This window comes from Pseudonocardia sp. CA-107938, assembly GCF_050936315.1.
Classification (GTDB): domain Bacteria; phylum Actinomycetota; class Actinomycetes; order Mycobacteriales; family Pseudonocardiaceae; genus Pseudonocardia.
In genome coordinates, this window is record NZ_JBNJNA010000001.1 from 2,886,771 (window position 1) to 2,944,441 (window position 57,671).

Annotated in this window: 20 protein-coding genes (2 of these 20 cut by a window edge); 13 read left to right on the forward strand and 7 right to left on the reverse strand. The window is 75.1% G+C overall.

Annotation, left to right across the window (positions count from 1 at the left end; translation table 11 throughout):
* From ACQEVB_RS14565 to ACQEVB_RS14575, 3 genes are all read right to left on the reverse strand, one after another.
* Positions 1 to 702, reverse strand: partial view of a serine hydrolase gene (locus ACQEVB_RS14565; protein ID WP_432970492.1) — the start only. The gene continues 867 nt to the left of window position 1, outside the view; only the first 702 of its 1,569 coding nucleotides appear in the window; its start codon is at positions 700 to 702; the stop codon falls past the left edge of the window.
* A gap of 73 nt (positions 703 to 775) precedes the next feature.
* Entirely contained in the window at positions 776 to 2,626 is a 1,851-nt protein-coding gene (locus tag ACQEVB_RS14570) for a multicopper oxidase family protein (RefSeq protein WP_432970495.1), read from the reverse strand.
* Complete coding sequence (locus ACQEVB_RS14575; protein WP_432970498.1) at positions 2,623 to 3,048, reverse strand: DUF6220 domain-containing protein; 426 nt, start codon at positions 3,046 to 3,048, stop codon at positions 2,623 to 2,625. The genes ACQEVB_RS14570 and ACQEVB_RS14575 overlap by 4 nt, the downstream gene beginning before the upstream one ends.
* Before the next feature lie 132 nt (positions 3,049 to 3,180).
* On the opposite strand from ACQEVB_RS14575, the gene ACQEVB_RS14580 reads away from it, so the two are divergent.
* Both ACQEVB_RS14580 and ACQEVB_RS14585 read left to right on the forward strand, forming a co-directional pair.
* Entirely contained in the window at positions 3,181 to 3,786 is a 606-nt protein-coding gene (locus ACQEVB_RS14580) for a response regulator transcription factor (protein ID WP_432970501.1), read from the forward strand.
* Positions 3,787 to 3,876: 90 nt separating this feature from the next.
* Positions 3,877 to 4,269, forward strand: coding sequence for a response regulator (locus ACQEVB_RS14585; RefSeq protein ID WP_432970504.1), 393 nt, complete (start codon positions 3,877 to 3,879; stop codon positions 4,267 to 4,269).
* Here the strand turns inward: ACQEVB_RS14585 and ACQEVB_RS14590 are convergent.
* Positions 4,174 to 6,186 (reverse strand): sensor histidine kinase, encoded by a 2,013-nt coding sequence (locus tag ACQEVB_RS14590; protein WP_432970507.1) that lies wholly within the window; start codon positions 6,184 to 6,186, stop codon positions 4,174 to 4,176. The two genes, ACQEVB_RS14585 and ACQEVB_RS14590, sit on opposite strands and share 96 nt — an antisense overlap.
* 152 nt (positions 6,187 to 6,338) lie before the next feature.
* Between ACQEVB_RS14590 and ACQEVB_RS14595 the strand changes: the two genes are divergently transcribed.
* The 6 genes from ACQEVB_RS14595 (at position 6,339) to ACQEVB_RS14620 (ending at position 52,342) form a co-directional block, all read left to right on the forward strand.
* Entirely contained in the window at positions 6,339 to 8,159 is a 1,821-nt protein-coding gene (locus ACQEVB_RS14595; protein ID WP_432970510.1) for a DJ-1/PfpI family protein, read from the forward strand.
* Between the two features lie 34 nt (positions 8,160 to 8,193).
* On the forward strand, positions 8,194 to 9,564 hold the full coding sequence (locus ACQEVB_RS14600) for an MFS transporter (protein WP_432970513.1): 1,371 nt from the start codon (positions 8,194 to 8,196) through the stop codon (positions 9,562 to 9,564).
* 92 nt (positions 9,565 to 9,656) lie between these two features.
* Positions 9,657 to 11,111: an LCP family protein gene (locus ACQEVB_RS14605; protein ID WP_432970516.1), complete on the forward strand. Its 1,455-nt coding sequence runs from the start codon at positions 9,657 to 9,659 to the stop codon at positions 11,109 to 11,111.
* Between the two features lie 11 nt (positions 11,112 to 11,122).
* The gene (locus ACQEVB_RS14610; RefSeq protein ID WP_432970519.1) at positions 11,123 to 11,890 is read left to right on the forward strand and encodes a polysaccharide deacetylase family protein; all 768 of its coding nucleotides are present in this window, start codon (positions 11,123 to 11,125) and stop codon (positions 11,888 to 11,890) included.
* A gap of 654 nt (positions 11,891 to 12,544) precedes the next feature.
* Positions 12,545 to 51,472 carry an MFS transporter gene (locus ACQEVB_RS14615; RefSeq protein ID WP_432970522.1) on the forward strand — a complete coding sequence of 12,976 codons (38,928 nt, stop codon included), beginning with the start codon at positions 12,545 to 12,547 and terminating at the stop codon, positions 51,470 to 51,472.
* A gap of 60 nt (positions 51,473 to 51,532) precedes the next feature.
* On the forward strand, positions 51,533 to 52,342 hold the full coding sequence (locus ACQEVB_RS14620; protein WP_432970525.1) for a 2-keto-4-pentenoate hydratase: 810 nt from the start codon (positions 51,533 to 51,535) through the stop codon (positions 52,340 to 52,342).
* Here the strand turns inward: ACQEVB_RS14620 and ACQEVB_RS14625 are convergent, their stop codons facing one another.
* Positions 52,343 to 52,672: a hypothetical protein gene (locus tag ACQEVB_RS14625; protein WP_432970528.1), complete on the reverse strand. Its 330-nt coding sequence runs from the start codon at positions 52,670 to 52,672 to the stop codon at positions 52,343 to 52,345.
* A gap of 121 nt (positions 52,673 to 52,793) precedes the next feature.
* Here ACQEVB_RS14625 and ACQEVB_RS14630 point away from each other — a divergent pair, with 121 nt between their 5' ends.
* From ACQEVB_RS14630 to ACQEVB_RS14640, 3 genes are read left to right on the forward strand one after another with little or no spacing between them, the layout of a single operon-like run.
* Positions 52,794 to 53,243 carry an SRPBCC domain-containing protein gene (locus ACQEVB_RS14630; protein WP_432970531.1) on the forward strand — a complete coding sequence of 150 codons (450 nt, stop codon included), beginning with the start codon at positions 52,794 to 52,796 and terminating at the stop codon, positions 53,241 to 53,243.
* A complete protein-coding gene (locus tag ACQEVB_RS14635) occupies positions 53,240 to 53,599 on the forward strand; it encodes an ArsR/SmtB family transcription factor (RefSeq protein WP_432970534.1) in 360 nt (119 codons plus the stop codon). Before ACQEVB_RS14630 ends, ACQEVB_RS14635 begins: the two co-directional genes overlap by 4 nt.
* An 11-nt stretch (positions 53,600 to 53,610) precedes the next feature.
* Positions 53,611 to 54,117 (forward strand): pyridoxamine 5'-phosphate oxidase family protein, encoded by a 507-nt coding sequence (locus ACQEVB_RS14640; protein WP_432970537.1) that lies wholly within the window; start codon positions 53,611 to 53,613, stop codon positions 54,115 to 54,117.
* 90 nt (positions 54,118 to 54,207) lie between these two features.
* Here the strand turns inward: ACQEVB_RS14640 and ACQEVB_RS14645 are convergent, their stop codons facing one another.
* Entirely contained in the window at positions 54,208 to 54,795 is a 588-nt protein-coding gene (locus ACQEVB_RS14645; protein ID WP_432970544.1) for a TetR/AcrR family transcriptional regulator, read from the reverse strand.
* 142 nt (positions 54,796 to 54,937) lie between these two features.
* On the opposite strand from ACQEVB_RS14645, the gene ACQEVB_RS14650 reads away from it, so the two are divergent.
* Positions 54,938 to 56,086 (forward strand): MFS transporter, encoded by a 1,149-nt coding sequence (locus ACQEVB_RS14650; protein ID WP_432970547.1) that lies wholly within the window; start codon positions 54,938 to 54,940, stop codon positions 56,084 to 56,086.
* A 163-nt stretch (positions 56,087 to 56,249) separates the two neighbouring features.
* On the opposite strand, the gene ACQEVB_RS14655 is transcribed toward ACQEVB_RS14650, so the two are convergent.
* The gene (locus tag ACQEVB_RS14655; protein WP_432970550.1) at positions 56,250 to 56,579 is read right to left on the reverse strand and encodes an ArsR/SmtB family transcription factor; all 330 of its coding nucleotides are present in this window, start codon (positions 56,577 to 56,579) and stop codon (positions 56,250 to 56,252) included.
* Positions 56,580 to 56,705: 126 nt separating this feature from the next.
* Here ACQEVB_RS14655 and ACQEVB_RS14660 point away from each other — a divergent pair, with 126 nt between their 5' ends.
* A protein-coding gene (locus ACQEVB_RS14660; RefSeq protein ID WP_432970553.1) for an MFS transporter crosses the window boundary here: on the forward strand, positions 56,706 to 57,671 show its 5' portion. The gene runs 480 nt beyond the window's last position; only the first 966 of its 1,446 coding nucleotides appear in the window; the start codon lies at positions 56,706 to 56,708; the stop codon falls past the right edge of the window.

A 57,671-nucleotide genomic window follows, 5' to 3' on the forward strand; every position in this document is an offset into this window, starting at 1 on the left:
CGACGACGTCATGCCGGCGGGGCCGAACAGCTCCTGCTGCATCACGTCCTCGAACGTGGTGCCGGCGGCTCGCCCCGCGGCCTCACCTGCGGCCGTCATCCCGTAGTTGCTGTAGGAGTACGTGGCGCGGAAGGGGTCGAGCGGCGCGTACCTGATCCGCTCGAGGATCGTGGCGCGGTCGAATCCGATCTCCTCCAGGCGGTTGCCGGTCAGCCCCGGCAGCCCGCTGCGGTGCGCGTACAGATCGGCGAACGTCACGTGCTCGGTGACGTACGGGTCGCTGAACGCGAGTTCGGGCAGGAACCGGTGCACCGGGTCGTCCCAGGCGAACTTCCCCTTCCCGACGAGCGCGGCCAGCGCGGTCGAGCCGACCGGCTTGGAGAGCGACGCGATCTGGAAGACCGTGCCGGGATCGACCGCGCCGGCCTTGCTGATCTCGCGGACGCCGTAGCCCTTCGTGAACGCCGTCCGGTCGGCGAACACGACCCCGACCGCGACACCGGGCACGCCGGTGGCCTTCATCTCCGCCTCGACGACGCCGTCGATCATCGTGAGGCCGGCGTCGACCTGCGCCTGGCTGATCCCGCCCGCCTCCTCGGCCGGCGGCCCGGCGGCGGACGGGCCCGGCGCCGCGGGCGAGCAGGCGACGGTCGCCCCGAGCAGAGTGGCGACCAACGCGGCGGCAGCGATCCGTGCGGGCATCTGGCGCTCCTGACCTCGTCCGACCTGCGGCGATCAAGTTCAGTCGCCGGCACGCGGGCGGGTGTTAACGGCGTCAGTGGTGATGGGGGGAGTCCTGGAACGGGCTCGTGACCCCGGCGTAGCGCAGATGCGTCATCATCCCCTGCTGGACGTGGGGCAGGTTGTGGCAGTGGTTCATCCAGATGCCGGGGTTCGTGGCCCGGAAGGCGACCTCCCACACGTCGCCGGGGCGGACCTCGACCGTGTCCATCCACAGCGGGCTGCCGGTCGGGGCGACGCCGTTGCGGGACACGATCAGCACCGCGTGCCCGTGCAGGTGCCAGGGATGGGTGTCGAGGCCGCGGTTGACGATGGTGAACCGGACGACGTCGCCCTCGGCCACGACCTGGTCGGGGATGTTGGGGTGGCCGCGGCCGTTCACGGTCTGGCCGTAGGTCGGCGAGCCGTCCACCAGGGCCAGGCCGCGGTCGAGGACCATCGTGAAGTGCCGGTCGGCGGGCGCGTCCCGCAGCGGAACCGCAGCCGGGGTCCCGTAGGTCAACAGGTCGAGCTCCGGCCAGCCGGCGACATCCGCTTCGCTGGTCGGGGCATCCGGGTGGGGCCTGATCCACGCGATCGCGTCGTTCTCGTCCAGCGTCACCGCCACCGGCGTCGACGGCATGGTGAAGCGCAGGTCGTACCGCCCGGACGCGGCGAGCCGCAGCGCCGTCCGGTCGATCTCGCCGGGCCCGTTCAGGTCACGACCGTCGACGGCGGTGACGCGGAACGGCGCGCCGGCGAGCGCGAACCGGTGCGGGTCGGAGTCGGAGTTGATCAGCCGGACACGCACGTCTCGACCCGCCGGCGCGACGAGCTCCGGTCCGCCCAGGAGCGTCGGCACGCCGTCGAACGTGTGCACGGTCAGCACGACGTCGAGCACCGCGTCCTCGCGCGGCCGGACGATCAGCGCGCCGAACAGGCCGCGCTGCACGCCGATGTGCGAGGCGAAGTGCGTGTGGTACCAGTAGGTACCCACCTGGTCCGCGCGGAACCGGTAGTCGAACTCGCCGCCGGGTCCGACCGGGTGCTGGGTGATGCCCTCGGCGCCGTCCTCGCCGCAGGGCACGTCGTACCCGTGCCAGTGCAGGGTCACGCCGCCGTCGATGTCGTGGTTGACCAGCCTGACCTCGATGAGGTCGCCCTGCGTGGCCGTGATCGTCGGGCCGGGCACCGTGCCGTCGAACGTCCACGCGTCGACCTCCCTGCCCGGGGCCGGCTGCACCGCGCTCCGCCGGGCCGTCAGCACGTGCCTCCGCCGGACCCCGCCGGGCGCCGGTTCGACCGGGCCGCGCAGGTCCGTCACCGACACGGCAGGCGCGCCGGCCGGGAGCGCACCGCCTCCGTACTCGGCCGGCGCCGGGCTGCGGAACAGCACCAGAGCGGCCCCGCTGCCGGCCGCCACGCCGGCGGTGGCGCCGAGGAAGCGCCGGCGGGAGAGCCCGGCGACCGGCGCGACCGCCGCGTCCGTCGAGGGGGCGGACAGAGCGCGGGCCGTCAGCAGCGAGGCGGTGATCACCGCGGCGATCGCGAGCAACGCGACGTCGAGCGTCAGCGGGTAACCGGCCAGGAAGCTCACCGCGAACCCCGCCACGGACGCGTACGCGGCGGCGAACACCGCCACCACGCCATCGGCCCGCCGCGACATCGCCGCAGCCGACACCGCTGCGACGACGAGCATCGGCAGGCCCAGCAGCACCTTCTCCTGGACGAACCACCAGCCCCGGCCCGCCAGCAGCACGGCCGAGCCGACGCGCAGCATCGTCACGACCAGCGCCCCGACGAGCAGGGCGCGCGCGAGCCCGGCGCGCCGGCCGGCTGCGGCGACGCCGGCGGCGAACCAGCCGACGGCGGTCAGCGCGGCGACGGCGTGGTCGAGGACGATCACGGTGCGGATCGCTCGGCTGCCCGCTCGGTGGCGGCCGGGGTGGAGAGCCGGCGCGACGTGCGCAGGGTCGTCCCGCTCAGCCCGACGATGAGCATGCCGTTGAGCGCGTGCAGCCCGAACACGTAGACGCCGGCGCCGGTCCCGTCGCCGATCGCCGTGGCGACCTCCTTGATCAGGATCTGCAGCACGACCAGCGCGGCGACCGCGCCGGACAGCCCGATCAGCCGTCCCGGCATCCGTGCGATCGCGCCGACGGCCGTCACCACCACGGCCAGCAGCAGGATCACGTAGCCCAGGCCCCGGTGGCCGGCGAAGGCCTCCTCCGTGGGCGATCTGTCGAACGCGCCGGCCGCCGCGAGGTAGAACTGGACGATCACGGCCAGCATCAGCGATCCGGCGATCACGGTGTGCACCTTCTTCATGCGGCCATGGTCGTGTCCGTCGCCGCGACGGACACCCGCCATCCGTCGCGCATCAGCGACGCGTTGCGCACCGATCGGCGCACGCCCGTTTCGCCGGTCCCATGCGCTACGGTCGGCGCCGGAGGGGGCTCGATGATCCGCATCCTGATCGCCGAGGACGTGCGCATCCTGCGGGACACGCTGGTGGCGACGCTGCAGCTGGAGGACGACCTCGAGGTGGTCGCCACGGCCGCGACGGGCGACGAGATCGTCCCCCGGGCGCTGGAGCACCGGCCCGACGTCGCCGTCCTCGACATCGACCTCCCCGGCACCGACGGGCTCACCGCCGCTGCCGAGCTGAACGCGCGCCTCCCGGAGTGCCGCACGCTCATCCTCACCGGCATGGGCAAGCCCGGGCACCTGCGCCGCGCGATGGCGGCGCACGCGCGCGGGTTCATGATCAAGGACGCGCCGGCCGATCAGCTGATCGACGCGATCCGGCGGGTCGCAGCGGGGGAGCGCGTGGTCGACCCGCAGCTGGCGCTGGCCGCGTTGGAGACCGCAGAGAACCCGCTGTCGCCGCGGGAGGTCGAGATCCTGCGGCGGCACTCGGCCGGGTCGTCGGCCACCGAGATCGCGGCCGAGCTGTTCCTGTCCTACGGCACCGTGCGCAACTACCTGGCGTCGGCCGTCACCAAGCTGGGCGCCCGCAACCGCGTCGACGCCGCCCGCATCGCGGCGGACGCCGGCTGGCTGTAGAGGTGCACCCGTCGGACGTGCAGATTGCACGCCGAGCCGGTGCCCAGCGGCACTGGCGACGGCGCGGCGCCCGTACCCACACTCGGGACCATGCAGATCAGGGTGCTCGTGGCCGAGGACGTCGACCTCCTCCGCGAGACCCTGGTCGCCCTGCTGGACCTGGAGGACGACATCGAGGTCGTCGCCTCGATCGCCACCGGTGACCGCATCGTGCCCGAGGCGCTCGCCCACGGGCCCGACGTCGCGCTGCTCGACGTCGACCTGCCCGGCACCGACGGGCTGACCGCCGCGGCGGAGCTGCGCGAGCGGCTGCCGTCCTGCAGTGTGCTGGTGCTGACCGGGCTGGCCACCCGGCGCAGTCGCGGCCGCGCGCTGGCCGTCGGCGTCTCAGGGTTCCTGATCAAGGACGGGCCGGCCGACGACCTCGTCGACGCCGTGCGCAGGATCGCCCGCGGGGAGCGGGTCTTCGCCGAGCCCGCCTGACCCCGCCGCGATCGGCACCCGCACCGACAGCTCGAACCGGCCACCCGCGGACCGCGTCGACACGCGACCGCCTGCGGCGGCGGCGCGGGCCGCCAGGTTGGCCAGCCCGTTCCCGCCGCGCTCGGCCGACGGCGCACCTGCTGGCGCGACCCCGTCGTTGACCACCCGCAGGCGGGCGGTGCCGTCCGCGACCGCCAGCGCGATCTCGCACCGCTGGGCCGTGGAGTGGCGCAGCACGTTGGTGACGGCCTCCCGCAGGACGGTGGCGAGCAGCGCGTCGACGTCGTCGGGCAGCAGGTCGACCAGCTCCGCGCCGCGGACCTCGGTGATCGTGTGCGCCGCGGCCAGCGCCTCGGCCGCCGCGTCCAGCGCGGCCTGCAGCGAGATGTGCCGAGCATCGGCGGTGACGGCGAGGACGTCGGCACGCGCCTGCGCGGCGACCCGCAGCAGCGCGGCGATCTCCTCGGCGGCCCTGGCGTCGTCGCGGCCGATCAACCGGCCGGCGAGGTCGCTCTTGAGCGCCACGGTCGACAGGCCCAGCCCGAGCAGGTCGTGCGTGTCCTGCGCGACGCGCAACCGCTCCCGCACGACGGTCAGCCGGGCGATGTCCCGGCGCGTCCCGTCGAGCTCGGCGGCCAGCCCCGCCATGCGGGAGAGCCCGTACACCACCAGCCCGGAGGTGAGTGTCATCAGCAGCGAGTAGACGATGTCGGCGGCGTCCAGGACGGGCAGGACGAGGGAGTGCACGGCGATCGCGACCTGGATCCCCGTGAAGATCGGCCATCCCCACCGGCCCGGGAGCAGCAGCAACGCCGAACCGGCCACGAACCCGCCGAGGCCGTGGATCGTCGAGTGCAGCACCGGGAAGAAGCCCAACGCGAGCACCAGGAGCTGGACGGTCAGCGTCCACACCCAGCCGCGGGGTCGGCGGCGTTCGCGCCAGGCCGTGGAGTGGTACAGCTGCAGCGCCACGATCACGACGATCCCCACCACCGACGTCGACTGGACGAGCGCTCCGGCGTGGTGGTCGCGGAAGGCGGTCGCGACGAGCAACGCGGAGAGCGTGACCAGCGCCAGCGCCAGCACCACGCGGGCCAGCCGCGGCGCGAGCGTCGGCTCGGCGGCACCCTCGGCCGGTGGTTCCGGCTCGGGCGCCTGCCGGTCCTCGGACACCATCGCCCGCACCTGGCCGAGCGCCTGGCGCGCCTCGGCCGCGGCGTCGGCGAGCTGTCGCCGCGCCTCGTCCGGGTCCGTGGACAGCGCCGTCGACGCGGCCTGCGCGTGCGTGGTCACCGTCTCGAGCCGGTCGCCGATCGCGGCGCGCAGCCGCTGCGCTGCGCGCATCCGTTCCCTGGTGACGGTCAGCGCGGCCAGCCGGGCGCGCGCGGCACGCAGGTCGTTGACGAGACCGGCCAGCCGGACCAGGCCGAACAGCGCGACCGCGCCGTACAGCGGCACGACGAAGATCAGGGTGGTGGTCGCGTACCCGGCGGTCTCGGGCAGGCCGACCACGGCGATCCGCAGAGCCCCGTCGACGACGAGGGCCAGCCCGAGCAGCACCCACGACCACGGCGCCGTCACGGCCAGCAGCGCCAGCCCGCCCAGCAGGCCGGGCAGCCCGGCGACCCAGCCGTGCCCGAAGACGGCGAACGGCCCGTAGGTCAGGAGCGCCTGCACGACCAGCAGCAGGATGCGGTGCCGCAGCCACAGCGGCCGGGTGCGCGGCACCGCGTACAGCAGCGGCAGCACGAACGCCGCGGCCGCCGCGACGGCCGCGAGCGGGCCCGCCCAGAACGCCGCGACCCCGCAGACCGCGAGCAGCTCCGCGCAGAGGAAGGCGACGGCGAACGTCCAGACGCGCCGCAGCTGTGCTGGTTGCTCGTCCATCGGCCCCCCGAGCAGGTCGTCGGTGAGCACCGTAGGCCACGGCGGCACCGGATGCGCAGAACCGGATGTGCAAAGTGCACGCCGTCGGCGTTCGGATTCCCACGCGGAGGTCGTGACCGCGCGCACTGGTCGGGTTTCCCCAGGTCAGACCACACTTCCGGCATCGATTCCGGGAGGTCGGCATGCCCAGCACCCAGCAGGTGACCCACGACGAGCGACCGGCGGACGCCGCGCCGCCGGTGCGCGAGCGCCGCCGGTGGGGCCGCTTCGCGCTGCGCTACCTCGCGCTGTTCCTGGCGACCGGCTTCGGCATGGTCGTGTTCGGGGGCGCGCTGCGCGTGGCGCTGGCCGTCGCGGGCGTTCCCGCGGTGCGTCCACCCGGGCCGGCGCTGCTGGAGATGGGCGCCACCATGGCGCTCGGCGCCGCCGCGTGGATGTACGCCCGGCGGTACCGCGGCGCGCTCGTGCTGGAGATGGGCGCCGCGATCCTCGCGCCGGCCGTCGTCACCGCCCTGCTCGTGTGGGTGGGCGCGATGAGCCCCGGGACGGCGATGCTCGTCGAGCACGTCGCGATGTTCGCGCTGATGCTGGCCGCGATGCTGTACCGGCGGGACGAGTACACCGGCGCAGGGCAGCCGCGTGCGGGTGGACGGCGTCGGGTCCGCGCGACCGTCGGCCGGGCGCTGGTCGTGCTGCTCGCCTCCTTCCTCGTCCCGGCCGCCGTGTACGCCGTCGGATCGACGTCCTACGAGCGGAGCCGCTACGCCCAGCCCGAGCCGTCCCCGGCGGCCGACGCGGCACTCGCTGCCGTCCCGCCCGCGCACGACCCCGGCAAGCCCACCGCGGTCGTGGTCGTCGGCAACGGCGGGACGAACGTCTCGGACGCGCTCGTCCCGTACGACGTGCTGGCCAGCACGGGAGCCTTCAACGTCTACACCGTCGCGCCCGAGCGGCGTCCGCTGCCGCTGCTCGGCGGCCTGGACCTGGTCCCGGACCTCACCTTCGCGCAGCTGCAGGAGCGCCTCGGCGGGGCGGCACCGGCCGTCACCGTCGTGCCGGAGATGCCGGAGTCGAGCAGCGACCCGGCCGTCGTCGGGTGGTTGCGCGGCACCGCGTCCCGCGGGCTGGTGCTGGGTGTCTGCACCGGGGCCCGGCTGCTCGCCGAGGCCGGCCTGCTCGACGGGCACGCCGCGACCTCCCACTGGTACCGCATCGGCGGGCTCGCGCAGCGCTTCCCGAACGTGCGCTGGGAGCAGGGCGCCCGCTACGTCGACGAGGGCAACGTGATCACCACCGGCGGGCTGCTCTCCTCGGTCGACGGCTCGCTGCGGGTGATCGAGCGGCTCGTGGGCCGCGACGCAGCCGCAGCCGCCGACGCGGCCGTTGGCTGGCGGCAGTACTCCCCGGGCGTGGCGGCGGCGCTGCCGGTGGCGAAGCTGTCGCCCGAGAACGCCGTGACGCACCTGCTGAGCATCGGCTTCCGCGCGAACGCCACGACGCTCGGCGTGGTGCTCACGAACGGTGTCGGTGAGCTGGAGCTCGCCGCGGCGTTCGGGCCGTACGGCGAGGTCAAGTCCGCCCGGACGCTCGCCATCACCGCGGACGGCCGCGCCGTCCGCTCCCGGCACGGCCTGACGTTCGTCCCGCGGGCCGACCTGTCCGCCCTGGGCCGGGTGAGCCGCGTGCTGGTCCCGGGCGCCGCGGCGGCGGCGAGCCCCGACCCGGCCGTCGCGGCCGCAGCCCGCGTGCCGGTCGAGTACCTCCACACCCGGCCCGGCTTCGCGTTCGACGCGTCGCTGCAGGACATGGCGCGCACGATGGACCTGCCCACCGCGCGCTGGGCCGCGAAGATCCTCGAGTACCCCGCGGCGAAGATCGACTTCTCCGGGCCGAGCTGGCCATCGGGACCGATCCAGAGCGTGCTGCTGCTGGGACTCACCGGCGCGACCGCCGCCGCGCTCGGGCTCACGTTCCTCGGGCGCCGTGCGCGCACCCGCAACTGACGACCGCACCGGCCCCGCAGAGACAGGAGAGATCGTGTCGAACCACCCCGCACGCTGGCGGATCCTCGGAGTCCTCGGCATCGCCCAGCTGATGCTCATCCTCGACGTCACCGTCGTCGCCGTCGCGCTGCCGCAGATGGAAGCGGATCTCGGGCTCTCCCGCGAGGCCCTGACCTGGACCGTCAGCGCCTACACCCTCACCTTCGGCGGGCTGCTGCTGCTCGGCGGGCGCCTCGTCGACCTGCGCGGCGCCAAGCCGGTCGCGCTCGGCGGCCTCACCCTGTTCACCCTCGCCTCGCTGGCCACCGGGCTGGCGCAGACGTCCGAGGCGCTCGTCGCCGGTCGCATCGCCCAGGGCCTCGGCGCTGCGCTGCTCTCACCCGCCGCGCTGTCGCTCGTCGTCACCCTGTTCGACGGCGAGGAGCGTGGCCGCGCGCTCGGGATCTGGTCCGCGCTCGGCGGCGCCGGATCCGCGATCGGGGTGCTGGCCGGCGGTCTGCTCGCCGCCGGTCCTGGGTGGCGGTGGGTGTTCTTCGTGAACGTGCCGATCGGGGTGGCCACCGTGATCAGCCTGGTCGTCCTGCTCCCGGCCACCCTCCGGCCGGGCGCCCGTCCGCGTCTCGACGTCCTCGGCGCCGTGCTCGTCACCGCCTCCTCGGCCACCCTGATCTACGCGCTGATCTCCGCGGGTGAGCGCGGCTGGCTGAGCATCGTCACCGTGGGCCTCGTGCTCGCTGCCGCCGTGGGGTACGTGCTGTTCGTCCTCTGGCAGCGGGCGAGCGCGGCGCCGCTGATGGATGTCCGGCTCCTGATCCGCCGGCCCGTGGCCACCGGCGTCCTGCACATCACGCTCGCGACCGCGCTGATGATCGTCGTGTTCTTCCTCGGCACCTTCTACTTCCAGAACACCCTCGGCTACGGACCGCTCGCCACCGGCCTGCTGTTCCTGCCCGTCGCGCTGGCCACCATGCTGAGCGCCACGCTCGCGGGACGGCTCATCGCCCGTCTCGGGGCACGCCGGCTCGGCGTGACGGCACTCGTCCTGGCCGCTGCCGGCATGGCCGTCCCCGCGCTCGCACTCGGCCCGGTCACGGCAGTCGTGGGGGTCGTCGTCGCGGCGGCAGGGACCGGGGCGATGTTCGTCGTCGCCTCGGCCACCGCGCTCGGCCAGGTCGCGCCGGAAGAAGCGGGCGTGGCCTCCGGCATCGTGTCGACCTTCCACGAGTTCGGCGCCTCCGTCGGTGCTGCGGCGATCTCCAGCATCGCGGCAGCCAGCCTCGTCGGCGGCACGCTCGACGGGTACCAGCGGGGCTTCGCCGCCGCCGCCGTCGGTGCGCTCGTCGCCGCCGGGGTCGCCATCGTCCTCACCCCCGCACGACGACCGGACGCAGCACCGGCCAGGTGAAAGCCGACCATTGTCGGAAACACCCGGAATTCGATTGCGACACATCGGCGTCGGCCGGGGGAACCATTTCGGTGGGCACACGTTCCGATCCTGTGCGCACCGAACCGTTGCCCCGGCCGCGGCGCTGGACCACCTGCGTGCGGATCGTGATCGCGGGAGCGTCCGCGCTGGTCCTGCTCGTGACGGGGTACGCGTGGAGCAGCCTCCACGACCTGGACGCGGGCCTGCGCCGCTCCGGCGCACTGGACGGGCTCAGCTCCGGCGCCACCGGCGCGCAGAACATCCTCCTGATCGGCCTCGACAGCAGGCTCGACGAGAACGGGAACCCGCTCCCGCCGGAGATGTACCAGGCGCTCGACACCGGCGGTGCCGACGTCGGCGGGCACAACGCCAACGTCATCATGCTCATCCACGTGCCGGCCGACGGCAGCCGCGCGACCGTCATCTCGGTGCCGCGCGACGACTACGTCGCGCTCGCCGGCAGCCCGGACGGCACCGCGAAGGGGAAGATCAAGCAGGCCTACGGGCTGGCGTTCGACCAGCAGCACCGCGCGCTCGTCGCCGAGCACGTGACCGACCCGGTGGCGCTGGAGCAGCGCAGCCGGGACGCCGGGCGCACCGCGGAGATCCGTACCGTCGGCCAGTTCCTCGGAGTCCCCGTCGACCACGTGGTCGAGGTGACGATGGTCGCGTTCTACCAGATCGCGCAGGTCGTCGCGCCGATCACCGTGTGCGTGAACGAGGACACCAGCGACACGTACTCCGGTGCCGACCTGCACAAGGGGTACCAGCAGCTCGACGCCGCGCAGGCGGTGGCCTTCGTGCGGCAGCGCCGCGACACCGCCCACCCGGCGCTCGCCTTCACCGATCTCGACCGCGAGCGCCGCCAGCAGGCGTTCATCGCCTCGCTGGCGTTCCAACTGCGCCAGACCGGGACGTTGACCGACCCGGCGCGGCTCGAGGGGCTCATCGCCGTCGCGAAGCAGAACACCGCGCTCGACCCCGGGCTCGACGTCACCGGGCTCGTCGGCACGCTGTCGGAGCTGGCGGCGGGCAACGTCGCGTTCGCCACGGTGCCGATCGACCACTTCGGCAAGGACCCGCGCGGCGAGGACGTCAACATCGTCGACCCGGCGACCGTCCGCAGCGCCGTCGCCCGGCTGCTGGGAGCGCCGTCCGCCCCCGCGGCACCGAGCACGACCACCGGTGTGGTGGTCGACGTGCTCAACGAGAGCAGCGCGACCGGGCAGGCGCGGGCGCTGCTGGACCGGCTCACCGCCGCCGGTTACCGGGCCGGGACCGTCGGCAACGGTCCGCACCGCGCCGTCAGCGCGGTCGAGTACGGGCCCGGCGACGAGGGCCGGGCCCGCGACCTGGCCGCGGCGGCGGGCATCGCGACGACCGTCCTCGACCACGCGCTGCCGGCCGGCAGCCTGCGGATCCTGCTCGGCGCGGACCACGCCGCGGCGACCGCGGCGCCGCCGACCGCAGCGCCGGATGTCACCGACGCTCCTCCGTTCGGTGCGGGGATCCCGTGCGTCAAGTAGTCGCCGGAGACGTGGACCGGCGCACCGCGCTGCTGCTCGCCGTCGGCGCGGCAGCGCTGCTCTCCGGCTGCGGCGGCCCCGCCGGGACGGCGCGTGCGGCCCCGACCGCGGCATCGCTGCCGCCGGTGCCGGCCGCGCGTCCGGGCGCCACGCAAATCGTCAACCGGGGCGAGGCCGGCAGCGACCGGCGCATTGCGCTCACCGTGGACGACGGCACCGCAGCCGATGTCGTCGCCGGGTACGTCGATTTCGCGCAGCGCACCGGCATTCATCTGACGTTCAGCCCGAACGGCACGTACCACCGATCGTGGGCGCCACACGCCCCGGTTCTGCGCCCGCTCGTCGCGGCCGGCCAGGTGCAGATCATCAACCACACGTTCAGCCACCGCGATCTGCGCAAGCTCTCCGATCAGGAACGGCGCGCCGAACTCGAACGCAACGACGACTGGGTCATCAGCACGTTCGGCACCACCACGCGGCCGTACTACCGGCCGCCGTTCGGTTTCCGCTCCGTCGAGGTGGACGCGATCGCCGGGGAACTCGGCTACACCCGCACCGTGCTGTGGAACGGATCGTTCTCCGACTCCGAGACCGTCACACCGCAGTTCCTCATGGATCAGGCCCGGAAATACCTGCAGCCGGGCGTGCTCAACCTCGGGCACGCCAACCACCCGACGATCCTGGGGCTGTTCGACGACATCGCCGCGTTGATCCGGGACCGCCAACTCACCCCCGTCACCCTCGACGAGATGTTCGGCACGAGCCGGGCCGACGGCTGAGGACGGTGCCGCATCCGAACTCCGAACCGTGACCGTGGCTTCCGGCGACCGGGAATGTCGGCGCCGTGCCGGATCGGGTGCTCGTCACCGAGATCGAGTCACGCCCTGTGCGCGGCCGCAATCCACGCACGCATTTCTCGACCCGGCTCGGCGATCCGGGTCGGTGCGCGTGCCCTCGCGTCCCGATGCGCGGGCGGTCCGGGACGCTGCCGTGTGGCTTGGGCGGGGTCGCGGCCGGGGGTGCGGAGGCAGGTCGCGAGCGGGTGGGCCGCGGCCGGCGAACCTCAAGAGTCGATCAAGTGCTGTGGACATCACGTCGGCGGCTCGGCTATCGTCACGGGCGTTCCCGCCGACATGGGGGAGCGGTGGTTCCTGACCGGTGGTTGCTGTCGTAGCGCGACTCCCGAGCCGGAGCCATCGGAGCACCGGGCGTGCGTTCCACCGTCCGGAGCGGGTCGCAGCCTCAGGCGCGACGTGCGAGTTCCGTGAGTTGTGTTCGTTCTGCCTCGAAGAACCTCAGCGCCTGGTCGGCGCGGTCTTCGACCTCCCGCAGTACCCACCACGGCATCGCCTTCAGGAGCTCTCATCATGCGCAGGAATTCCGCTCACGACAGTGGGGCCGCCGGCTCCGCTGCGTGCGCTGAAGCCTGCGCGGTGCAGCTCCGCTTCTCGGCGTCCGACCACGCGCTCACCGTTCTCCGGTGGGGGCTCACGGTCGCCGTCGCGGTCGTGGCGATGTGGACCGGCGCGATGTTGCTCGCGTCGCCCGCCTCCGCCGCCGTCGTGGTGCCGGTCGCCAATCAGTCCTTGGCGAAGGGAGGTAAGAGCAAGGGCGACAGCAGCGGCAGCAAGTCGGAGAAGAAGGGCGACTCCGGCGAGAAGAAGTCGGAGAAGAAGAGCGACTCCGGCGAGAAGAAGTCGGAGAAGAAGGGCGACTCCGGCGGCAAGAAGTCGGAGAAGAAGTCGGACTCCGGTGAGAAGAAGTCCGACAAGAAGAGCGACTCCGGTGGCAAGAAGTCGGAGAAGAAGAGCGACTCGGGCGAGAAGAAGACCGAGAAGAAGTCCGAGAAGAAGACCGAGAAGAAGGCCGAGAAGTCGTCCGGCTCCGGGACCACGACTCAGGCTTCCTACTCCAAGCCGGTGAAGGGCGAGGAGAAGTCCTCGACCGAGAAGGCTCCGAAGAAGGCGTCCAACGGTGGGGCGGCCGACAAGGCGTCCACGAAGAAGGATGCCGACAAGAAGACGGCGACGAAGGCATCGACGACGCCGGCGAGCACGAAGAACGGTTCCGGCGCGAAGGCCGCCACCAAGAAGGACGCGAAGAGCGACTCCGCGGATGGCGCCGCGTCCAAGAAGACCGAGAAGACGGCCAAGACCGAGAAGGCCGAGAAGACGTACGACAACTCGGCGAAGCAGACCGACAAGGCGCTCGCCGCGCAGATCAAGGCCGAGAAGAGCGACGCAGCACTCGCCAAGGCGAAGAAGCAGCGCGCGGACGGCAAGATCTCCGCGAAGGCCTACGCCAAGGTCGTCGCCGCGAACAAGAAGGCCAACGCCGCAGCCGACAAGCAGGCGGACAAGCTGTCGGCGGATCGGGCGAAGCTGGTCGATACCGTGGTCAACGGTCAGCAGGCGCTCGCGAAGCGCGAGGCCGCATTGGCTGCGGAGAAGAAGAAGGTCGCCGCGGGCAAGCTCTCGAAGGCCACCTACGACAAGCACGTCAAGGCGTACGAGGCGCAGCAGGCGAAGGTCTACAAGGCGACCGCGAAACTGCAGGACCTCACGAACCACGAGACCGACGGCGTCACCGTCGGCAAGAAGGGTTCGGCCGCGGGTTGCGACACGAGCGGCGCGTTCGTCGAGTGCAACGCGGTGAGCAACGCGAAGACCGGGCAGAAGACCGACAACTGCCTGGCCGTCGCCGGGGTGTCGTCGGGTTGCTCCGCATCGACCACCGGCACCAACACCAAGGGCTCCGCCAAGTGCGACCTGGCCGGTGCCGATCAGGGCTGCGGCAGCAAGGCGACGCTCGGCAAGAAGACGACGGCGAAGGTGCAGTGCTCCGGCCGCGCCAGCGGGTGCGCGCAGAGCGTCAAGGCCGACGAGTCCGGCGCGTCGATGGTGTGCGAGACGCGCACCGGGAAGTGCTCGGGCATCACCACCGGGCCCGGCGCGGCCGGTGCCAAGCAGACGAAGCAGGCCGCGGCGACGAAGGCCGTGCTGACGTCGGCCACCGCGACGTGCACGGGGCGGTGCGCCATCAACGGCACCGCCGACAAGGCGGGCGCCACGGCGGGCTGCCAGGCCGACAAGGGCGTCTGCGACGCGCGCAGCACCGGCACCCCGGAGAAGGCGGCGAAGGCCGCCGCCGTGAAGCCGGCGAACCTCCAGAAGGCGAGCGGCACCGGGCACTGCGCGGTCGGCTCCGGCGGCTGCGCGATCGAGACCCGCGTCGAGCTCGGCGAGCAGGGCCCGGCGGGTCAGATCGCCGCGACCGCGAACGTCGACTGCGCCGACGGCGCCACCCGCTGCTCGGGCAAGGCGGGCGTCACGACGGGCCGCGTCGCCACCGCAGCGGGGGCGATGAAGGTCGGCGCGAAGGGCACCAAGGTCGGCCCGGCCTCCGCGAAGACCAACGGGGCCGCCACGTGCACCGCCAAGGCCGCCGACTGCCAGACCGGCAGCACCTCGCGGATCGAGGCCGGCGCCACCGACGGGGCGACCACCGCCGCGGCCGACCGGCTGGCGACGAGCACGGTGCACGCGCAGGTCGACTGCGCCGACGGCGCCCGCTGCTCCGGCACCGCGACGACGAAGACGAACGCCACGATCACCGGCGACCCCGTCAAGAACAAGGCCGCGAAGGGCAAGGCGGCCACTTGGACGGCGGCGGTCCGCACCACGACCGGTTCCGCGAAGTGCGCGGCCACCGCCGGCGGCTGCGGCGTCGACGCCGAGTCGACGGCCAACGACACCGCGGCCACCGCCGTCGATGCCGCCGGCAAGGCCACCACGCGCCGCGTGCTGGCGGCGACGAGCACCGCGTCCGGCGAGATCGACTGCGCCGCCGCGACGTGCAAGGGCACCGTCGGCACCGCGACCTCCGGCACGGCGTCCGGTGACGTCCGTGGTGTCCGGGCGAGCAAGGGCACCGCCGACTGCGCCGCGCTCGGCGCCGGGGGCGCCTGCACCGCCGACATCCGCACCGACGTCACCGATCGGGGTACCACCAAGGCCAACCCGGTCAGCGTGACGAAGGCCGAGGCGCAGGTGCAGTGCACCGACGCCGCCGCGTGCGGTGGCACGGCGAAGACGGCGACGAGCGCGCTCGACACCGCGGTCACCGCGAAGTGGCGCGGCACCGGCGCGACCGCGAACTGCGCCGTCAAGGGCGGCGGCTGCGCCGGCACGACCACCTCGGCCGCTTCCAGCGCACCCGACTACGTCAAGATCGACCCGAAGACCGGCAAGCCGCTCAAGGGCCAGCCGACCACCGGCCCGTCGGGGACGTCGACGGCGAACGCGACCATCGACTGCGCGACGGCCACGTGCTCCGGCACCGTGAAGACGACGTCGACGGCGTTCGGCGGCGCGGTGACCGAGTCCAAGCCCCGCACCTCGACCGGCTCGGCCACCTGCACCGCCGGTGGCGGCACCTGCCAGCTGCAGGCCACCTCGGTCGCGTCCACGGGCGCAGGCGCCGTGCAGGACCTGGCCGGCGCCCAGGGCGTCAACGCCAAGCGGCTGGTGGCCGGGCCGTCGGCAGCGTCGGTCGCCGGTGGTCTGCTCCTGTGCGACGGCGGCGCCTGCACCGGCAAGGTCACCAGCGCCGCGACCGGCACCGACCCCGTGACCTCGCCGAACGCGCGCGGCTCGATCGGGCGAGGCTCGTGCGAGGGCGTCGCGGCCGGCATCTGCCAGGCCGTCACCAACGCCGGCGCATCGACCGGCCCGGACGCCGCGCGCATCGCCCCGATCATGAAGGCGGCGTCGACGAAGAACGCCACGGTCACCAGCGAGCAGACCGGCGACCAGGGCAACCAGGACCAGAAGAACGGCCAGAACCAGCAGCCCGCGACGCCCGTCGCCCCCACCGCGCCGGGCTCGAGCGCGAGCGGCGGGGCGGCGACGGTCGCCGGCGCGTCGAGCTGGTCGATGGCCGACGCGACGCTGGACTGCACCGGCAACGCCGGCGCGTGCAAGGGCACCGCCCGCAGCTCCGCCGTCGGCATCGACGGATCGAAGGGCGTCAACGGGGCCACCGGTGCGCGCGGCCCCCCGGCTGGCGGCGCCGCCACCACAGCACGCTGCACCACCGGGCAGTCCGACTGCCTCGCCCAGACGAGCTCCACCGCCGGCGCCGGCCAGGTCGTCGCCGACATCGTCAAGACCCAGAACAAGAACGCTGCCGAGCAGGCAGCCGCCACGGCCAGGACGGCCGCGGAGGCAGCAGCAGAGGCACGGAAGATCGCCGCCCAGCCGGGCGCGACCGCCAAGCAGAAGAAGGCGGCCGCCGCCGCGGCGAAGACGGCAGCGCAGGCCAGGAAGACGGCCACCGCTGCGGCCAGGACGGCCAAGGCACCGGTCAAGAACGCGCCTGCCACGCTGGCGCAGTCCGACGCCACCGCGCAGTGCGCGAGCACGGGCTGCACGGCCGCGACGACGGGCACCACGTCCGGGCTCGCGGGTGTCTCGCGCACGGCCGCGACGTGCAAGGCGGCCGCCCAGGGTTGCGCCGTCACGAGCAACGCCGCTGCGACCCTGAGCCGCAACATCGGCACCGCGAAGAAGCCGGTCGCCGGCCTGTCGGGCACCGCGCAGGCGAGCTCGACCGCGCAGTGCCCCGAGAAGGGCTGCACGGCGACGCTGACCGCGAAGGCCGCCGTCAAGGCCGGGCCGGCCGGGCAGCAGAGCCGCTCCACCGGCAACGGTGCGACCGCGTGCACGGGCACGGCCGCGTGCACCGCGCAGATCGCGGCGGGCACCACCGCGACGCTCCCCGCAGCGGGCACGAAGGCCGCCAAGCGGTTCGCCACCACCAGCGCCTACGTCACCGCGGCGTGCGACAACGGGACGAAGGCCGGCTGCGCGACCCGCGCGACGTCGAAGACGGTCGCGGCCGGCGCGGCGAAGGTCAGGGCGACCGGCACCGCCACCTGCAAGACGGCCGGGTACTGCCAGGCCAGCACCGTCGGGACCGCTGCCAAGGACGTGGCGCAGGTCCAGGCCGCCTGCGCCGGCACCGGCTGCCGGACCCGCCTCACCGGAACCGCGAAGGCCGCCTCCACCGGAGGCCGGAACACGGCCAAGGCGAACTCGGCGTGCACCGCCGGCGCGAACGGGCAGTGCGCCGGCACCGTCCTGGTCGGCGCGAGCGCCGCCGGCGCGCAGGCCGGCGCGTCCTGCGCGGCGACGAAGGGCTCGCGGTGCAGCTACGCGTACCGGGCCGAGAGCCACGCCCGCGCCGGCGGGGCGCGCGCCGACGCCGTCGGCTTCGGCCGGGGCAAGGTCGGCGGCGGCCAGGCCGCCACGTCGGCGTCCGCGAAGAGCGGGCCGGGCTACGCCCAGGCGGCGGCGTCCTGCTCGGGGACCAAGGGCACGAACTGCCACTACCGCTACTCGGCGACGGCCTCGGCCGCGGCGAACAGCGGGGCGGCACGGGCGGCCGCGCACGCCCACGGCTCCGGTGCCGGCCGGATGGGCGGCGGGTACGTCGCGGTCACGGCACAGGCGTCCGCGAACGGCGGCCAGGCCAGCGCGGCCGCGTCCTGCCAGGGCTCGAAGGGCACGAACTGCCACTACTCCTACTCGGCGACGGCCGCGGCCGCGGCGAGCAGCGGAGGGGCGCGGGCGTCCGCGTACGCGCACGGGTCCGGTGCCGGCGGGATGGGCGGCGGCTACGTCGCCGTCAGCGCGCAGGCGACGGCGAGCCCCGGCCAGGCCAGCGCGGGGGCGTCCTGCCAGGGCTCGGCGGGCACGAGCTGCCACTACAGCTACTCGGCGACGGCGGCCGCGTCGGCGCAGAACGGGTCGTCGAAGGCCAACGCGTACGCGCACGGCGCGGGCAGCGGCGGGATGGGTGGCGGCTGGGTCGGCGTCAGCGCCCAGGCAGCAGCCGGCCCCGGCTACGCGAACGCCGCGGCGTCCTGCAGCGGCAGCGCCGGGACGAGCTGCACCCACAGCTACTCGGCGAGCACCTCCGCCAGCGCCAAGGACCCGACGACCGGTGCCAACGCCCACGCCTCCGCGAGCGGCTCCGGCGGCGGTGGCATGGGCGGCGGCGGGGTCGCGGTCACCGCCACCGCCTATGCCAAGGGCAACCACGCCGAGGCCGCGGCCAGCTGCTCCGGTGCCGCGAACTGCGCCGCCAGCTACTACGCGCACGCCGAGGCGAACGACCACGCCGTCGGGCCGAACGGCCGCTGGGACGCGCACGGCGAGGGCACCTGCTCGGGCAGCGGCAACGGGGGCTGCGGGGTCACCGCCTACGCGAAGGCGGCCGACCCGAAGCAGGGCGGCGGCGCCGGCGCGATCTGCACGGGCAACTGCGCCAACTTCACCCAGGCCGGCAGCTACAACCGGTTCACGGCCTTCCAGCCCAAGCCCCAGTCGACGACCGGGGTCAAGGGCAAGAACCCCGTCGAGGAGCTGAAGGGCCTCAAGGGCAAGCAGCACGGTGCCGCCGTCGAGGTCACCGAGGGCAAGGACGGCAAGGAGCAGCTCACCCTGGTCGTCCGCAACACCGACGGCACCACGACGACGAAGACGTGCGCGATCCCGTGCGCCGACGAGCAGAACGCCGACGGCGTGGTCACCGTCAAGGGCAAGGACGGCCAGAGCGCGTCGTACGACACGGAGAAGAAGCAGGGCTCGTTCACCAACCCGTCGGTCAAGGGCAAGCCGAACGACACCGGCACCGGCACCGCCGGGGTCGGCGGTGCGCGCGACCAGAAGGGCAACGGCAACGGCTGGGTCAAGGGCAACGGCACCCTGCACGACGGGGTCAGCGGCTCCACCGTCACCTACACGCCCAAGGATCAGAAGACCCGCAACACCGCCACCTTCATGGGCGGGAGGAACGCGGCGTTCGCGACCAACTGCACCGGTGCCTGCACCATCAAGGCGCCGAACCCGGTCAAGCCGAAGACCGTCGACATCGTGAAGATGCAGGGCTCGGGCGGCACGTTCGTCGGCCGCGACCGGGCCGGCAACCCCGCGTCGATCACGATCAAGGACAAGGGTTTCTTCCAGTCCGCGGAGGGCGACAAGCTCACCCTCACGAAGGGCGCCGCGGCCATCGTCACCCGCAACGGGGCCGGCCTCGGCGGCTCCATGACGATCCAGGGCGTCGGCAAGAACGGCGCCGGCGCCGGCATGATCCTCCCGGCCGAGGGCGGCATCCTGAACTGTGCCGACTGCGCCAACGCCACGCACTACACGCCGACCGCCAAGGGCAAGGGCGGCATCAACACCTGCACGGTGTCCGCGGGTGGGGGCAGCTGCCAGGGCGTCAGCCCGGGCAAGGGTTCGCTCTTCGACACCCAGTACGTCAACGCCGGGAAGAAGGGCACCGCGGCGTTCGTCCAGTACCTGCGCGACAAGGACGGCAGCGGCGGCGGCGCGGTCGCGTTCACCACCGGTGACGGCTGGGCCAAGGGCACCGACGCGTACGGCAACTGGGTCGAGGCGAAAGCCGCGGACAACGGCAAGGACGGCAAGGGCAAGGGCGGGACGAGCCTGCTCTACGCCGAGAGCGACGGCTACAACCAGGGCCAGGCCTGCACCGGCGACTGCAAGGGTTCCGACCCCGAGTCGCGTCGCCTGCGGTGGATCGACCCCGGCAAGGACGTCACCGAGGCGCTGGGGATGTCCGACCTGGTCCAGCAGAAGCTCAAGCCCGGCGTCTTCGGCCCGCCCGGCTACACCCGCGAGGGCTCGCAGACGCTGCTCGACCGCGGCAAGGCCGTCTTCCAGTACACGAAGAGCCAGAGCCACGTGCGGTGGATGGCCGAGGTCGGCAACGCGAAGATCGCGCCGGTCGCGCAGGACATGAAGGCGGCCAAGAAGGACGGCGTCACCGCCAAGGAGCGGTCGGCGCTGGTCAAGGAGGTCGACGCGCTCGACCCGAAGCTGCGCAAGCGCGTCGGGCTCACGCAGGACGCGGTCGACACGATCCTCGCCGTCGACGGGACCCGGAAGACGTCGATCGACAACGTCGAGCGGCAGCTGGCCGGCGACCCGAAGCTGGTCGCGGCCCTCAACCCCGCCTACACCTACGACCCCAAGCGCCCGCCGACCGACGCCCAGAAGACCGTCGCCAAGAACAACCTGCTCGACGCGCAGGACAAGGTCAGCGGGCTGCGGAAGCAGCTGAACGACGTCGCCGACGCGCTGGCGCCCGAGCAGGCGGCGTACGAGAAGCGGCTGGACAAGTACAACGCCGCGGTGAAGAAGTACAACGCCGGGCAGGGCGGCGACAAGGCGGCGCTCGACAAGGAGCGGGTGGCGCTCGGCAAGGCCGCGGACGCGCTCACGAAGAAGGCGGACGCGAAGGCGCGGCCCATCCAGGAGAAGCTCCGCCAGGCCCAGGGCGTCGTCCAGGACTACGACATGGCCGCGGCACTCGCCGGCGGCGACGCGTCCTACGCGAAGAACCTCGCACTGGCCCGCAAGAACGCCGACGCGGTCGCCGGCTTCGGCGACGCGCTGCCGGCGGCGAAGACGGCGAAGGCCGCTGCCCAGAACGGGAAGCTGCTGGGCTTCGCCAACGGCGTGGCCGCCGGCTACACAGCAGCGGCGGTCGCCCCGCGGGCGCCCGCGAACAAGCTGCACGACATGCAGCTGCCGTCCACGGGCGCGCCCGACCTGGCGCTCGGGCTGCGCGCCGACGCCGGCTGGTCGTACTTCACGAAGCTGCGGAAGGCCGACGACAGCCCGTTCGAGGGCTTCAACGACGATCAGCTCTCCAACGTGGCCGCGCTGTGGCAGTCCGGCAACGGCCAGAGCCTCGCCCGCCAGCCGAGCGTGCCCCAGACCGCGAAGCAGGCCATCACCCTGATCGCCGGCCCGGACGGCAACCAGAAGAACGTCGACTCGTTCTTCCAGCGGATCAACCAGACGAACGGGGACCGCGGCAGCTACAACGCGCTGCGGTCCGGGCTGCCGAAGGACGAGCAGGGGAAGCTCGACGACTTCCTCGACGAGAAGGACCCGAAGAGCGTCACCGGGTTCTTCAAGTTCCTGGCGGAGGGCGCCGGGTGGACGGCCAAGCACGTCCCGCAGGCGGTCGACGACTGGGCCGGGCCGACCGTCGAGAAGTACGCCGGGAAGACGTCGCGCAACGTCGTCCACACCGCTGCCGGCATCGTGGGAGGCGTCGTCGCGCTCCCGGGCACCGTGTACGGCGGCGCCTTCTTCGAGGGCTACAACGCGGCCGCCGCGGCGAAGGGCGCCGAGCCGCTGCGGGTGCACGCGCTCCCTGGGCAGGCGGGCAGCGACTTCGCCGAGAAGCACCCGGGCACCAACACCCTGGTCGTCGCGCCGGCGAAGAACTTCTGGGGCATGGTCAGCAACGGGCCGGGCCACGCCTGGAACGAGTTCAAGAACGACCCGCTGAAGGCGACGGTCGACGTCGCCGGCCCGGCGCTCCTGCTGACGCCGGTCCGCGGCTTCGCCGCCGGCCGGGCTGCCGGCGCCGCCGGGCTGGCCGACGTGCTGCGGGTCCGGGCGGCCGAGTACGGCGCCGGTACCGCGGAGGCGAGCGCGCTCACCGCGCGTGCGGCCGGCCTGGAGCGGACGGCCGGGCGGTACAACACCGCCGCCCGCGTCGTCGGCGCGCCGGTTGCGGTCGCGATGGCACCCTTCAAGGTCTTCTCGGTGCCGGCGCGGGTGGGCGCGGTCGGCGTGCGGGCCGTCGCGGCTCCCGGCGCGCGGCTCGCCCAGGCCGCAGGGAACGGGCTCCGCGGGGCGGCCGACGGCATGACCGCCGGCAGCCGCTCCGCGCGGGCAGCGGGCGCGGCCGCCACCGGCCTGCAGCGCACCGCGGGCGGGCTGGCCACCACGGCCGAGGCGGCGCGGACCGTCAGCCGGGTCGGGCTGCTGCGCGCGACCGGGCCCGCGGCCGCCTACGACCGGCTCGGTGCGAACCCGGCCGCGACGCGCGCCCGGCTCGACGCCGCCTACGCGAACCGCTCGCAGGCGCTGGCCGAGGCGGGCGGCCGGGTCACCCGGCAGGGCCGGGCCGACCCGGTCCGCGCCGCCCGGCAGGACGCGCTCACCGAGGCGCGGGCCCGGGTCGCGGCCGAGCGGGAGGTGGCGGCCGGTCCGGCGGCCGACCGCATCGTCGAGGCCGTCCAGCAGGCCGGCCGGAACGTCGCGGCCGACCGGTTCGGTGGCACGATCACCGTCCCGGGCGCCGGCGCCGAACCGGGGGCTGCGGTCGAGGGCGGGGTGGCTCGGGCGGGGGCGCCCGAGGGGCCGGCGGTCGGCGAGGTGGCCGCCGACGGCGCTGCGGTGCGGGCAGGCGAACCGGTGCCGGGTGCTCGGGGTGCGGCCCCGGCTGCGGTCGAGGGCGGCGCGGCTCGGGCGGGGGCGCCCGAGGGGCCGGCGGTCGGCGGGGTGGCCGCCGACGGCGCTGCGGTGCGGGCCGGCGAACCGGCGCCGGGTGTTCGGGGTGCGGCCGAGGCCCGCGCAGGGCGGACGGGGGCCGTGGGGCCGGCAGTGGGTGAGGTCGCCGGTGAGGGCGTCGTCCGTGCGGGCGCTGCGGAGGCTCCGGCTGCCGCGGACGGCGGAACGGTGCGTGCGGGTGCCGCCGAGGCTGGTGCGGCTCGTGCAGGCCAGCCGCAAGCAGGGGCGCCGGCCGGCGAAGCGCCCGTCGCGGGTACCGGCGCTGCGCCCGGCCCCATCCTGATGGACGCGGCCCGGCGCGACGCAGAGGCCGGCGCCCGGGGCGGTGCGCCGCCTGCCGGGACCGTGCAGGAGGGTGCCGGCCGGCTGAGTGCCGGCGGCGGGGCGCCCGGCCCCGGTGCGCCACGGCCGGCCGCAGCGGCGGTTGCCAGCGCGCTGGGTCGGCTCGCCGACCGCGTCCACGGCGTTATGGTGGCCGGGCGAGCCTTCCGGCCGGTGGACGAGCTCGCCAGGCTGCTCGGTGCGCCGCAGGAGGCGGTCATCGCGGCGGTCGAGGGCGACACCGCCCTCGCAGCAGCCGCAGAGGGCACGCCGTTCGGGGCGGGTCGGTACGCGGTCGGCACGTTCGACGGCGTCACCTACGTCTTCCGGCCGGTACGGGGCGCCGCCCAGGAGGGGGTCGCCCGGCCCGGCGAGTCGCGTCCGCAACGAGCAGCAGAGACCCCCGGACCGTCGCCGACCGACCTGCCCATCGGTCTCGGCGGCCGACGCCCGGCCGAACCGGCGGCGCCGCCGACCGGGGGTGCGGCGGCCGCGGGCGGTCAGGTCGGCGGGGCCGGCGGCAGCGGGACCCCGCTGGCAGCGCTGCCTGGCGAGGCCGGGCGGCCCGGGGCACGGGGCGCGGCTGTCGCGCCGGAGGCTGCGCGGCAGGGCGGGGGAGTCAAGGACCCGGCCGTCTCGGAGCGTGGTCCTCCGGCGGGCACGCGCTACCACTACACCGCACGGGTGTCGTTCGACACCGGTGCACGGACCGCAGCGGCTCCGGCGAAGGCCGACGCAGCGCAGCTGCGGGGAGGCGGCGATGCCGCTCGCGCTGCGGCCGACACGAAGGCCAACGCCGAGCAGCGCGGGATCGTCGCGAAGGCGCGGCGCGGCACCGTTGCGCTGGCTGCTGCGGCCACGTTCTTCGGCGGGCTGTTCCTGCCGGCGGAGAACGCACGGGCAGCGGAGGTCGCGCGGCCGAACGCGGTCGCGACCGCGCACGCGGGCGAGCTGCCTGCGGCACGGGCCGGCGAGGCACCACGGCTCGACGCCTCGACCGCGCGGACCGGCGGCCTGCACGCTGCCGACACGGCGCGGCTCGACACCCACGCGGCACGGGACGGTGGCCGGCTCACCGACATCGCACACGTCGACGCCCAGCAGAACCGTGCGCAGAATCGTGCGCAGAACCCGGACCGCACACCGACGCGGGTGGTCGTTCCGCCGATCTACTACACGCCCGGGTACGACTGGCGCTGGATCCGCGAGCACGGCAGCCTGCCGGACCTGCGGGTCAACGCGACCCGCGAGGTCTTCAACGGCGACACGTACCGGACGCCGGTCGTCCGGGTCCCCTTCGTCGGGATCAACATCGTCACCAAGGCGGTGGACCACGAGGGGCCGATGGCCGACCACGGTGCGGTGTTCCGTGCCGGCGGCGCGTTCACCCCGGGCGCCGACCTCGACGCCGGCCGCCCCGCGCACGTCTCCGCGCGGCAGTGGGAGCGGATGGACGACGCCGGCCGCGCCGAGGCGATGCGCCAGCACATGGCCGAGGTGCGCGAGCACCGGGCCCGGCAGCAGATCCAGGCCGACGGTGACCTGCTCCTCGTCCACGTCACGGGCGACCGGATCGCCGCCCTGACCGCCCAGGCGGGTGCCGACGAGCGGGGCGCGCAGGCCCGGTCCGAGGCGGCCGCGCTGGTCCGCGACCCCGGGTACCAGGCGGCGCTCGCGCGCTACGAGCTGCGCACGGCCCGCGCGGAGGCGGCCGACCAGCGCATGGCGCATGCCGTCGCGGCACGGAAGGCCGCGGAGGCGCGGACCGCGGTCGGGGAGGGCGAGGCCAGGGTCGCCGCCGCACGCGCGGCCGGCCTGCCGGTCGACGGGGCCACGGCCACGCTGCAGGCGGCGGTCGCGAACCTGGCCGCGGCACAGGAAGCGGCCGCGGCTGCCGAGGCGGCTGCACGGGACGCGCAGGTCCGGGCCGATGCGGCGGATGCCCAGTTGCGGGCGGCCGAGGCGCCGCTCCCCGTCCAGCTCGCCCAGCGCGTCCTGGACACGGCGATCGAGCAGCTCCGAGCTGCCCGGCAGGCGCTCGCGGACGCCGAGCGGGCCGAGCGCCGGGCCGCGGTCATGGCCGAGCAGACGTGGGTGGGCCGGGCGCAGGCCCGCGCCGACCTCGCTCAGGCGAAGGCGGAGACCGAGCGCGCCCGCGCGGCGGTCGAGCAGGCCGCGAAGGACGCGAAGGACGCGGCGAAGCGGGTCGCGCAGGCGGCGCCGGCCGCGTCGATGCCGCGGTGGCCGGCCGGCGAGCTGGACGCCAGGGCCCGCCGCGCCCTGCTGCGCGCCACCCTCATCGTCGGATGGTTGGACGCGGCCGGTGCCCCTGCCGGCCTCCACGAGCTGCTCGACACGACCGTCGCAACGCGGGCCGCGGCGCCGGCGCGCCGGCTCCACACGGAGCTGCGTGGCCTGCTGCGGGCGTACTGGACGTCCGAGGCGGTTGGTGCGGCGACGATCGCGGCGTTCGCGGACCGCCACGGCGTGCTCGGCTGGGACGCGGCCGCCCAGCAACAGCTGCTGAACGCGCTCGGCCGGCTCAGCGGCACCGTGCCGCAGCACTGGCCGGGCCGCGAGCCGCGGCGTCCCGGTGCCGGCCGGCTCGGCTGGTGGACGCGGACGCCGGGTGCCCCGCTCGCCCTGCCGGGTGCGCTCCAGGCCGCCGGGGTCGGGCTCGGCGCCGGCGGGTTCGCGACCCTCTTCGCGACGGGCCTGCTCGCGCCGCTGACCGCTGCCGCAACGGTCGTCGCCGGCGGGCTCGCCGCCCGCCGCCTGCTCGCCGGCCAGCCGATCCGCGGGCCGCCGGGCCGCGGCGTCGTCCTCCTCGTCGCGTTCGCCCCGGCCGCGGTGCTGGCCGCCGGGCTCGCGATGGCCGCAGCGGTCGGCGTGCCCGGCGCGCTGCTGGCCGGTGGTGTCGCCGGAGCCACGGGTGTGGCGGTCGCGATCGGTGCTGTGCTCGCCTGGCCGGGCGTCCGCGTCGATGGCTCTGTGGCACCCGTTTCGTCGGGGTCGTCCGGCTACGGCCCGCTCGTCGTCGGCGGCCACTTGGGCGGCGCGGACGAGCAGATGCTCCGCCGGGCGGTGGCGCTGCTCGCGCCCGTCGCGCCCCTGCGGTTCGCGCAGATGTTCGGGGTCGGGCCGCTCGACCTGCTCGTCCACGAGGTCGGCACGGCCGAGCTGCACGAGGCATTGCGGGCGGTCGGGCACCCGAACCCGCAGGCGATCGGCGACATCCTCATCGGCTTCGGGTGGCGCGGTCCGCACGGCGCCGAGATCGTGATGCCCACGTCCGTCCTCGCGCGGATCTCGGCGCACCTCCGTGCGGGGCGGCTCACCGAGGAGTGGTTGCAGGCGTTCGCTGCCCACGAGGCCGCGCACGTCGCGCGTGCCCCGTTCACCGACCACGACGCGGAGGCCGCGGCGCTCGCCGACGCCTTCGTGGAGGCGGAGAAGCTGGCTCAGGCCAGGCCGGCGCTCATCGCGCTCATCGAGCAGCGCTACCGGCTCAGGCTGGCCCAGGTGCAGCTCGCCGGCATCGAGGAGTATCCCGCCGCGAACGCGTCCCACCAGCAACGACGTGTCGCACTGCGCGTCGAGCTGGTGGTCGGTTTCGCCAGGGCCGGCCTGCTCGACGACGCCTGGGCCGGCTTTGCGCAGCTGCCGCAGACCGTCGCCGCCGATGACCTCGGACGGGCCGCGACGGCGCTGGCGACTGCGACGTTCCGGCAGGAAGGTGCGCCGCGACTGGCCGGCCGAACCTCCGGGCTTCCCACCGCACGGCAGCAGGACGCGGTCCGGGCTGCCGCCGAGCTGGTGGGGGCCGGCGCATCCGCGGCTGCTCCCGGCCCGACCCTCGGCGAGGTCCTCCGGCAACGGCCCGGCCGCGGGATCCCCGACACCCTCGACAACGTTCGCGCCCTGCTGGACCGCGCCAGGGCGCTCGCGGATGCGCGCGATGCGGCCGGGATCGACCGGTCGGAGTCGTTCGAGGACCAGCTGCGGCTCGCCGACGCCGACCCGATCCGGGGACCCGAGTACCGGATCATGATGCTGATCGGGAACGCGCCGCTCGCAGGCGGCGTGACCGCCGAGTTCGTGTCGGCGATGTGGACCGCGATCGGCCGCGTGGTGACCCACACCGACCGCTGGCTGCCCGAGGTGAAGGAGCTCCTGCAGCTCGGTCCTGCGCTCCTGCGCAGGCCGTTCGTGCGCGGGGAGCCCGGTGACTGGGCGTTCCTGGACCAGCCGGGGTGGGTCGCCGAGATCCTGACCGACGACGGGCAGCCGCCCGCATGGCTGGCCCGCCACTGGCGGCAGCGCGCCGACCGGCTCGACAAGGTCGCGCTCGGGCTGGCGGCGGCGCAGGCGCTGACCACCGTGAACCTGCTCGGCCACCTGCCCAGGAGCCGACGCTCGGCCCCGATGCTCGCGGCCGCGCTCACGATGTGGACGTCACCGGCGCTGACGGACCTCGACGACGCGCTCGCGCGCCTCGCCACCGCGGTCCCCACCCGGAGCCCGTCCGCGCGTTCCCACTTCGTCGGGGCGTACTTCGAGCTGACGCAGCGGTTGGTCGCGATGGCGCCGATGCTGCGGCCGGGCGGCCATCTCACGACCGTCGTCGCGGCGATCTACGGGCTGCAGGACCGGATGCTCCCCGATGACCTCGACAGCCCGGCCATGCCGGAGCGCGCCCGGGCGCCTGCGATCGATCGGTTCGTCGCGACGCTGGACGCGTACCGGGAGCGCGTCACCGAGAGCCCCTGGACGGCGGGTTCCGACCTGCGGGCCGTGCTGGTGGACTACCGCCTGATCGCGGACGCGCAGACGATCGCAGTGCTCGACGAGTACGAGACGAACCTGCGCTCGACGGGATCGCGGGAGCTCGCCACGGAGGCGGCCCGGAACGTGCTCGGGCAGCGCTGGCGTGCGCTCCTGGGTGACCGGGTCGTCGTGGCGCGCGACGGTGCGCCCGCCGATCTGGAGGTCACGCTCAGGGACGGGCGGACGGGCCTGCTCGGCGTCGCGCAGGACCCGGTCGAGATCATGCATCTCGGCCACGAGCTGGTCGACACGGCCGGCGGCAGCGTGTCCTGCCTCGGATGCCGGGGCGAAGCGAAGTCCGTCGACGTCCAGGGCTACCTGAACCACCCGCGCGTCGCGGTTCTGTACCTCTGGGAACGGAACGCGGACGGCGGCCGCGGCCGGCGACTCGCCCGGGTCGCGGTCTTCCGCACCGACCGCGGGTTCCTGCCCATCAGCAACCTGTACGTCCGGGAGGACTTCCGCGAGGACCCGGCGTTCGCGTTCAACGCGTACCTGGAGCGGTGGTCTCGGGCGGCCGCCGTCCCGCTCCTCCAACCGCTCGACGCCGGCGACCGCTACGTCGCGTGGCTGAAGCTTCCCGAGGGCGCGCGCGATCACGCCGAGCAGGAGCTCCTGCTGCCGGCCGACGGGGTTGCGGGCTTCTGGATGGACCTGATCTGGGCGCAGGCGCAGTTCCCGCGGGAGCTGCGGACACGTCTGAGGGTCTTCACCCCGCCGGCGGTCGACGACGAGGCCGCGCGGCGGCTCGGCGAGCAGATCGTCACGATGTTCGAGAACCGGCCGCCGCTGCAGGTGACGACGGAGGCCGACTCCGCGGGGCTGGCCGAGCTCGCCGGGTTCCTGCGGGTCCCGCCGGCCGCGGTGGCCGCTGCGGTCGACGCGTCCCCGTACCTGGGGCTGTACGTGGTGGACGGCGCCCAGCGCGTGGTCGTGGCCCGCCGGGCCGCGATCGACGCCGGGTTCGTCCTCACCGAGGTCGACGGCGCGCCGGCGCTGGTGCTGAACGGGCCGGCGGGCGAGCTGGTCATCGACGGCCGGCAGGCGGTGGTGGCGGCCCGCGACCACGGCATGACCGCGGCCGGCTACGTCGCCGACATGCTGGTGCGGACGGCCCGGCGCTGGCTGCCCGACGCGGCCGCGGACGTGTTCTCGACGCTGGCCGAAGGCTGGCTCGCCCAGACCGGCGCGACGGCCACGGTCGGCGAGCTCGCGCTGCACCGGATGGACCTCGGTCGGCCGGTCGCAAGGCTCCCGCGCTCGGGCGGCGGCGTGACGGACCTGCTCGACCTGCAGACGTGGCAGCTCGACCCGAACCGCCTGCTCGTGCTCGGGCTGAACCCGGCAGCCCGCGACGACGGGTTCGGTCCGGCGATGTCCGGCGTTCGCCCGCTGCGTTCCCTCGTCCGGATCCAGAACGGCCGCGCCATCGGTTCCGGCGTCGTCGTCCGGGAAGCGGGGGCGGGCCGGCCGGCGCTGATCCTGACGGCCCTGCACGTCGTGGTCGACAGCGGTGCCGGCGCGCTGCTGGCGAACGGGCATCCGGTGCAGCGCTGGGTGTCGTTGCCGACCGCCGGCTACGGGCCGCTCCGCGACCTCGCCGACGTCGCTCTGCAGATGAACCGCGCGGAGCAGGGACAGTGGGCGATGGAGACCATCGACCTCGCGCTGGTCGAGGCCGACCTCGACCTCCCGGCCGTCCCGACCCGCACCGTTCCGCTGGGTGTCGGCGAGTCGGTCGTGTTCGCCGGCTTCCCCGCCGGGCACCGGCTGGCCGTCCAGGCCCCGATGATCGGGTTCCCGGCCGGCCACGCGGTCAACCACATGCTGATCCGGCACGGCGGCTCCGGCGGACCCGCCCTGGACGCCGCCGGACGGATCGCCGGGATCCTGTCGTTCTACCGCGGGCTCGACTCGTACCTCGTCGGTCACGACCTGGTCGGCGCCTTCGTGCCGCGTGCGGCGGCACTGCTCGACCACGGCGGCCCGCGGGCTGGCGGCTTCGAGCGGGCAGCGGACGGCTCGTGGTTCGGCTGGAGCGATTCGCAGGCCGGGCCGACGGCCGACACGCTCGACCTCGGCCCGCGGCCGGGCGGTGACTCCGGCGCAGCGACCATCGGGCAGGTGCTGGCCGTCGCCGCGGGGGCCGCGGTCGTCGGTGCCGGGGTCGCCGCCGCGCACGGCGTGCTGCTGCCGGCCGTCGCGGTCGTCGCCGGCGTCGGGGCGTGGCTCGGGACGCGCGCGCCGCAGGTGCTGCATCGCTTCGCCGGCCGCATCGCTGTCGTGGCGGCTGCCGCCGGGATGCTGCTGCTCGGCACGCCCGGGCTGGTCCCCGTCACGTACGGGCAGGTCGGATCGGTCACGGCGCAGGCGGTGCTCGCTCAGCAGCCCTACACCCCGGCCGAGGTGGCTGCCGCGCTGCGCGTGACGGTGGCGGAGCTGCGCGCGGTCAACCCGGGCCTCGCCCGGTACGGCGACCATGACCGGCTCCCGGCGGACCTGGGGCTGGTCGCGCCGGCCGGCGCCCGGTGGACGGTCCAGCCCGGTGACTCGCTGTCCCGCATCGCGGGGCTCTTCGGGTTCGCGGACTGGCACGTGATGGTGGACGCCAACGCCGCACGGATGGCCGGCCGCGACCCGAACGTGATCCGGCCGGGGTGGGTGCTCCGGCTGCCTGCCGGTGCCGTCGCTCCGGGCCGGCCGACGCCGCCGGTCACGCCGCGGCCGACCCAGCCGACGCCGACCGACCCCGCGCCGAGCACTCCGCCGACGGCCGGTGCCACCCCGTCGCCGTCCGGTGCGCCGGCCGCGCCATCCCCGTCGCCGTCGACCGGTCCGCCGGTGCGGGGCCCGCCCGGCGGGTCCGGTGCGTGGTGGGTGACCGCGGCCGGGCTGGTCGCTGCTGCAGCGGCCTGGTTCGGTGGGCGGGCGCTGCTGCGCGCCTTCCGCGACCGGGCAGCGACCGGTCGCAGGTCGACGGCCGCCGCGAACGGCGTGCCGTGGTTCGCGGTCGGCGGGACGGTCGCCGGCTTCGGCATCGCGCTCGGCGGGCTGGTGGCGCTGGTCGCGGCACCCGGCGCCGGCGCGGTCGTGGCGGCGGTCGGGCTCGCGGTGGGTGCCTGGGTCGCCGACGAGGCGTTGCGGTCGCTGGTGGGTCCGTCGCGTCTTCGGACGGCGCTGTCCGGCATGCGCGCGCGGGTCGCCGGCCTGCCGTGGCGCGCGATCGCGGGGACCGTCGGCGGCTTCGGCGTGGCCGTGGCCGGGCCGGCCGCGCTGGTCGCGGCGCCGGGTGCGGGCACGGTGGTGGCTGCGGTGGTCGGGCTCGCGGTGGGTGCCTGGGTCGTCGACGCGGCGTTGCGGTCGCTGGTCGAGCCGCGGGCACCGGTGGCCGGCCGGGTCGCCGGGGCTGTCCTGCGGCTGTGGGTCCGCGCGGGTGCCGTGGGGGCCGTCGGCGCCGTGCTGGTCGACGGTGTGCGGGACGGCATCGCCGTGGCGCGGCTGCTGGGTGGCGTGGCGCGGCTGTGGCTGGGCGCGGCTGCGGCGGACGTGCGGGCGTGGGTGCGGGGCCAGCCGTGGCGCGCCGTCGGTGCTGCCGTGGCCGGGTTCGGCACGGCGGTCGGTGGGCTGGTCGCGCTGGTCGCGGCGCCGGGTGTGGGCACGGTGGTGGCGGCGGTGGTCGGGCTCGGGGTGGGTGCCTGGGTCGTCGACGCGGCGTTGCGGTCGCTGGTGGAGCCGCGGTCGCCGGTGATCGGCCGGGTCGCGGGTGCTGTCCTGCGCCTGTGGGCCCGCGCGCGTGCCGAGCGCACCCTGCGCGCCGCCGTGGCCGCGGCGATCAGCGCTCGCGACACGCCGGCGCGGGCGCTCGGCGAGGCGCGGGCGCTGGTGACGGAGCTGCGCACGCGGGGCGTCCGTTGGGTGGTCGGCGCCGATCCCGCCGCGGACGCGGTCGACCGGGTCGCGGCTGCGCTCGGTGTCCGCCCGCTCGTCGTCGCAGCGCTGGTCGCAGACGGCGAGCTGCCGGCGACGACGGTGCTCGGCCCCGCCGAGGGCACGTTCGACGAGCGGCTGGAGCGGCTGGGTGCCGCGCTGACCGCAGCGCTCGACCAGGTCGACGCCCGCACCGCCGAGGCACTGGCCGGCCGCGCGGCCTTCGGGCCCGCGATCGTCGCCGCCGTCGTCGACGCCGCGGCGGCCGGCCTGCACCCGCGCAGAATCGCCCGGCACGTGGGGCTCACGGCCGAGCAGGTCGGCGACATCGTCCGGCACAGCGGGCACCGCGGTGACGACGACGGCGACGGGCCCGCGATCGGCGGCGGCACCGGCGGCGGACCGGTCGCGCCGGGCGGTGCCGGCGGTGCCGCGCTCGGCCCCGACGGCGCCGGTACCCGCCAGATGGGCGCGAACGGCACCGCTCAGACGCGGGCCGCGACGCCGCGCGCCAGGAACCACACGGCGCAGCCGCGGGCGCCGCCGCTGCGGCAGCGCATCCTCGATCACGGCTGGCTGCGGCCGGCGCTGCTCCTGGTCGGCGGGACGGCCACCGTGCTGGCGCTGCGGCACGGGGTCGAGCCGAACGGGGTCGTCGCCGCCGGCGTGCTCGGGTGGCTGCCCGCCCGCCGCAACGCCCGCGCCGCCGCCCGTGCGGCGGTCGCGGCGGCCGACGACCGGCTGGCCCGGCACGTCGACGCCGAGCGTGGCGCTCGGCTGCACCTGCGGCTGGTCCGCGAGCAGCTGGAGACCCTGGAGCGCTGGGCTCCCGGGCTCGCGGAGCGGCTGCGGGCGGCCGGCTGGCGCGACGACTGGATCGTCGACGAGCTGGTCGACACGCTCGGGGCGCCTGCTGCGCTGATCCGTGCCGAGCTCGCCCAGCCGGCCGACCCGGCCACCGTGGCGATGCCGGACGTCCTGCGCGAGGCGCTCGACGACCCGGCGACCACGGGCGGAGCCGCGCTCTACGCGGCCGAGCAGGCCATCGCGGAGCTCGAGGACGCGCTGCGCACCGCGCTGGGCGCCCGCGAGGTCGCCGGCGCCAACCTCGCCGCCGCCCGCCGGGCCCACACCGCGGAGGTCACCGCCGCGGCCACCGCGGCGACGGCGGCCCGGGTCGCGCCCCGCGCCGTCGCCCGGATCACCGGCCTGCCGGCGGCCCCGCACGGGCTCCGCGTGCAGGCGGTGCGCGTGCGCCACCGGGTCGCGCGGGCGGTCGGCTGGGACGTGCCGATGCGGGTCACGCCGGCGCGGGCCCGTGCCGGTGCCGGTGCGCTGATCGGGATGGGCTTCGGGTACGGCCTGTGGGAGTCGGGCCCGGTGAACCACGTGGTGGCCGGAGCGGTGATCGCCGGCTCGGCGGTCGTGGCTCTGCGGGTCTGGTGGTCGGCGCGCAGGATGCGCGCGCCGCCCGCCACGGGCTGGCAGCAGATCCGCACCACGTGGATCCCCGCGGCGCTCCCGGCCGCGATCGAGCTGGGCCGGTGGCTGCCGGGCGCCGTGGTCCGGTTCGCGGACTGGTTCGTCCACCAGCCGGGAGCCGCGAACACGGCCAAGTCGGTGGTCGTCGCCGTCGTGGTGTCGGCGCCGCTGGCCTGGCGGTACGTGTACCTCCGGCTGACGGCGAACCGGGCCAAGGGGATGCACGTCTGGCCGCGCCGGACCGCGCTGCGCTCGGCCGGCCTGGCCGCGCTGGTGTCGGCGGTCAACACGATGCTGGCCCTGTCGGCGGTGTCGCTGGTGGCGTGGCTGACGGCGGCGCCGTGGCTGGCCCACCTGCCGCTGTGGATCAAGCAGCACGAGTTCTGGGCTGCGGCCATCGCGGCGTTCGTCGGCTCGGCGGTGCAGCGGCGCAACACCGGTGGGCAGCGCACCTGGTTCGCGCTGATCGCGGGCGCCTACGCGCCGGTGACGAAGGTGCTGCTGGCCTGGGCCGCGGTCAGCTCGGTGCCGCACGACTGGGGCGCCTACTTCGGCGGCTCGCTGTGGCTGTACCTGGCGGTCGCCGGTACCGCGGCGTTCGTCGGCGACTACGTCGTCGCGTACGGCGCGCGCGCCGGGCAGCGGCTGTTCCGGAACGTGCAGCGGTGGCTGCGGCGGGTCGGCATCCGGACGAGCCTCGGCGAGCGGGGCGGCGTCTGGACGTGGGCGTTCCTGCACGTGCAGATCCACCTGATGGGCTGGCAGAACAAGAAGCGCCGGGACTGGGACTCGCGCACGCACCCCGACTGGGTGGTGTCGGCGATGAAGCTCGACGGCTTCATCGGCGCGGCCCTGACGTACCTGATCGTGCGGCCGTTGCCCGGCCACCACGACACCGTGGGCTCGGTGGCGCTGCGCGTGGCGGCCGCGGCCGGGGTCGTGCTGGTCACCTGGTGGGTGCGCAACTGGGCCGAGCGCAAGCTGGACATCCTCGGGTACGTCAGCTCCCGGTCGATGGAACGGCGCCCCCGGCCGCTGTTCGCCCACCGGCGGGTGCACCGGCGGATCGAGCCGATGCGGCTCGACCGGCTCGGCGGCGCGGAGCCCTACCGGGACCTGCTGGTCGAGCTGGTCGCGCTCGCCGACCCCGACCGGACGGATCCCGCAGCGGCCCGCGAGCGGGCCGTGGCGCAGGTCGCCGACCTCGGCGACCCCGCGGCCGCCCGGCAGCTGGCCGCCACCGTCGCAGCCCAGCTGTCGATCGCGCTGGCGACGCGACCGTCGCCGTCGGCGGACCTGCTCGCGCTCACCCGCGTTCCGGGCCTGGAGCGCGAGGGGCAGCAGGTGCTGGCTGCCTGGGAGCGCCGCCACGAGCAGCACCTGCACGCGCTGGCGACGGCCCTGATCGTGCTGACCAGCACGCGTGCCGAGCTCGCCGGGGCGGCCGGACGGATGGGCGGGCCGGACGGCGAGGTCGTCACCTTCCTGTCCTTGCTGCTCGACGAGCTGCTCACGCCGACGAACCTGCAGCGCCTGGAGCTGTCGGCGGAGGACCGGGCGCTGCTCGGCCTGCCCGGGCCGGTGAGCACGGTGCAGCGCTTCCAGTGGGAGCGCCGCCTGACCGACGCGATGCAGCAGCGCCACGAGCTGCGCATCGAGTACTACGAGCAGCACCTGCTGCCGTTCCTCGACCGCTGGCGGGCGGGGCTCACCGGGCAGGAGCGGCTGCGCGTCGAGCTGTGGATCCGGCGCGCGGAGGGCGAGCACTTCAGCGAGATCGCGCGCACGATCGACGAGCGCGGGCTGGTGTCGGCGCGCGCGCTGATGCGCCAGCGCCGCTACAGCCTGGCCAACGCGATCACCGCCGAGCGGACCCGGCTGGCCGACCCGGCGATCAACGGGGAGCGGGCCGAGATCGCCGAGCGGCTCGCGCTGTTCCTGCGTGTGGACGCGGCGCTGGCACTGACCCACGCGTCCGCCGGCATCGCGGAGGAGATCCTGCTCCACGGGCGCGAGCGCGACTTCTGGCGCGAGGCGCTCGACCGCGCGCTCGCCGCGCCCCCGGGGCAGCGGTTGGCTCCCCGCTCGCTGCTGCCGGTCCTGCTGACCGTCGCCGACAGCGGCGCCCCGGTCACCGCCGGCGCGGTCGTCGCCCGCCTCGGCGGCCGGGCTCGGCAGCGGCAGGCCCAGCTCGACCTGCTCGTCGCGATCGGCGCGCTCGAACGGGCCGACGCGGGTGGCTTCCGGCCCGTCGAGATGCTTTCCGACGCGTGGCGGCAGGCCAACCCGCGGCTGCGGCACGCGGTGTGGACGAGCCCGTTGCTGCTGCCCGCCGCGGCCGGCATGCGGTGGCTGACGGCGCGGGGCAACGCGCACCGCACGCGCCTGACCGAGGCGCAGCGGGCCGAGGCCGAGCTGGCGTTCGCCACGCTCGTCGAGGTGCTGATCACCGGCCAGCAGGTCGTGTTCCAGCACCACTCGCCGGGCTTCCGGCAGGACGTCACCCGGCTGTGGCGGTGGTGGACCGGTCGCCGCTACCAGCGCGCGCACCCGATCGCGCGGGTGCAGCCGGTTCCCGCCGCCGCCCGCACCGCCGGCACGTTCGCGCTGGCCGCGGAGCTGTACCGGGCCCGGCTCGCGGCCGCCCGAGCCACCCGGGAGTGGCGGCGGGCCGAGTGGGCGTGGGAGCGGCTGCGCCGCGCCCGCCGCCACGACGCCCCGGCCAACGCCCCGCCTGGGCGGCACGACCTGCGCGCCGCGGACACCTCCGACCACGAGTTCTGGCAGGCGCAGCTCGCCATGGTCAGTGCCCGGGAGCGCCGGGTGTTCGCGTACGAGGACCTCCAGGCGCTCGTCACGCGGCTCACGACCGTCGACCACCCGTCGGTCAGTGCTCGCCCGGCGCTGCTGTCCTGGATGCTGGAGACGGCGGCCCACGTCCTCGAACGCGGGCCGCGGGAGCACGCGCCGGACCCCATCTCGCTGGTCGAGCTGGACCGGGCCGTCGACGCGCTGCGCGCCGCACGGCGGGCGCTGCGGGTCGCCGTGCCCGGCACGGTCGAGCACGAGAACGCGCTGTTCCAGGCCTGGGTCGCGCTGCGGGCCTTCGCCGCCGCCGAGTTCGCGGCCTACCGGGACAAGCTCGAGTACCAGCTCCTGCCCCGCGGCCAGATCCGGCAGGGCCGCCGGATCGCCGCCCAGCTGGCGGACGGTGCCCCCGACCGGCTCGGCGACGTGTCGACGTACCGGCCCGCCGAGCTGCCCGTCGACTCCACCCCGAGCCGGGCCAGCATCACCAACCACGACAACGCGGACGCGACGCGCAACTCGGTGCGCTTCGCGCTCCCCGTAGGGGCTCCGGCCGTCGCGGCCGTGAGCGACCCCGGCGCCGCCGGCGGCCGCAACGAGGACGCCGTGGCCGGCGACGTCGACCCGCTGACCGGGGTGCGCACGCTCGCCGTCGGCGACGGGCTCTCCAGCGGTTCGTTCTCCTGGTGGGCGTCGCGGGCCGCGGTGGACATCCTGGTGGCCGAGCTGGCCCGTACCGAGGTGCTGGCCGCGCTGACCGACCCGGCGGTCGGCCAGAACGACCGTGACGTCGCGGCGCTGCGGGCGCACCGGATCGCGGCGGCGGTGGCCGGCGCCCGGGTCGCCGCGCTCGCCCGGCCCGGCCAGATCTACCAGCCGGCCACCGCGTACCTCGCGGTGCAGGTCGTCCCGGCTGCGCCGGGGTCCGGCCGGCTGGCCACGCTGGTCGTCTCCCACCTCGGCGACTCCCGCGCGTACTGGGTCCCGGCCGACGGGAGCGCGCCGAGGCTGCTCACCACCGACCACGTGGACACGGCCGGTGGCCTGACCGCGTTCCTCGGGGAGGACCCCCGCGTCGCACCGGCCGTCGGCATCCACCCGATCACGCAGCCGGGCGCCGTCGTCGTGCTGACCGACGGCGCGCACAGCGCCTTCGCCGACGAGGCCGAGATCGGCACCACGATCGGGACGGCGTGGAACGACGCCGAGGCGGCCCGCGAGCGCCTGGAGCGCCAGGTGGCGACGGCCGGCGGGGACAACTTCACGATCGGCGTCGCCCCGGTCGCGGACGTCGGGACCGGCGGCGCGGTGGCCATCGGCGGGCTGACCGAGCAGCAGCGGTCGCTGATGCTGCGCGTGCTGCCGGTGCTGGCCCCGTTCCTGCGGCCGCTCGCCGAGTTCGCGCACCCGTTGCCGGCCGGGCCGGACCCGGTGCTCGTGCTCGACGCGGACCGGGACCTGGCCGGCTCGGGCCTGGGCGCTGACGACCTCGCGGCGTTGGCGGGGATCCTGCGCCGGCTCGTGCTGTTCGGCTGGCGGGACGCGGGCGTCCCGGCGGCTGCCGGCGGCGTCCGGGTGATCACCCGGGCGATGCTGGAGGAGCTCGCGCAGCTGCGCGCCGACGGCCGGCTCACCGAAACCGAGCTGGTGGAGCTCTGGAACGGGCTGGAGCGGCACGAGCGCGAGTTCCACCTCGACGGCGACGAGCACACCGGGCCGCGGCACGACGCCGACGCCGCGGCGCTCGCGGGCATCGTGCTGCGGGCGCGGGTGCGGCGGGCCGCGCACGACCCGTCGGCGGTGGACGTCGCGCAGCTGTGGGCGGACGTCGCGCGGCACCTGCAGGCCGTCGAGGCCGGGTTGGTCGGCCACCCGCTGCTCGCGACGCTGGGCACCGACCCGCTCCGGCCGGCCGGTGACCGGGCGATCGCTCCCGAGGCGTACGGGGACTGGTTCGGCAATCCCGACTACCGCTCGTCGGCGGAGGACCAGCGGCACTACCTGGCGAACCCGCCGGCCAACGCCCATCAGGACGCGTTCGTGCACCATGTGCTGGACCGCGTGGCAGCGGAAGGCCTCTACCTCGACATTCCCCGCGCTGACCTGCATGCCGTAGTCCTCTACCTGTCGGCGCTGTACGCCGCACCGAACAAGGCGCTGCGATCCGGGAACACCGCCGAAATCGCGCGTTACGAGACCTTCTTCCGTGTCGCGGTCTCCGGATTCAACCAGCTGACCGCGGTCGACGAGACCACGAGCTACCGCGGGATCTACCTCTCAGAAGAGGAGATCGCCCGCCTGCCGGAGACCCACCCGGTCGGCAGCCTGGTGATCGACCCCGGCTTCACCAGCACCGAAGTTCCCGGAGACGCCGACCCGGCGGCCGACCCGGCCGCCGGCCTGCGGACCACCTGGTACGAGGACAGCCCGGTCACGATCGAGGTCCTGTCCAGGACCGGCCGGACCTCGCGGGTGCTGACGTGGCGGTTCATCAGATTGTTCTTCCACGAGCTCACCTTCCCGCCGGGCTCCTCCTTCGTCGTGCGCGACCTGCAGCTGCTGACCCGCGCCGCGGACGGCAGCCACGAGGCGCACATGGTGTGGGAGGACGTCAGTCACCTGGGTGCGTCGCCGGCCGAGCGGCACGCCGCGCTCGTCGCCGAGCTCGTCGACCTGCGGGCCGTGATCGCCCGCGGCCAGGAGCTCGCCGGCCAGCGCGCCTCGGCAGCGGTGCTCGGCGAGATCGGGCACGGCCTGGACGTCGCCGAGCGGGTGCTCGCCGAGCAGCTCGCCCGGCCGGACCTCACGGCCACGCCGCAGCCGTCGACCTGCGCGAACTGCGGCGAGTCGCTCGACGCCGGCGCCCGGTTCTGCGAGGGATGCGGGACGCCGAACGACGCGGGCCACGTCACCGTGGGGTACGCCGCGGTGCTGCCGGTGCTCCTCGGCGCCGGTTGGGCGGTGGCGAGCCTGCCGCCGACCGTGCTCCCCGTCGCGGCTGCGCTCGGCCTGGCTGCCCTCGTGCTCGCCGTCCGCGCCGTGGCCCGCGGCTGGACCGAGCGGGGCCCGCCGCTCGCGCTCGCCTCCCTGATGGCCCGGACCGGCACGGGCGAGCAGCACGAGCGCCGGTACGACGACCTGCGGGCCGCCGCCGTGGCCCGGGTGGCCGCGGAGCTGGGGCTGACGACGTCCGCGCAGCAGCGAGCCCTGCGCCTGGCCTACGGCGTGGTGTGGCGGTTCTCCGCGCCGTTCGTCGTGTGGGTCACCCGGCGCATGCTGGTCGACCTCAAGGCCACCGTCGCCGCGGACCCGGACCACGTCGTGGCGTTCGTCGGCCGCGACGGGCACAGCTTCGCGCTGGCCGCGCAGGCACTGGACCCGGAGTTCTTCGCCGCGCACGCGACCGAGGTCGTGCTGCCGCGGGCCGTGGTCGAGGCCGTGGTCGCGAACCTGCAGGAGCGCAGGGGCCTCTCGTTCGCGCACATCGCGTCGTTCCTGCGCAAGGACAAGAAGCCCAACCCCGCCGACGTGGCCGGGGCGCCCCAGCGGCTCGCCCGCTACCTGCAGGCCAACGGGATCTCGCTGGCGCCGGGCTCCTCGGTGACGCTGATCGACTCCAGCTACAAGGGCTCGATCCAGGTCGTCCTGCAGGCCCTGTACCCGGACGTCGCCTTCCACGGCCGGTACGCGTTCTTCGGCCAGCACCCCGACGACCCGCAGCCCGACACCAAGTGGGGCTACGTCGTGCACCGGAAGGGGGACCGGCTCACCGGGCGGCTGCCGCTCCGCCGGTGGCTGACCTTCGCCCACGCCCAGGCCATCGGGGCGTTCGAGGACCTCCACAACGGCCGGCGGACCAGCCCGACCCGCGTCGACGCCGACGGCCCGGTGGACAGGCCGCTGCGCGAGGTCGCCGACGCCGTCGCCGGGCTGAACCCGTTGCGGGTGCCCGCCGTCTACCGCGACCCCGCGCTGCGGGAGGGCGTGCAGTACGTCAACCACCTCGCGATCGCCGACCACGCCGCCCACGTCGCCGCCCGGATCGCGCGGGGCGAGCGGGTCGGCTGGACCCTCGCCGTCGGGGCCGCGCGGTACGGGCTCCAGGTCCGGCGGTGGATCACCGACCGCGGTCCCGACCCGGCGTTCCGGGAGCTCGCGGACGCGTTCGTGTTCCGGGCCGACCGGAAGGAGATCGGGAAGCTCGCCGAGGCCGTCGCCGGTCTGCCGGACGCGGAGGCGCACCAGGTCTGGCTGGACTACGACCGGCTCGGCACGCTCGCGGAGAAGAAGCAGTTCGTGGCGAACCTCCAGGGCCACGCGGCGGCCGTGACCGCTGACGGGCGGATCGGGGAGCTGTCGGGCGCGTACCTGCGGGTCTTCCGGGAGGTGCTGGCCGAGCGGACGGCCGCCGGCTCGGTCTTCGCCGCGTCGCCCGACGAGCGCGGGCTGGCCAGCCCGACGCAGGCCTGGGACGGGGTCGGTTTCCGGCTCGTCGGAGGTTTGGCTCCGCTGTACGCGAAGCGGCTCGCCGCGGCCGGTCTCGCCCCGCTGACGGTCGTCTACTACGCCGATCCGATCGACGGCCGGATCGTCGCCGACCGGACGCTGTTCCGGGAACGCATCGCATCGCTCTCGCGGCCGGCCCGGCGCTACCTGGAGGCGCACGAGCTGGAGCACCTGCGCTTCCCCGACGTCGTCGAGCGCGAGGTGTGGGAGCGGGTCGTCGCGAGCCCGCAGGTGGTGGCCGAGATCGTCGCGATGGCGGTCGGCGCCCAGGACCTGATCGCCACGACGCCGATCCACGGCCACTCCCGAGAGGTGCTCCTGGGCAGCGGCCGGGTCTGGACGCAGAACCGGCGCGAGGCACTGGCGTACGCCGGCGTCGTCGGTGTCCTCGGTGCCGCCGCAGCGGTGGTCAAGTGGCCTCAGCTGTTGCCGATCGCGGAGGCCGTCGCCGCGCTGCCCGTCGGTGTCGCGGCCGGGATCGGCCTGGTCGGTGCCGCGCGCAGGCTGAACCGGCGGGGCATGACCGTGCGGCTGGCGGAGGGGCTCCAGACGTTCGGTGCCGTTCTCCTGCTCGCGTCGCCCTTCGCAGCGCTCGCCACCGGCACGGTGGCGGCGGTCTCGTTCCTGCTGGGCACGGGCGTCGTACTCGTGATCCAGCGTGGTGATCACGACGACGGCCCGCTCGGCGTGCTCGACCTCGACGAGTCGGCGCTGGTCGGCGCCGTGGCGACCCGGATGCGGGCGGACGCGGCGGCCGGCCGGCGCGCCGACCTGCTCGTGCGCAGCCGGGGCCCACCGGGACTGCTGGAGGACGGCGAGACGTTCCTGCTGTCGCCGCACTCCACGTGGGTGGCGGAGCTGGTCGCCGACGGCGTCGACGCGGTGCGGGCGGCGAGCATAGTCGCGCGCCTGCACGCCTACGGCATGCCCGGCGTGATCGCGATGACGGCGGAGACGTTCGCGCAGCTCGACCGGCTCGGGCTGCTGCCAGTGGTGGTCGAGCACGAGCGGCTGTTCCACCTGCACGGAGGTGGCCACGACAGCGCGGCGCACGCCGCCCACAGCGCGGCCGCCGCAGCGCGCATCGAGGCAGCGCGCCACGCCGGCCGGTCCGAGCACCATGCCGCGCTGGTCGACATCCTGGCCGCCGGGCTCCTGACCGGGCCCGCCGGTGACGTGCACAGGGCGTGGCGCAGCCTCGTCGACGCCGTCGGGACCGCCGTCGCCCCCGATCAGGTGCTCGCCGAGCTGTACGCGCTGCTGGGCGACATCGAGCAGGGCGCCGACGTGCGCGCGGTGCTCGACGAGGCCGCCGGATGGCTCCGCACGGTCGAGGCCGACGAGGCCCCGCCGGGCGTCGTCCGCCTCTACCACGGCACGACGGACGCGGCCACGAACAGCATCTGGGAGAGCGGCGTCCAGCTCTCGAAGCAGCGGCGGACGCGCTCCGACTTCGGCACCGGCTTCTACACGACGCGCGACCTGCGCCAGGCCGTGCGGGCAGCGCGGCAGAAGGCGCGGTTGCTCGGCGGCGACCCGGTCGTCGCCCGCTTCGACGTCCCGCGCGCCGCGCTCGACGCGCTCACCGGGCGGACGTTCGCCGCCGCCGACCGGCGCTTCCTGCCGTTCGTCATGCGGATGCTGGCGGGCCGTCGGCCCCGCCTCGACTGGGTCGAGGGCCCGCAGGTGTTCGACCTCGCCGGCGCCCGGGTCGCCGGCCACCAGATCGCGTTCCACACGGCCCGGGCCGCGCAGCTGCTGGACGCGCACGTCGTGGGCACCCTCGACGCGCGCACGGGCCGGCCCTACAACCGCTTCGACTGCCCGTGCGGCGAGAGCCACTGGGGCGTCCGGGGCGCGGCCGGGCTGCTGCCCTACTTCGTGGGAGCGGACGGGCATCGCTGGTTCCTCCTGCAGCAGCGGGCGGCCCGGGACGACCACGGCGGCACCTGGGGTGTGCTCGGCGGCGCCATCGACAAGGGGGAGACCCCGCTGCAGGCGGCGCAGCGGGAGGGCGTCGAGGAGGCCGGGTTCGGGCCCGACCGCTACACGGTCGTCGCGAGCCACCACGACGACCACGGCGGCTGGGCCTTCACCACCTACCTCGTCCGGGTGGCGTCCCCGGAGCTGCCGGACGTCGCGGCGAACAACGAGACGGTCGCGCTGGCGTGGGTCCGGGAGGACCAGCTCCACACGCACGCGCTGCACCCGGCCGTCGCGGCGAGCCTGCCGTCCATGCTGACGGCGTTCTTCGGGGCGTCGTTGCTGGTCGGTGGCCTGCCCGCGCCCGAGGACGGCGAGCTGCTGCGGACCGCGCTGGCCGCCGTCGCGGGCCGGGCCCCCGTGCTCGCGCCCGGCGCGCTCCCGGTCGGCGAGCGCGCCCCGACCGTCCGGGTCGTCAGCGACGTGCCGCTGGAGCTGGCGCTGCGCAACGCCGGGCACACCGACCCCGCCGGGCTGGTCGCCGACCTCGTCGTCGCCGCACGGCAGGGCCCGGACGGCGCCGAGGCCGTGCTGCCGCGCGCACTGGTCGACGAGATCGACGAGCACCTGCAGGCGGGCCGGCTGTCCGTCGTCTGGCTGCGGACGCTCCTCGCCTTCGCCGTCGATCCGGGCACCGGCGTCGAGCGCGACCGGCTGGCGGCCGCGCTCGCCGGGCGGCTGGCAGACGCCAGGGCCCGGGCCGCGGCCGGGATGGTGGCGATAGCTCGCATCGAGCTGCGCTACCGGCTCCGGCAGGCGGCGCTGGCGCTCGACGGGATCGAGCAGGCCCGCGAGGTCGGGGCGGGCACGTCCGCCGGCCTCCGCGCCGAGCTGGTGGCCGGGTTCGCCCGGGCCGGTCTGCTCGACGACGCGTGGGACGGCTACGCGCGCCTGCCCGGAGATGCCGCGCTGCTCGCACCGGCGGCCCGGGCACTGGTCGCCGCGACGCAGGGGAGTGGCGAGCTCGTGCGCCGGGTCGCCGGCCTGGCAGGGGAGGCCCACCGGACTGCGGTGGCGACCGCACTGGACAACCCGCAGGTGACCGGCCGGCCGTCGGGTGCCCGGCTGGACCGGGCCCTGCTCGCCCGGCCCGACGGTCGGACGCCCGGCTCGCCGCGCGGGGTCCGCGCGGTGCTCGCGCGGGCCGCCGAGCTGGCGGCGGCGCTGGACGCCGTCGCGCTGGGTGGCCCGGACACGGTCACCGACCTGCTGCGGGCCGCAGATGCCAAGCCGGCCCGGGCCCTGGAGCTGCGGGTGTGGACGCTCGTCGGGCACGCGCCCGTGACGGGCACCGCCACCGTCGAGTACTGGGCCGCGCTCTGGCAGGCCCTCGGCGAGCTGCGCACGTCCGGTCGGCGCGTCGCCGCCGAGGAGGCGCTGCTGCGGCTGGGCCCGGCGCTCCTGCAGCGCCCGATCGCCCCGGCCGACGACGCGGCGTGGAGCTTCCTCGACCAGCCCGGCTGGGTGGCGGACGTCCTGGGCGGCGGCGGGTCGACGCCGGACTGGCTCGCCAAGCACTGGACGAAGCGCGCCGACCGCCTCGACCGGCTGGCCCTCGGGCTGACGGCCGTGGCCGCCGCCGGCCGGGTGGACGTGCTGCGCGAGCTGCCCAAGCGCCGCCGTTCGCGTGCCACGCTCGTGCCGCTCCTGCGGATGTGGACCGCGCCGCCGCTCGGCGAGGTTGCGGTGGCCACCAGCCTCGTGCTGGCCGCCCGCCCACGGACGGGCGCGGCCCGCCGGGCGCAGTTCCTGGGGGCGTGGCTCGGGCTCGTCGCCCAGATGGTGGGGCTCGAACCCGCGCTCCGCCAGCACGGCGAGCTCGCCGCAGCCGTGGACGCGACCACCCAGCTCTTCCACCGCCTGGTCGGGGCAAAGGGCGGCCCGCCCGTCCGCGACGGCGACCGTGCCCGCGCGCTCGAGCGGCACTCCGCCCAGCTCCCCGAGCTGCTGGCCCGCGCGGTCGACGCGCCGTGGGACCGCGGTTCCGACCTGTGGGACGTCCTGGTCCGCGGCCGGCTCGATGCCGACCCCGCCACCGTCGGCATGCTCGACCGCTACGAGCAGGTCCTGCTGGCGACCGGGTCACGCGCGGACGCGGCCGACGCGGTGTGGCGCACGTGGCGCGATCGCCTCCGGCAGCTGCTCGGCGGCGACCTCGTCGTCGGCCGGGACGGCGCCCCCGACGATCTTCCGGTCGTGCTCGCCGACGGCCGGCAGGCGCTCGTCGGGGTTGCCACCGACCCGGTCGACATCCTGCTGCTGGGGCGCGGCATGCAGCACGGCACCCACGGCGTGCTGTCGTGCCTGGACTGCCGCGGCGGCGAGCACCGCGACTTCGCCCAGCAGAACCTCCTGCACCCGCGCGTCGTGGTGCTCTACCTCTGGGCGCGGGGCTCCGACGGCGGGCGCGGGGACCGGCTCGCCCGCGTCACGGTGTTCCGCACCCCGCGCGGGCTCGTCCCCACCAGCAACCTCTACGTCGCCCCCGACTTCGCCCTCGACCCCGCACCGGCCTTCAGCGAGTACCTGCAGCGCTGGTCGCGCACCCGCGGCGTCCCGCTCGTGCGGGTCGAGGCGCGCAAGCTGGTCCCCTGGCTGACGATGCCGGCCGGCTCCGTCCGCATGCCGGACCAGACGCTCGAGTTCCCGGCCGACGGGGTCGCGGCGCTCTGGACCGACCTGACGTGGTCCAACGCCCGGCTCCCGCTGACGCTGCGGCGCGACGTGCTCGTCTTCACCCCGCCGGACGCCGGGCAGGCGCCCTCTCGACCCGGCGCACCGCCGGCGGACTCCGGCCAGGCGAGCGTCGGGTTCGTGCTCGCGACGGCCGGGGCCCTCGCGATCGGCGTGGTGATCGCCCACTGGCCGCTGATGGGTGCGCTGGCCGCGGCCGGCGCGCTCGTCGCCGTTGCGGTCGTCCGGGGTGCCGTCGCCGCGCGCACGGCAGTGGCCGCGCTGCTGGCGGCCGGCGTGGTCGCGATCTCGGCGCTGCTCATGACGGCCACCCCGGCGCATGCCGAATCGACGGTGCCGACCGCGCCGCGCGCGACCCGCGAGCTGGAGGTGAAGGCCGGGGACACCTACGACGGGATCAGCGCAGCACTCGGGCTGGGCCCCGACGCGCTGGACCGCGCGAACCCGGGGCGCTTCCCCGACCGGGCGAGCCGTGATCACCTGGCGATCGGGGAGGTCCTGCGGCTCCCGTCGGCGTGGGACGGCCGCTGGCGGCTGCAGTCGGGGCAGTCCGTGGCGTGGGTGGCGGACGAGTTCGACGTCCGTGGCGGCTGGCAGCGGGTGCTGGCCGCGAACCCGCAGCTGCAGGGTCGCGACCTGCGGCAGCTCCCGCGGGGTCTGCCGGTGGCGGTGCCCGGCGCGCTGCGACCGGCGCAGCCGGGGAAGCCGACCCCGCCGACGACCCCGCCGACGGAGAAGCCGACCCCGCGGCCGTCCCCGACGACCCCGGCGCCGTCGACCGGCCCGAGCGCGCCGGGTGCCTCGACGGGAGCACCGCACGCCCGCGGTCCGCCCGGGTTCTGGTCGTTCCTCGAGACCGCCGGCCGGATCGTCGCGCTGGCGGCAGTGGCGGTGTTCGCGCTGGTCACGGGGTGGCGGCAGCTCGCCCACCGGTTCGCGGGGCGCGGCCGCGACCTCGCACGCGCCGGCGGAGGGCGTGCCCGGGCCTGGTGGGCCGGCGCGTCCCGGCTCGGCTGGTCGGAGTGGCGCGACGGCGACGGCTCCGCGCACCGGTGGTCGTTGCTGGGTGCCGGCGCCCTCGGCATGGCCGTCACCGCGGCCGGGCTGTACGCGGTCACGGTCTGGTCGGAGGCACTGCATCTGGGGCCCGGACCGCTGTACGGGATGGCGCTGGCCGGGAACCTGGTCGGCCTCTTCACCGTGAAGAAGTGGTCGACGCTCTCCCGGCGCTGGCTCGCGGTGACCGCCCTGCTGGGCAACGCGACGGCCTACCTGCTGTTCACCACGGGTTCGGTCGGCCTGTACGCAGGCGCGTTCCTCATCGGGCTGACCGCCAGTGCCTGGACCGGCCTCAACACCCTGCTCACCGAATGGAACAAGACGTACGCGGACGGCCGGGCGGTCCCGCTCGCCGGCAGCGTCAACGCGCTGGTGCTGCTGGTCTCGACGGCGCTCACCCCGGTGATCGTCGTCGTCCAGCACGCCGTCGCGGTGGGGTCACCGGCGCGGGCCGCGGTGCTGTCGGCGGGGCTCGGCGTCGTCGCCGCGGCCGGGCTGTGGGCGACCGTGCCGCGGGAGCGCGCCGACCGGGAACACCCGACCGCCGGTGACACCATGCGCCACCTGCTCCGCTACCCGGTGGTCCGCTGGGCAGCCGCGGTGCTCGGGCTCACCATGGCCACGAGCGTCGCCTTCGACGGGTTCTGGCGCGGCCAGGTCACCGACGCCGGGCAGGTCACCCTGCTCAGCTTCGGCCTGGTCACGGGCGGGGCCATGGCCGCGACCATCTCCCTGGTCGCGGCGCGCGGGAACCGGGACGCCGGCGAGGGCTGGATCGAGCGGAACCCGACCCGGTTCGTCGTCGTCTCCGCCGTGACGCTCGCGCTGGGCGCGTTCGCCGCGTTCCTGGGCGCGACGCTGTGGGGCGGGCAGTTCCGCCTCGACGGTGTGCGGGTGGCCGCGTTCGTCGGCGAGGGCGGCGCCACGGCCATGATCCTCGGCGTCATGGCGCTGCTGGGGCGGCGGCTGCCGGCGCGCGCCGTCGGCGTGGCGGTCACCGTGGTCACGCTGGTGAAGTTCGGCGTCGGCACCGCGACGAGCCTGCTGGTCGGCGCGATCGACGGGGCGGCCGGCTGGCCGGGCGTCACCGCGTTCATGGCCGCGGCCGCCACCCTCGCCGTCGCCGCCGCCCTGTTCGTGCACCGCCGGTTCCGCGGGCAGCACGACGCGGGGACCGACGGCGGGATGTTCGCGGCTCTCCGGGAGCGCAACTTCGCCCTGTTCTTCACGGGCGACCTGATCTCCAGCACGGGCAGGTTCATGGCGACGCTGACCCAGAGCCTGCTGGTGCTGCAGCTGTCGAACGGCGACCTGACCGCCGCCGGTTACGTGGTGGCGGCCCAGTACGTCCCGGCGCTGGTCGTCACGATGCCCGGTGGCTGGCTGGCCGACCGGCTGGACAAGCGCCGGCTCCTGCTGGGCCTGCAGCTCGCCATGGTCGCCGTCCTGACGACGCAGGCCGTCCTCGTGCTGGCCGGGGCGATCACGGTGACCGGGCTCTACGTGCTGGCCGCGCTCTACGGCGTCTTCTCGGCGCTGAACCTGCCGGCGCAGACCTCGTTCGTGCGGAACGTCGTGGGTGAGCGTCGGCTCGCCAACGCCGTCAAGCTCAGCGCGCTCGGCAAGAACCTCGCGCGGATGGCGGGCCCGGCCCTCGGCGGCGTCCTGTACGCGGCGTTCGGCGCCGGTCCGGTGTTCGTGGTGAACGCGGCGAGCACCGCCGTGCTCGTGGTCGCGCTCGCGCTGCTGGACACCGCCAAGCTGCACACCGCCCCGCGGCCCACCGCAACGACGACACGCGGCCAAGGGCTCGTGCGGTACGTGCTGGCCAGCCCGGCGTTGATGGCGAAGCTGGCGCTGGTCTTCGTCGTGTTCACGTTCGGGTCCACGTTCGTCGTGAGCCTGCCGATCATCGCCACGGCGGAGTTCCACACGGGCGCGGCCGGCGCCGGGCAGCTGGCGACGCTGCTCGCGGTCGGCACCGTGATCGGCGCGGCGTTGACCGCCCGGCGCCCCGACAAGGGCGGCACCACGGTCATCCTCGGCGCGGCCGCGGCGGTCGGGGTGCTGAACGTCGCACTCGGGCTGGTGCCCGGCTACTGGCTGTTCGCCGGCCTCCTCGTCGTCACCGGGATCGCCCTGCTCGCCTTCGGCCCGAACGTCAACAGCGCGGTGCAGCTGTCGACGGACGAGCGGATGAGCGGCCGGGTCATGGCCCTGTACTCGCTGCTCACGCTCGGCGGCAACGCGCTCGACGGGCCCATGGTCGGCCACCTGTCGGCGCACCTCGGCCCGCGCTCGCCGCTGCTGATCGGCGGCGCGGCCGTCCTGCTCACGGCCGCGGCCGTCACGCCGGTCCTGCTGGGCCGCGCGCGCATCGGCGCGGCCGCGGCGCGGGTCGTCCGCCGGGGGCACAGCGGGCGGGCGTCCTTCGCCGCGACCGCGCTCGGTCTCGGGATCACGTCGACGCCGCTGTCGGCCACCGCGATCCTCTCGGAGGGCATGACCGGCATCGCGCCGGCCACGCTCACCACCATCGCTGCCGCGAGCTTCGCGGCCGGCACCCTCGTGCTGAGCCCGTGGTGGGGCCGCTTCGACCGGAAGCTGATGGCCCCGGCGACACTGCTCGGCAACGCCGCGGGCTACCTGCTGTTCGTGGCGGGCGGGCTACCGGCCGCCGTCGCGGGCTCGGTGCTGCTCGGGCTCTCCACGAGCGGGTGGGTCGGCATCTTCGCCCTGTTCTCCGAACGCACCGGGGGCCGGACGCGCGCCGGAGCGATGGCGATGCTCGCCGGATCCGGGGTGACGGTCGCCGTGCTCGACGCGCAGACCAGGATCTCGACGCACGCCTCCACAGGCGCGGCGGCCCTGGTCACCGCCGGGTTGGCCGCCGTCTCCGCGGCCGCACTGTGGTGGACGACGCCGAAGGACGATCCCGACCGGGAGCGCGTGCGGATGCGCGAGGTGCTGGCCGGACCGCTCGGCCTCCTCGGCGGGCGGCAGACCCGCGGCACGGTCCTGCCGGCGGCGCTGCTGCTCGGGTTCACCGTCGCCACGGTCGGGGTGTTCGAGGCGTCGTACCGCGCCGCCCTGCCCCACGGGACCGCGTCCTGGGTGACGTCGGTGCTGGTCATGGGCATGTTCGCGGGCGGAGGATGGCCCGCCGTCCAGACGCTGATCAGCGACGCCCTCGCGCAGCGCCGCGGCACCGGCCGCACGGGGACGATCGACGGGAAGCCCGACCGCTTCCTGCGGCAGATGGCCGCGCTGCTCGTCGCCGGGGCCGCCGCGCTGGTGCTGACCGCGCAGCTCGGCCACACCGCGTTGCTCGTCGGGATCGGGGTGGCGGCGTTCGCCCTGGACGCCGCGGCGAACGGGACCTTCCTCGCCGTCGCCGCGCGGTTCCGGCGCGACCTGCCGCAGGAGCAGGTCGAGCCCGCCCTCAACGCCTCCGTGCTCGCCCGGTTCGCCGTCCAGGTGCCGGCGATCGGGGCCGCGTCGCTGGTCTGGGAGAGCGGCGGCTGGCCGGCGGTGACCGTGCTGGCGCTGGGCACCGCGACCGTCGCGGCCGGGCTCGCCGCCGTGCTGGCCCGCAGCGGGCCCGGATCGGCAGTCGCCGAGGTCCGGCACGCCCGGCGCGCGGCGGTCCGGGCCGGCCGTGAGCTGCGCACTGCATTGCGCAGGCGGGCGCCGGACGACGTCGTCGACGCACTGGCGGCCGAGGTGGGCGAGCGCGTCCGCGAGCTGGCCGCCGTGGCCTCGCCGGGCGCGTCCGGGCAGGTGCTGAGGAACCGGATCGGGCTGCTGCTCACCCCACGGGCCGACGCCGCGGCGGTGGCGACGCGGCTCGCGCTCGTCGAGCTGCTCGGGGCGCGCGGATGGGTCGACGAGCAGCTCCCGACCCGGGACCGGCTGGTGGCCGAGCTGACCGGCATCGCCGACGAGCTGTCCGCGGCCGCGCCGGGGTCTGCCGAGCACACCGCGGCGCTCGCCAGGGCACCGCCCGCGTTGGCCGAGCTGGACGTCCACCTGCGGGTGGTCGCCGCGGCCGGCCGCAACGCCGCGTGGCGGGGCGGCATCAGCCGCAGCCATCGCTGGGCCTTCGTGTCGACGATGACCGTGGCCGTCGGGCTGGTCATCTTCGGCATGTACGCGATGACGGTGCTGTCGTCGGCGGTCGCCGACATCGGCCCGGGCGTGCTGTTCACCGTGGCGCTCGGCGGGCTGGTCGTCGGCGTGGCGCTGATCGGACCGCTCTGGACGGTGCTGTCGCGGCGGATGCTGCTGGTCGCGTCGATGCTGGGCACGGCGGTCGGGCTGGGCGTCTTCGCGCTCGCCGGCGGGTGGCTCCCCGGCTACTTCGTCGGCGCGTTCGTGCTGGGCCTTGCGGGGAGCGCGAACGGCCCGATGGTCTCGCTGCTCGGGGCGTGGGTCGCCCGGACGACCGCGGCGCGCCGCGCGGCCGGGATGCGGGCCCGGCTCGGTGACGGGGTCGTCGCGATCGCCGTGCTCGGTCTCGTCGTGACGCTCGCCGTGCTGCTGGGCATCGCGCCGGTGCTGATGGAGACCTCGCTGTTCGCGGCCGCCGGCGTCGGAGCGGTGCTGTCCGTGGCGACGGCGGTGGCGTTGTTCGTGACCGTGCCGGCGGAGCGGTGGGACCGCGCGGCCGCGCCGCCGGCCCGCCAGCTGCTGCTGGGCCCGTTGGCCGGGCTGCGGCACCGGTTCGTGCGCTGGGTGGCGCTCGCCTACGGGCTCACCGCCGCTTCGATCGGGGCCTACGACGCGCTGAAGGTCGACGCGCTGCTCGAGATCGGACGTGCGGACCTGCTCGCGGTGATCACTCCGGGCTTCGTCGCGGGCGGGCTGGTGATCGTCGCGCTCCTGGTGCCGGTCGACCTGGCGAACGCGCGTCGCGTCGCCAGGGGCGGCGCGCAGCAGGGCGGCCTGCTGGAGCGGCGACCGGGATGGTTCGTGGCGGCCATGGCCGGCCTGATGGGCCTCTCGGGGCTGCTCGTGGCGTTCACCCAGCACGTCGCGGGCCACCCGGAGTGGGGGATCGTCGCAGCGGCCTACCTCGGCGAGGCCAGCTCGACCGGCATGATCCTCGGCGTCGGCGCGCTGATCAGCAGGCGGCTGCCCGAGCACGAGCGCGGGCCGGCCGAGAACACCGCCAACTTCATGAAGGCGCTGTTCCAGTTCGTGATGGGCGCCGGACTGGCGGCGTCCGTCTGGGCGGGCGGGACCGGGCTGCCCGCCGGCTGGGCCGGGGTCAGCCTCCTGGTGGCCGGGTTCAGCGTCCTGACCGTGGTGGCCACCGCGCGGCTGCTGAGGCTGCGCGACGGTGGGTGACGGCGGAGTCGGCCGGGTCGGGGACTTCCCCGGGCGGGCCGCGGACCGCACGATCGCGGGGTGACCGACGCGATCGAGGACCGCGCTGCCGCCGACGACCGGCTGGCCGCGCTGCTGCACCGGGCCCGCGGTGCCCGCACGCTGCTCGACGCCGGACGGGAGGCGGTGGACCTGACCCTCGACGAGGCCTACCCGGTCCAGGACCGGCTGACCGCGCTGCGGATGCGCGAGGGCCGCCGCCGGGTCGGGTGGAAGCTCGGCTACACGTCGGAGGTGATGCGGCAGCAGATGGGGGTGGCGGCGCCGAACCACGGCCCGCTGCTCGACGACATGGTGCTGCGGGACGGCGCCGACGCCGTCGGCTTCCTCCACCCGCGGGTGGAACCGGAGATCGGCGTCGTGCTGGCCCGTGACGTCTCCGGCGCCGGGCTCGATCTCGCCGCGGTCGCCGACGCCGTCGCCGAGGTGCGGGCCTGCCTGGAGGTCGTCGACTCGATCTGGCGCGACTACCGGTTCACGGCCGCGCAGAACACGGCCGACGGCTCGTCGGCGGCGGGTGTCGTGCTCGGCCCGGTGCTCGACGTCGACCCGCTCCGGTGCCACCTGGTCGCCGTGGAGCTGGCGGAGGACGGGGTGCCGGTCGCGACCGCCACGGCCGCGGCCGCGAGCGGGCACCCCTTGCACGGCGTGGCGTGGCTCGCCGGTGAGCTGGCCGCGCGCGGCCGGCGCCTGCAGGCCGGCGAGCTGATCATCACCGGCGGTCTGACCGCCGCGCCGCCGCTGCGCCCCGGCCACGCGATCTCGGCACGGTTCGACGGCGCGACCACCGTGACCGTCCACCGCCCGGCCGGAGAGCTCGACGCCCCGTGATCAGGGCTGCGTCATGCGCTGGATCCGGCTCAGCACCTCGTTGCTGGGGAACGGCTCGCTGCCGGCCTTCTCCATGAGGAGGCGCGCGTAGTCGGCGACCATCTCGGGCGGTAGCGACTGCTCGAGCAGGTCGAGCTGGGCGCGGCTCGGGAACGGGTCCTCGCGCACCTTCTCCATGAGCATCTGCACGAACTCGGCCCGGGTCTCCTCCGAGGCCTGCCGCTCGCGGAGCCGGTCGCGGAGCTCCTGCACGAACTGCTCCCACACCTCGTCGGGGATCTGCTCGACAGCGCCCTCCTGCGGGTCGCGATTCGCTGCTTCGGTAGCCATCCGCTTCGAGTACCCAGGCCGCCGACCGGTCAACCGGCAGTGTTCGAGCAACCGATGGTTGCGCGTCCGCGCCCGGCGCAGTATCGTCATGTGCAACCAAAGGTTGCGAAAGGAGTGGACGATGGGACACGCCAGCATCGAACGCGAGCTCCACGTCGAGGCCGCGCCCGACGTGGTGTACGAGGTCATCAGCAGGCCCGAGCACCTGCGCGAGTGGTGGCCGGACGAAGCGGAGCTCGACGCGGTGCCCGGATCGACCGGGGTCATCTCGTTCGGCGAGGCGAAGGTCGTGCACCTCACGGTGACCGAGGCCGACCCGCCTCGACGGTTCGCCTTCCTCTGGACCTACGACGAGGACGTCGTCGCCTCGACGGACAACGCGCTGCTCGTCACCTTCGAGCTGAGCCCGGCCGGCGCCGGCACGTTGCTGCGCTTCACCGAGACGGGGTTCGCGACGAAGGGGTGGGCGGGCGCCGAGCTCGAGGAGAAGTACGCCGAGCACGCCACGGCGTGGGATCACTTCCTCCCCCGCCTGGCGGGGTACGTCCGCGGGCTGGCCCGCACGCCATGAGCGACGCGGCCGGCGAGACCGTCGACGACCAGCTCTGGTCGGCGATGGGCGATCCGACCAGGCGGCGGATGATCGACCTGCTTCTGGCCGACGGCGGCGGCACGGCGACCTCGCTGAGCGAGCGCCTCCCCGTCACGCGGCAAGCGGTGGCGAAGCACCTGGGAGTCCTCGACAGCGTCGGCCTGGTCCACGGCACGACGTCGGGACGCGAGCGCCGGTACGTGGTCGACGAGGTGCTGCTCGCCCGCGCCGCCGCCGAGCTGACGGCCGTCGGGTCCGCCTGGAACAACCGGCTGCTCCGCATCAAGCGCCTCGCCGAGGCCATCCAGCGCCAACGACAGCAACCACAACCATGAGAGGTCGAGACATGTCCGCAACGATGAGCACCGACGAGATCGCCGACATCTTGACGAGCCCGTACGCCCGGCAGCTGCTGGAGTCGAAGATCCCCGCGCGCATCGCCTACACCGGGCTCGACGGGTTCCCGCGGGTCGTTCCCGTCGGGTACGACTGGGACGGCACCCACATCAGGTTCGCCTCCATCATGGGCTCGGCCAAGAACGCCGCGCTGCAGTCGAACCCGCAGGTCGCGATCACGATCGACACCGAGAGCTATCCACCCAAGGTCCTGCTGATCCGCGGCACCGCGCAGGTGGAGATCGTCGACGGCGTGCCCGACGTCTACGTCCGGGCGTCCACACGGCGGCTGCCCGAGGAGGAGCGGCAGCCGTGGGAGGAGGGCGTCCGCGCCCTGTTCGACCGGATGGCGGTCGTCACGATCACGCCGACCTGGGTGCGGCTGCTCGACTTCGAGTCGACCTTCCCCAGGGCCTTCGAGGACGTCGTCGCCGCGCGGGGCGGGAGCACGGCGTGAGCCGCGGTCCGCTGCTCGCGCACACGCTGGTGTGCTCACGCACACGTCCCAGCATGTGCGCGGGCACGCGGGGGTGTGCGTGAGCGGTGGTCAGGCCGGTCCCCGGCTCGCGAGGGCCGCGTCCAGGATCGCCTCGCACAGGTGCCGGGTCCGCCGGGCCGGGCCCGTGCGGCCGAGGGCCTGGGCGGTGGCCCTGGCACCCTCGGTGACGAGCAGGAGGTGGTCGGCCAGCTCGTCGGGGTGGTCGACGTCGAGGCGTGCGGTGAGCTCGCCCAGGCTCTGGCGCACCCAGGCCTTGGCCGCCACCGCGTTGCGATGGGCGGGCAGGTCGGGGTCGGGGAACTCGGCGAGCGTCATCATCAGCGCGCAGCCGCGGTAGTCGGCGGAGTCGATCTCCGCGCAGATCAGGTCCACGACGGCCAGGATCTGCGCGCGCGGGTCGCTGCCCGCGGCCGCGACCGTGGCGTCGAACGTCGCCCGGAAGTCCTGGTACTCCTGCTCGACGTACGCGCCGACCAGGTCGTCCTTCGAGGCGAACTGGCGGTAGAGGGTGGTGGGGGCGACGCCGGCCTCCGCGGCCACGAGGTCCACGCCGGTGGCGCGGATGCCGTTGGCGTAGAAGAGGCGCCCGGCGACCTCGAGAACGTGGTCGCGGGTCTCGGCGGCGGTGCGCGGCATGGGCCCTCCCGGTCTTGCGGATGTTAGGGATCGTACCCTAGCGTCGTGTTAGGGATCGTTCCCCAACATTGATTCGAGTCTTCGGAAGGTAGCGATGAGTGATCAGCGGACGGTGAGCCCTGCTCGGGCGAACCTCGTCCTCGTGACGTTGTTCGTGGGGATGTTCGTGCTCGGCAGTTCGGAGCTGCTCGTGGTGGGCGTGCTCAACGTGATCGCCGCCGATCTGCGGGTGTCCATCCCGGAGGCCGGGGGACTGGTGAGCGCCCTGGCCCTGGGGCTGGCCATCGGTGGGCCGTTGTTGACGGCGCTGACCATCCGGTTGGACCGGCGCACGGTGCTGATCGGCGCGCTGGTGCTGTTCACCGCGGCCACCCTGGTCGCGGTGTGGACCTCCAGCTACGGGCTGTTCGTCGTGGTCCGGGTGGTGACGGGGGCGCTGCAGGGGTTGTTCATCGCCGCCGGCTTCGCGGTCGGCACGTCGGTGGTGCCGCCGGAGCGGATGGGCCGGGCGATCTCGGCGGTGTTCGGCGGGATCACGATCTCGGCGGCGCTCGGGGTCCCGTTGGGCACGTTGGTGGGGCAGCAGTTGGGGTGGCGCGGGTCGTTCGTCGCGCTGGCCGTGCTGAGCGTCGTGGCGCTCGTCGCGACGGTCGCGGTGGTCCCGTCGGTGCCGAGTGCTGCCGGCGGGTTCGCCAGCCAGGCCCGGTACGCGTTCGCCCCGCGGGTGCTCGCGGTGCTGCTGCTGGACTTCGTGCTGTTCACCGGCGTGTTCACCGCGTTGACGTACCTGACGCCGTTCCTGGAGTCGGTCGTCGGGGTGACCGGTGCGGTGCTGAGCGCGTTCCTGCTGGCATACGGGGTGGCGACGGCGGTCGGGTCGGTCGGCGGCGGCCGGTTCGCCGACCGGAACGCCTCGGTGACGGTGATCGTGGCGACGGTCGGCACCACGGCCGCGCTGCTGGCGCTGTACCTGGTCGGCGCGAGCGCGTTCGCCGTGGTCGTCGCGCTGGTGGGGCTGGGCCTGTTCGCCATGGGTGGCGTCCCGTCGCTGCAGCACCGGACGATCAGCCTGGCCGGGCCCGGCGCGGCGCTCGCCCAGCCGCTGCCCGCGTCCGCGGCCAACCTCGGGATCGCGGTCGGCGCGTTCGCGGGCGGCGTCGCGATCGACCGGGTCGACGTGTCGGCCGCCGTCCTCACCGGGGTGGGCATCGCCGTCGTCGCGATCGTGCTGGCGATCGCCACCAGCCGCCTCGCGCCCCGAGAGGTGCCCGTCGCCGAGCCCGTCGCGTGACGCGGGTTCCGGCGCGGCTCACCGGAGCCCCGGTCGGGGGTCGGCCGGACCGATCGTTCTCGTGCCCTACGCGCTCATCCACGATGAACCCCATCCGTCGTCCTGCAGTGGAACCGTCCGCGGGGTACGACCGTGGGGGACCCGGGTCGGTTGGGGGTCGCGGTCAGGTCCGGGACGTGTCCGCGCGTGCGCCGCCGAGGATCGCGTCGAGCAGGCCGGGGTAGCGGTCGTCCAGGTCCTGGCGTCGTAGTGACAGGAGGTTCTCCCGCCCTGCGGGTTGTTGCCAGATGACGCCGCTGTCGCGCAGCACGCGCCAGTGATGGGTCAGGGTGGACTTGGAGATGGGCGGTTCGAGGCGGAGTCCGACGGCGCCGCAGGGGTGCTCGCCGCCTTCGGCGAGGATGCGGGTGATCGCCAGGCGGATGGGGTTGCCGAGGGCGGCGAGCACGTTCTCGAGCACGATCTGCTCGGTGGGCGGGTGCTGACCGATCATCCGTCCACCGTACCTCGATAGTCCAACAAAACACGAACAGTCGTACCGTCCGTACCGTTCGATAGTACGCTTCTTTTCGTACAGTCGTACGGTGGCCGTCGTGGCCGATCGAAAGGACGCTCGACGTTGTCCAGCTCACCCGTCGCCGCGGCTGGTCGGCGCCCCCGGCTGGGGCCGATCCTGACCGTGCTGGCGCTCGCCCAGCTGATCTTCTCCCTCGACCTGAACATCGTGTTCGTGGCACTGCCCGACATCGGGGCCGATCTGGGCTTCACCGAGCAGACCCAGCAGTCGGTGGTCAGCGCCTACGTCGTGTTCGCCGGTGGGTTCCTGCTGCTCGGCGGCCGCGCCGCTGATCTGCTGGGGCGCCGCCGGGTGTTCGTGGCGGCACTGACGATCTACGCCCTCTCGTCCCTGGCCGGCGGGCTCGCCGGGAGCCCGTTGGTCATCGTGATCGCTCGGGCGGTGCAGGGGCTCGGCGGCGCGCTGCTGCTGCCGTCCACCCTGGCGCTGATCAACACGCTGTTCGAGGAGGGGCCGCGGCGCAACCGCGCGTTGGCGGTGTGGGGCGGTGCCGGTGCCAGCGGCCTCACGTTGGGCGCGCTGCTCGGCGGCGTGCTGACCCAGGCCTTCGGCTGGGAGGCCGTCTTCTTCGTCAACGTCCCGCTCGCGGGCGCGGTCGCGCTCGTCGCACTGGCGGTGATCCCGGCCGACGTCCGCGCCGTCGTCCGGCGGCGGTTCGACCTGCCCGGCGCCCTCACCGTCACCGGCGGCGCAACCCTGGCGGTGTTCGTGCTGGTGCAGGGCCCGGAGCGGGGATGGGCCGGGCCAGAGGTGCTCGTCTGCGCCGTCCTGTCCGTCGCGTTGCTGGTCGCGCTCGCGGTGATCGAGTCGCGCAGCGTCGACCCGTTGATGCCCCCACGGCTGCTCCGCAACCGCAGCCTCGCTGCCGGCGTCGCGGTCACGTTCCTCTACATGGCGACCTTCGGCACGCTGCCGTACTTCCTGACCGTGCTCCTGCAGACCGTGCACGGGTTCACCGCCCTCCAGACCGGGCTAGCGTTCCTGCTGCCGTCGATCGCGATCGCCACC

What these genes read in the sequence shown, in the direction of transcription:
- ACQEVB_RS14635 (WP_432970534.1), top strand. Translation starts at nt 53,240, where the DNA reads ATGAGCGACGCGGCCGGCGAGACCGTCGACGACCAGCTCTGGTCGGCG.
- ACQEVB_RS14625 (WP_432970528.1), bottom strand. Translation starts at nt 52,672, where the DNA reads ATGGCTACCGAAGCAGCGAATCGCGACCCGCAGGAGGGCGCTGTCGAG.
- ACQEVB_RS14655 (WP_432970550.1), bottom strand. Translation starts at nt 56,579, where the DNA reads ATGATCGGTCAGCACCCGCCCACCGAGCAGATCGTGCTCGAGAACGTG.
- ACQEVB_RS14595 (WP_432970510.1), top strand. Translation starts at nt 6,339, where the DNA reads ATGCCCAGCACCCAGCAGGTGACCCACGACGAGCGACCGGCGGACGCC.
- ACQEVB_RS14640 (WP_432970537.1), top strand. Translation starts at nt 53,611, where the DNA reads ATGTCCGCAACGATGAGCACCGACGAGATCGCCGACATCTTGACGAGC.
- ACQEVB_RS14575 (WP_432970498.1), bottom strand. Translation starts at nt 3,048, where the DNA reads ATGAAGAAGGTGCACACCGTGATCGCCGGATCGCTGATGCTGGCCGTG.
- ACQEVB_RS14585 (WP_432970504.1), top strand. Translation starts at nt 3,877, where the DNA reads ATGCAGATCAGGGTGCTCGTGGCCGAGGACGTCGACCTCCTCCGCGAG.
- ACQEVB_RS14580 (WP_432970501.1), top strand. Translation starts at nt 3,181, where the DNA reads ATGATCCGCATCCTGATCGCCGAGGACGTGCGCATCCTGCGGGACACG.
- ACQEVB_RS14645 (WP_432970544.1), bottom strand. Translation starts at nt 54,795, where the DNA reads ATGCCGCGCACCGCCGCCGAGACCCGCGACCACGTTCTCGAGGTCGCC.
- ACQEVB_RS14630 (WP_432970531.1), top strand. Translation starts at nt 52,794, where the DNA reads ATGGGACACGCCAGCATCGAACGCGAGCTCCACGTCGAGGCCGCGCCC.